Source organism: Tritonibacter aquimaris (genome assembly GCF_009617595.1).
GTDB lineage: Bacteria > Pseudomonadota > Alphaproteobacteria > Rhodobacterales > Rhodobacteraceae > Epibacterium > Epibacterium aquimaris.
Map to the genome: position 1 here is coordinate 1 of NZ_WIXK01000002.1, position 57288 is coordinate 57288.

General features: G+C 57.4%; 53 protein-coding genes and 1 tRNA gene (1 of these 54 only partly in view). 24 read left to right on the forward strand and 30 right to left on the reverse strand.

Going from position 1 to position 57288, the window contains the following annotated elements:
- Positions 1-160: 160 nt before the first annotated feature.
- The 3 genes from msrQ to GG681_RS03570 form a co-directional block, all read right to left on the reverse strand.
- Entirely contained in the window at positions 161-784 is a 624-nt protein-coding gene (msrQ, locus tag GG681_RS03560; RefSeq protein WP_153545199.1) for a protein-methionine-sulfoxide reductase heme-binding subunit MsrQ, read from the reverse strand.
- Between the two features lie 14 nt (positions 785-798).
- Positions 799-1704 carry a protein-methionine-sulfoxide reductase catalytic subunit MsrP gene (gene msrP / locus GG681_RS03565; protein ID WP_153545201.1) on the reverse strand — a complete coding sequence of 302 codons (906 nt, stop codon included), beginning with the start codon at positions 1702-1704 and terminating at the stop codon, positions 799-801.
- A gap of 72 nt (positions 1705-1776) precedes the next feature.
- Entirely contained in the window at positions 1777-3267 is a 1491-nt protein-coding gene (locus GG681_RS03570) for an FMN-binding glutamate synthase family protein (protein WP_328593252.1), read from the reverse strand.
- A 297-nt stretch (positions 3268-3564) separates the two neighbouring features.
- Here GG681_RS03570 and GG681_RS03575 point away from each other — a divergent pair, with 297 nt between their 5' ends.
- On the forward strand, positions 3565-4044 hold the full coding sequence (locus GG681_RS03575; RefSeq protein ID WP_153545203.1) for a fasciclin domain-containing protein: 480 nt from the start codon (positions 3565-3567) through the stop codon (positions 4042-4044).
- A 90-nt stretch (positions 4045-4134) separates the two neighbouring features.
- Here GG681_RS03575 and clpB read toward each other — a convergent pair whose 3' ends face one another.
- Positions 4135-6753: an ATP-dependent chaperone ClpB gene (gene clpB / locus GG681_RS03580; RefSeq protein ID WP_153545205.1), complete on the reverse strand. Its 2619-nt coding sequence runs from the start codon at positions 6751-6753 to the stop codon at positions 4135-4137.
- A gap of 233 nt (positions 6754-6986) precedes the next feature.
- Here clpB and pyrF point away from each other — a divergent pair, with 233 nt between their 5' ends.
- Complete coding sequence (pyrF, locus tag GG681_RS03585; protein ID WP_153545207.1) at positions 6987-7715, forward strand: orotidine-5'-phosphate decarboxylase; 729 nt, start codon at positions 6987-6989, stop codon at positions 7713-7715.
- A gap of 362 nt (positions 7716-8077) precedes the next feature.
- On the opposite strand, the gene GG681_RS03590 is transcribed toward pyrF, so the two are convergent.
- Entirely contained in the window at positions 8078-8497 is a 420-nt protein-coding gene (locus GG681_RS03590) for an NUDIX hydrolase (protein ID WP_153545209.1), read from the reverse strand.
- 81 nt (positions 8498-8578) lie between these two features.
- Here GG681_RS03590 and GG681_RS03595 point away from each other — a divergent pair, with 81 nt between their 5' ends.
- Positions 8579-9835 carry a DNA polymerase IV gene (locus tag GG681_RS03595; RefSeq protein ID WP_153545211.1) on the forward strand — a complete coding sequence of 419 codons (1257 nt, stop codon included), beginning with the start codon at positions 8579-8581 and terminating at the stop codon, positions 9833-9835.
- Between the two features lie 22 nt (positions 9836-9857).
- Here the strand turns inward: GG681_RS03595 and GG681_RS03600 are convergent, their stop codons facing one another.
- Positions 9858-10718 carry an N-formylglutamate amidohydrolase gene (locus GG681_RS03600; protein ID WP_153545213.1) on the reverse strand — a complete coding sequence of 287 codons (861 nt, stop codon included), beginning with the start codon at positions 10716-10718 and terminating at the stop codon, positions 9858-9860.
- 170 nt (positions 10719-10888) lie between these two features.
- Between GG681_RS03600 and GG681_RS03605 the strand changes: the two genes are divergently transcribed.
- The 3 genes from GG681_RS03605 to GG681_RS03615 all read left to right on the forward strand — a co-directional run bounded on the left by GG681_RS03605 (position 10889) and on the right by GG681_RS03615 (position 12388).
- Positions 10889-10963 (forward strand) — tRNA-Val (locus GG681_RS03605).
- Positions 10964-11049: 86 nt separating this feature from the next.
- Positions 11050-11175, forward strand: a complete 126-nt coding sequence (gene ykgO, locus GG681_RS03610) for a type B 50S ribosomal protein L36 (protein ID WP_008755722.1) — start codon at positions 11050-11052, stop codon at positions 11173-11175.
- 199 nt (positions 11176-11374) lie between these two features.
- Positions 11375-12388, forward strand: coding sequence for an extracellular solute-binding protein (locus GG681_RS03615; RefSeq protein WP_153545215.1), 1014 nt, complete (start codon positions 11375-11377; stop codon positions 12386-12388).
- A 60-nt stretch (positions 12389-12448) separates the two neighbouring features.
- Here the strand turns inward: GG681_RS03615 and GG681_RS03620 are convergent, their stop codons facing one another.
- From GG681_RS03620 to GG681_RS03645, 6 genes are all read right to left on the reverse strand, one after another.
- Entirely contained in the window at positions 12449-14125 is a 1677-nt protein-coding gene (locus GG681_RS03620) for an ABC transporter permease (RefSeq protein ID WP_153545217.1), read from the reverse strand.
- 316 nt (positions 14126-14441) lie between these two features.
- Positions 14442-15638, reverse strand: a complete 1197-nt coding sequence (locus tag GG681_RS03625; protein WP_153545219.1) for a phenylacetate--CoA ligase family protein — start codon at positions 15636-15638, stop codon at positions 14442-14444.
- Positions 15639-15652: 14 nt separating this feature from the next.
- Entirely contained in the window at positions 15653-16489 is an 837-nt protein-coding gene (locus GG681_RS03630; protein ID WP_153545221.1) for an ABC transporter ATP-binding protein, read from the reverse strand.
- 68 nt (positions 16490-16557) lie between these two features.
- Positions 16558-17841, reverse strand: coding sequence for an ABC transporter substrate-binding protein (locus tag GG681_RS03635; RefSeq protein WP_153545223.1), 1284 nt, complete (start codon positions 17839-17841; stop codon positions 16558-16560).
- Positions 17842-17930: 89 nt separating this feature from the next.
- On the reverse strand, positions 17931-19007 hold the full coding sequence (locus GG681_RS03640) for a branched-chain amino acid ABC transporter permease (RefSeq protein WP_153545225.1): 1077 nt from the start codon (positions 19005-19007) through the stop codon (positions 17931-17933).
- A 77-nt stretch (positions 19008-19084) separates the two neighbouring features.
- Positions 19085-19381 (reverse strand): hypothetical protein, encoded by a 297-nt coding sequence (locus GG681_RS03645; RefSeq protein ID WP_153545227.1) that lies wholly within the window; start codon positions 19379-19381, stop codon positions 19085-19087.
- A 115-nt stretch (positions 19382-19496) separates the two neighbouring features.
- Here GG681_RS03645 and GG681_RS03650 point away from each other — a divergent pair, with 115 nt between their 5' ends.
- Positions 19497-19835 carry an SHOCT domain-containing protein gene (locus GG681_RS03650; protein ID WP_153545229.1) on the forward strand — a complete coding sequence of 113 codons (339 nt, stop codon included), beginning with the start codon at positions 19497-19499 and terminating at the stop codon, positions 19833-19835.
- A 69-nt stretch (positions 19836-19904) separates the two neighbouring features.
- On the opposite strand, the gene GG681_RS03655 is transcribed toward GG681_RS03650, so the two are convergent.
- The 3 genes from GG681_RS03655 to GG681_RS03665 all read right to left on the reverse strand — a co-directional run bounded on the left by GG681_RS03655 (position 19905) and on the right by GG681_RS03665 (position 23783).
- The gene (locus tag GG681_RS03655; protein WP_153545231.1) at positions 19905-20891 is read right to left on the reverse strand and encodes a branched-chain amino acid ABC transporter permease; all 987 of its coding nucleotides are present in this window, start codon (positions 20889-20891) and stop codon (positions 19905-19907) included.
- Between the two features lie 30 nt (positions 20892-20921).
- Complete coding sequence (locus tag GG681_RS03660) at positions 20922-21761, reverse strand: ABC transporter ATP-binding protein (RefSeq protein ID WP_408057654.1); 840 nt, start codon at positions 21759-21761, stop codon at positions 20922-20924.
- A gap of 84 nt (positions 21762-21845) precedes the next feature.
- The gene (locus tag GG681_RS03665; protein WP_153546104.1) at positions 21846-23783 is read right to left on the reverse strand and encodes an AMP-binding protein; all 1938 of its coding nucleotides are present in this window, start codon (positions 23781-23783) and stop codon (positions 21846-21848) included.
- 347 nt (positions 23784-24130) lie between these two features.
- On the opposite strand from GG681_RS03665, the gene GG681_RS03670 reads away from it, so the two are divergent.
- The 6 genes from GG681_RS03670 (at position 24131) to GG681_RS03695 (ending at position 29646) form a co-directional block, all read left to right on the forward strand.
- Positions 24131-26047, forward strand: a complete 1917-nt coding sequence (locus GG681_RS03670; protein WP_153545235.1) for a hybrid sensor histidine kinase/response regulator — start codon at positions 24131-24133, stop codon at positions 26045-26047.
- Positions 26044-26760, forward strand: a complete 717-nt coding sequence (locus GG681_RS03675; protein WP_153545237.1) for a response regulator transcription factor — start codon at positions 26044-26046, stop codon at positions 26758-26760. Before GG681_RS03670 ends, GG681_RS03675 begins: the two co-directional genes overlap by 4 nt.
- 134 nt (positions 26761-26894) lie before the next feature.
- A complete protein-coding gene (locus tag GG681_RS03680) occupies positions 26895-27134 on the forward strand; it encodes a WGR domain-containing protein (protein WP_153545239.1) in 240 nt (79 codons plus the stop codon).
- A 167-nt stretch (positions 27135-27301) separates the two neighbouring features.
- Complete coding sequence (locus tag GG681_RS03685; protein WP_153545241.1) at positions 27302-27955, forward strand: histidine phosphatase family protein; 654 nt, start codon at positions 27302-27304, stop codon at positions 27953-27955.
- A gap of 10 nt (positions 27956-27965) precedes the next feature.
- A complete protein-coding gene (locus GG681_RS03690) occupies positions 27966-28583 on the forward strand; it encodes a glutathione S-transferase family protein (protein WP_153545243.1) in 618 nt (205 codons plus the stop codon).
- A gap of 10 nt (positions 28584-28593) precedes the next feature.
- Positions 28594-29646, forward strand: a complete 1053-nt coding sequence (locus tag GG681_RS03695; protein WP_153545245.1) for a saccharopine dehydrogenase — start codon at positions 28594-28596, stop codon at positions 29644-29646.
- Positions 29647-29700: 54 nt separating this feature from the next.
- On the opposite strand, the gene GG681_RS03700 is transcribed toward GG681_RS03695, so the two are convergent.
- Genes GG681_RS03700 through GG681_RS03730 form a run of 7 tightly spaced genes read right to left on the reverse strand, consistent with a single transcriptional unit; the run spans position 29701 to position 38333 of the window.
- Positions 29701-31020 carry an adenylate/guanylate cyclase domain-containing protein gene (locus GG681_RS03700; RefSeq protein ID WP_153545247.1) on the reverse strand — a complete coding sequence of 440 codons (1320 nt, stop codon included), beginning with the start codon at positions 31018-31020 and terminating at the stop codon, positions 29701-29703.
- Positions 31021-31023: 3 nt separating this feature from the next.
- Positions 31024-32433, reverse strand: coding sequence for a DNA recombination protein RmuC (gene rmuC / locus GG681_RS03705; protein ID WP_235899721.1), 1410 nt, complete (start codon positions 32431-32433; stop codon positions 31024-31026).
- A 13-nt stretch (positions 32434-32446) separates the two neighbouring features.
- Complete coding sequence (gene mutL / locus GG681_RS03710) at positions 32447-34381, reverse strand: DNA mismatch repair endonuclease MutL (RefSeq protein WP_153545249.1); 1935 nt, start codon at positions 34379-34381, stop codon at positions 32447-32449.
- A 47-nt stretch (positions 34382-34428) separates the two neighbouring features.
- Complete coding sequence (locus tag GG681_RS03715) at positions 34429-35367, reverse strand: metal ABC transporter permease (RefSeq protein WP_153545251.1); 939 nt, start codon at positions 35365-35367, stop codon at positions 34429-34431.
- Positions 35364-36569, reverse strand: coding sequence for a metal ABC transporter permease (locus GG681_RS03720; protein WP_153545253.1), 1206 nt, complete (start codon positions 36567-36569; stop codon positions 35364-35366). Before GG681_RS03720 ends, GG681_RS03715 begins: the two co-directional genes overlap by 4 nt.
- A gap of 4 nt (positions 36570-36573) precedes the next feature.
- The gene (locus GG681_RS03725; protein WP_153545255.1) at positions 36574-37377 is read right to left on the reverse strand and encodes a metal ABC transporter ATP-binding protein; all 804 of its coding nucleotides are present in this window, start codon (positions 37375-37377) and stop codon (positions 36574-36576) included.
- A 2-nt stretch (positions 37378-37379) separates the two neighbouring features.
- Positions 37380-38333, reverse strand: a complete 954-nt coding sequence (locus GG681_RS03730) for a metal ABC transporter solute-binding protein, Zn/Mn family (RefSeq protein WP_153545257.1) — start codon at positions 38331-38333, stop codon at positions 37380-37382.
- Positions 38334-38541: 208 nt separating this feature from the next.
- On the opposite strand from GG681_RS03730, the gene deoC reads away from it, so the two are divergent.
- Positions 38542-39504, forward strand: coding sequence for a deoxyribose-phosphate aldolase (gene deoC / locus GG681_RS03735; RefSeq protein ID WP_235899722.1), 963 nt, complete (start codon positions 38542-38544; stop codon positions 39502-39504).
- Between the two features lie 12 nt (positions 39505-39516).
- Entirely contained in the window at positions 39517-41847 is a 2331-nt protein-coding gene (locus tag GG681_RS03740) for an aldehyde dehydrogenase family protein (RefSeq protein WP_153545261.1), read from the forward strand.
- A gap of 107 nt (positions 41848-41954) precedes the next feature.
- Here GG681_RS03740 and GG681_RS03745 read toward each other — a convergent pair whose 3' ends face one another.
- The 7 genes from GG681_RS03745 to GG681_RS03775 form a co-directional block, all read right to left on the reverse strand.
- A complete protein-coding gene (locus GG681_RS03745) occupies positions 41955-43271 on the reverse strand; it encodes a M16 family metallopeptidase (protein WP_153545263.1) in 1317 nt (438 codons plus the stop codon).
- Entirely contained in the window at positions 43268-44614 is a 1347-nt protein-coding gene (locus tag GG681_RS03750) for a M16 family metallopeptidase (protein WP_153545265.1), read from the reverse strand. The genes GG681_RS03745 and GG681_RS03750 overlap by 4 nt, the downstream gene beginning before the upstream one ends.
- Positions 44615-44783: 169 nt before the next feature.
- Positions 44784-45293, reverse strand: a complete 510-nt coding sequence (locus GG681_RS03755; RefSeq protein ID WP_153545267.1) for a DUF3035 domain-containing protein — start codon at positions 45291-45293, stop codon at positions 44784-44786.
- 52 nt (positions 45294-45345) lie between these two features.
- Positions 45346-45819 (reverse strand): signal peptidase II, encoded by a 474-nt coding sequence (gene lspA / locus GG681_RS03760; RefSeq protein ID WP_153545269.1) that lies wholly within the window; start codon positions 45817-45819, stop codon positions 45346-45348.
- A gap of 18 nt (positions 45820-45837) precedes the next feature.
- Complete coding sequence (gene purH, locus GG681_RS03765; protein ID WP_153545271.1) at positions 45838-47427, reverse strand: bifunctional phosphoribosylaminoimidazolecarboxamide formyltransferase/IMP cyclohydrolase; 1590 nt, start codon at positions 47425-47427, stop codon at positions 45838-45840.
- 23 nt (positions 47428-47450) lie between these two features.
- A complete protein-coding gene (locus GG681_RS03770; protein WP_153545273.1) occupies positions 47451-49208 on the reverse strand; it encodes a heparinase II/III family protein in 1758 nt (585 codons plus the stop codon).
- 113 nt (positions 49209-49321) lie between these two features.
- Positions 49322-50581, reverse strand: coding sequence for an RsmB/NOP family class I SAM-dependent RNA methyltransferase (locus tag GG681_RS03775; RefSeq protein WP_328593253.1), 1260 nt, complete (start codon positions 50579-50581; stop codon positions 49322-49324).
- Between the two features lie 84 nt (positions 50582-50665).
- On the opposite strand from GG681_RS03775, the gene GG681_RS03780 reads away from it, so the two are divergent.
- The gene (locus tag GG681_RS03780) at positions 50666-50866 is read left to right on the forward strand and encodes a DUF1674 domain-containing protein (protein WP_153545275.1); all 201 of its coding nucleotides are present in this window, start codon (positions 50666-50668) and stop codon (positions 50864-50866) included.
- An 18-nt stretch (positions 50867-50884) separates the two neighbouring features.
- On the forward strand, positions 50885-51217 hold the full coding sequence (locus tag GG681_RS03785; protein ID WP_153545277.1) for an NIPSNAP family protein: 333 nt from the start codon (positions 50885-50887) through the stop codon (positions 51215-51217).
- A gap of 41 nt (positions 51218-51258) precedes the next feature.
- Here GG681_RS03785 and dapB read toward each other — a convergent pair whose 3' ends face one another.
- Entirely contained in the window at positions 51259-52068 is an 810-nt protein-coding gene (dapB, locus tag GG681_RS03790) for a 4-hydroxy-tetrahydrodipicolinate reductase (protein ID WP_153545279.1), read from the reverse strand.
- An 89-nt stretch (positions 52069-52157) separates the two neighbouring features.
- On the opposite strand from dapB, the gene rbfA reads away from it, so the two are divergent.
- The 7 genes from rbfA to GG681_RS03825 form a co-directional block, all read left to right on the forward strand.
- A complete protein-coding gene (gene rbfA / locus GG681_RS03795; protein ID WP_153545281.1) occupies positions 52158-52553 on the forward strand; it encodes a 30S ribosome-binding factor RbfA in 396 nt (131 codons plus the stop codon).
- Positions 52550-53296, forward strand: a complete 747-nt coding sequence (locus GG681_RS03800; protein ID WP_408057650.1) for a phosphodiester glycosidase family protein — start codon at positions 52550-52552, stop codon at positions 53294-53296. The genes rbfA and GG681_RS03800 overlap by 4 nt, the downstream gene beginning before the upstream one ends.
- A gap of 94 nt (positions 53297-53390) precedes the next feature.
- Complete coding sequence (gene truB / locus GG681_RS03805) at positions 53391-54299, forward strand: tRNA pseudouridine(55) synthase TruB (protein ID WP_153545283.1); 909 nt, start codon at positions 53391-53393, stop codon at positions 54297-54299.
- A gap of 42 nt (positions 54300-54341) precedes the next feature.
- Positions 54342-54854 carry a DUF1643 domain-containing protein gene (locus GG681_RS03810; protein ID WP_153545285.1) on the forward strand — a complete coding sequence of 171 codons (513 nt, stop codon included), beginning with the start codon at positions 54342-54344 and terminating at the stop codon, positions 54852-54854.
- 111 nt (positions 54855-54965) lie between these two features.
- The gene (locus GG681_RS03815; RefSeq protein WP_153545287.1) at positions 54966-55907 is read left to right on the forward strand and encodes a calcium-binding protein; all 942 of its coding nucleotides are present in this window, start codon (positions 54966-54968) and stop codon (positions 55905-55907) included.
- Positions 55908-56065: 158 nt separating this feature from the next.
- Positions 56066-56335 carry a 30S ribosomal protein S15 gene (gene rpsO, locus GG681_RS03820; RefSeq protein ID WP_153545289.1) on the forward strand — a complete coding sequence of 90 codons (270 nt, stop codon included), beginning with the start codon at positions 56066-56068 and terminating at the stop codon, positions 56333-56335.
- Positions 56336-56546: 211 nt separating this feature from the next.
- Positions 56547-57288 carry the 5' portion of a GTP-binding protein gene (locus tag GG681_RS03825; RefSeq protein WP_153545291.1) on the forward strand. The gene runs 467 nt beyond the window's last position, so the window shows 742 of its 1209 coding nt (coding positions 1-742); the start codon lies at positions 56547-56549; its stop codon lies off the right edge, out of view.

The window sequence follows — 57288 nt, forward strand, 5'->3', positions numbered from 1 at the left end:
ACTCAGCGTCGCCGCCGCACCGTCCGGTGTGTCTCAGTAGCGCCTCAGCGCCGCCGGTGAAGGGGGTTCTAGTGCTAGTAGCCGGAGGGCGCAAGCGCTTTTTGCACTATTTTCGCATTTTTTTCATCCATCCGTCACACTGCTTGTTTTTTGGGCGCTTTCACTCGGCCTGAGCAGTCCAAAACAACAGTATTCGCAGCTTTGCGCGCTTCACCCGACTCAAAAGCAATAAACAGGCCGCTAGAAGGTAAAGAACCGGTTCAAGTTGGATCCCTTTGGCAAGCCACACATAATGTATCCCGCCCAGAAGAACCGCCAGATAAGACCCACGATGTAACAGCCGCCAGCGCGCGCCAAGTCTGCGAATGGAATAGCTGTTTGAGGTCAACGCCAAAGGCAGCAGCGGTGCAAAGCCAGCCATGCCAATGGTAATATAGGGGCGCTTGATAATATCGGTGATGATCTCACGGGGGATCTGCACATCCAGCACCAGCCAGACCAGCAGATGACCACTGACATAGTAGAAACACAAAAGCCCCAGCGCGCGCCGGAACTTCATCAGGTTTAACCCCAGATGACGACGCAGCGGAGTGACGGCCAATGACGCCAGGAGAAACTGCAGCGCCAGCGCGCCATAGCGGTGTTCAATCGCCTTGACCGGATCCACGCCCAAAGCACCGGTGAGCCCCTGGTAAAACAGATAGGGTAAGGGCAGCGCCCCCAATAGATATACCACCCAGGTGGGCAGACGACGGATCAGCCGATTCAGCTGATCCACACTCATTTTGGAAAGCACGCTCAATGGTACTTCTTGAGATCCATCCCCTCATAGAGAGACGCAACCTCATCCTCATAGCCATTAAACATCAACGTCGGCTTGCGCTTGGCAAAGAGACCACCCCCAAGCGGACGTTCAGACGCCTGGCTCCAGCGCGGATGGCTCACATTGGGGTTCACGTTTGAATAAAACCCATACTCGCGGCCATTGGCCATGTTCCAGCTGGTTTCGGGCTGTTCATCCGTCAGGGTGATTTTGACAATCGATTTGATCGATTTGTACCCGTATTTCCACGGCACCACCAGACGCAGCGGCGCGCCGTTCTGATTGGGTAGCGGTTTGCCAAAGATACCCGTTGCCATCAGGGTCAGCGGGTGCATCGCCTCATCGAGGCGCAAGCCTTCGCGGTAGGGCCATTCCAGCACCGGATAGCGGGTGCCCGGCATTTCTTCGCGGCGCAGCAGGGTTTCAAAGGCAACATATTTTGCCCCATTCTGCACGCCAGCAAGGTTCAAAAGATCCGCCAGTTCAAACCCGTTCCAGGGTACAACCATCGACCAGGCCTCAACACAGCGGAAGCGGTAGATGCGTTCCTCGATGGTCATCTCGCTGAGGATGTCGCCCAGCGTATATGAGCCGGGGCGATCCACCAGCCCGGTGATTTCCACGCTCCACGGGTCAGTCGTCATCAGATGAGCATTGGCAGCGGGATCCCCCTTGCTGGTGCCAAACTCATAGAAGTTGCAGTAGTTGGTCACATCATCCCAGCTGTTGGTCTCAAGCGCCGCTTGCGCCTGTGCGGATTGCCCAGCCATAGCGGCAAGCCCGCTGCCAGCAAGCCCTGCAAGGATTTTGCGGCGATTCCAGAACACCGCTTCAGGTGTGACATCCGCAGCGGACAGGTCGTTCTTCCAACGGTGCGCCATGCCGATCTCCTTTAGAATTGGTTTGACTTCTTTTGTAGGTCAGCGCCCTGCCAGGGCTCAAAACATTTAACGTCACGACTGCGCGACGGCACTGTAACTTGGCATCAATTCATTCATGGGCCGTGAATGCCCCCCTTCCTGCATAATACGCACATGGCGGCGGCGGATCTGGCGGGGTTCGGCCACACCAACGGAATGGGCAATGACTTCGACCTCATGGATGATTTCGCGGGCGTAACGCGCCACGCGTTTGTATTTCTCTGTGACCACCAGCCCTTTTTGAAAACGAGGGTCATGGGTGGTGATCCCGGTGGGGCAGGTATTCTTGTTACATTTGAGCGCCTGAATGCAGCCCAGCGAAAACATAAAACCACGCGCGGAAGTGATGAAATCCGCCCCCGCAGCCAAGGCCCAGGCCACATCACCGGGATTGACCAGCTTGCCACTTGCAATCAGGCGCACACGATCACGCAGCCCATATTCATCGCGCAGATCACAAACCATGGGCAGGGCTTCACGTACGGACATCCCCACCAGATCCATCAGCGGCATGGGCGCAGCCCCTGTGCCACCTTCGCCACCATCAATGGTGATGAAATCGGGCGCATCCGCGCTGCGGCTAGCAATATTCATGAACATCTCTCGCATCACCGCTTCGCCACCCACTACGGTTTTGATGCCAACAGGTTTGCCGGTCACCTCGCGCACATGGGCAATCATATCCAACAGCTCGTCCCAGCTGCCGATTTCAGGATGTCGATTGGGCGATATACTGGCCTCCCCTTCGCGAATGCCTCGGATCGCGGCGATCTCTGCATTCACTTTGGCAGCGGGAAGGATGCCACCCTTGCCCGGCTTTGCCCCTTGTGAAAGTTTGATCTCAAACATGCGCACCTGCTCATGGGCGGCCACAGCACTCAGTTTATCGTCACTGATGCCCCCTTCGGACGCGCGCACGCCGTATTTTGCGGTGCCGATCTGAAACACGATATCGCAGCCCCCTTCGAGGTGAAACGGGCTTACGCCGCCCTCGCCGGTATTCAGCCAAACGCCCGCCTCGGCGGCACCCCGGCTCAACGCCTGAACCGCGGGCTTTGACAGCGCACCGTAGCTCATGCCGGAAATGTTAAAAATCGAAGGCGCATGATAGGGCACACGCGCAGTGGGCCCAATTTCCAGCGGCGCGCTTTTGGCAAAATCCGCATCAAGCTTGGGAAAAGGTGCGTTCACAAAGATCGGAGTGCCCGGCACCGTGATATTGCGGGTGGACCCAAAAGCAATGGTGTTGCCCGCCCCTTCGGACGCGCGGCCAACCCATTCCCGCTGGGCACGGTTAAACGGCAACTCTTCGCGGTCCATTGCAAAGAAATACTGCCGGAAGAATTCACCAAGCTCGGAAAAGATATGGCGGAAGCGGCCTATCACCGGGTAGTTGCGCCGAATGGCATCCTTGGTCTGGCGCCGATCAATGGCAAACAGCACCCCTGCGACCAGCAACACCACCCCCATCAGCAACACAAACACATATGTCAGCAGCTCAATCGCGTAAAATGCAAACCCCACCGGCACCCTCCCTCAGCTGGATAATTCTGGCTCTGACTGCCTTTTGCGGATCCCCGCAGCAAAGCAACCACTTCCCTATGTAATGTGATGCGTGCGCCAAATCTGCACTGCTGCAAAATCAAGTCTATTTTTCACATTAAAGTGACTGGAAATCCGCGATGGCGCGCGCTTGGGGCGATGCTCTTGCAGGTCAAACCTGAAACATCTGCTTTTTTCCTGAACCAATCCACGCAAACCGCCGTAACCCCGACATCGCCTTCAGACATGAGGGCTGTCCACCATACGAGGAGACTTTCGATGTTACGCCGTACCTTTATGACCCTGAGCGCCCTGACCGTGTTTGCCCTGCCTGCCTGCGCTGACGGGCATTCCAAGGATATTGTTGATACCGCAGTGGGCGCGGGTAGTTTCACCACTCTGGTCGCTGCCGTTCAGGCTGCGGGCTTTGTCGACACGCTCAAAGGGGATGGGCCCTTTACCGTATTTGCGCCAACCGATGATGCGTTTGCGGCCCTGCCCGAAGGCACAGTAGAGACCCTGCTGAAACCCGAGAACAAGGATCAGTTGGTTTCAATCCTGACCTACCACGTGGTGCCGGGGGCGGTGAAATCGACTGATCTCAGCGACGGGATGAAAGCAGCAACTGTTCAAGGCAGCGCAGTGACCATTGGCGCCTCTGATGGGGTAACGGTTGATGGCGCCAATGTGGTTCAGGCTGACATCCTGGCCTCCAACGGGGTGATCCATGTGATTGATGCGGTCATCCTGCCGAAGTGATCATCACACACAAAACGCGCCGGATCCCCGGCGCGTTTATTACATTATATATATGTCGTGGCTTGATATATATGTCGTGGCTTGGACTGATTAATGCACCACCGCGGCATCCGGGCGCGGGCGATCGGTACTGCCAACACGGTCACCAATAACAAGCCCTTCTGCCCCAGCAGTAACCGTGACCGTATCACCATCCAAAATATCGCCCGCCAACAGCATCTCAGCCAGTGGGTTTTGCAGCGCACGCTGGATGACACGTTTCAAAGGCCGTGCACCAAACACCGGATCATAACCTTCATCTGCAAGCCAGGTTTTGGCCGCTTCATCCAGCTCAAGCGCGATCTTGCGCCCGGCAAGGCGTTTGAACAGCCGTGACAGCTGGATCGAGACGATCCCATCCATGTCATCGCGCGCAAGCCGATCAAAGATGATGGTCTCATCCAACCGGTTGAGGAACTCTGGCCGGAAATGCGCTTTTACTGCGTCCATCACATCCCGTTTGGCATCAGATGCATCCGCGCCTTCGGGCAGCTGGCTCAACGCCTGTGCGCCAAGGTTTGACGTCAAAATGATCAGCGTCTGTTTGAAATCAACCGTGCGGCCCTGACCATCGGTCAGCTGGCCATCATCCAGAACCTGCAACAATACGTTGAACACATCTGGATGCGCTTTTTCGACCTCATCAAACAATACCACCTGATAGGGTCTGCGCCGCACGGCCTCAGTTAAAACACCGCCCTCATCATAGCCAACATAGCCGGGAGGCGCGCCGATCAGACGGGCCACCGCGTGTTTTTCCATATATTCGGACATATCCACCCGAACCATGGCGCTGTCATCGTCAAACAGGAAATTCGCCACAGCTTTGGTCAGTTCGGTCTTACCCACGCCGGTTGGCCCCAAAAACAGGAACGATCCCAGCGGGCGGTTTTCATCATTGAGCCCAGCACGTGCCCGGCGCACTGCGTTTGAAAGCGCCGTCACCGCAGCATTCTGGCCGATGACCCGCGCGTGCAGCTCATCTTCCATGCGCAGCAGTTTTTCCCGCTCCCCTTCGAGCATGCGTGAGGTCGGAATACCGGTCCAGCGTTCGACCACGGCGGCGATTTGCTCGGGGCGCACCGCTTCCTCGACCATCAGCCCCTGCTGTTCTTTTTCATCTGCATCGGCGAGCTGTTTTTCCAACTTAGGGATCACCCCATAAGACAGCTCACCCGCGCGGGCGAAATCACCGTTCCGGGTTGCGATCTCCAGATCAGAACGCGCTTTTTCCAGATGCTCTTTCACCTCGGTCGCAGACGCAAGCTTGTCCCGCTCGGCCTGCCATTGGGCGGTCATCTCGGCGGATTGCTCCTGCAGGTCTGAGAGCTCTTTTTGCAGCCGCTCCAACCGGTCCTTGGACGCGACGTCCTCTTCCAGCTTCAGTGCTTCTTCCTCGATCTGCAATTGCAGGATCTGACGATCCAGCGCATCCAGCTCTTCGGGTTTGCTGTCCACCTGCATCCGCAGACGGCTTGCAGCCTCATCCACCAGATCGATGGCCTTATCCGGCAGGAAGCGATCGGTGATGTAGCGGCTCGACAGTGTTGCCGCAGACACCAGCGCCGCATCGGCAATGCGCACCCCGTGATGAAGCTCATATTTTTCCTTGATGCCGCGCAGGATCGACACGGTGTCTTCCACCGTGGGCTCTGCAATCACAACCGGCTGGAACCGACGTGCAAGCGCTGCATCTTTTTCCACATATTTGCGGTATTCATCGAGCGTGGTGGCCCCAATGCAATGCAACTCTCCACGGGCAAGCGCAGGTTTAATCAGGTTCGCCGCGTCCATGGCGCCGTCAGACTTCCCGGCCCCAACCAGCGTGTGCATCTCATCGATGAACAGCACAATCTCACCGGCGGCTTCGCTTACTTCGGTCAGCACCGCTTTGAGACGTTCCTCAAACTCACCGCGGTATTTCGCGCCCGCGATCAACGCCCCCATATCAAGAGACAGCAATTGTTTGTCGCGCAGACTTTCCGGCACATCACCATTCACGATACGCAGCGCCATGCCTTCGGCAATGGCAGTTTTACCCACGCCAGGTTCACCAATCAGAACCGGGTTGTTCTTGGTGCGCCGCGACAGCACCTGCATCGCGCGGCGGATTTCTTCGTCGCGGCCAATGATAGGGTCAATCTTGCCCTCACGCGCCCGTTCAGTAAGATCCAGCGCGTATTTCTTGAGCGCATCATAGCCTTCCTCAGCGGTGGCACTGTCAGCGGTGCGACCTTTGCGGATGTCATTGATTGCTTCGTTCAGTTTCTGCGCCGAAACGTCACCCGCAACCAGCGAGTCCTTGGCTTTGGATTTCACCAAAGCAAGCGCCATCAGCAGGCGTTCCACCGGTACAAAACTGTCACCCGCTTTGTCGGCTATTTTGGCCGCTTCATCCAGCACCTTGGCGGTCTGGCCATCCAGATAGATCTGGCCTGCATCGCCTGACACTTTTGGCAGCTTCTCAACCGCAGCCTCAACAGATTCGACCACCCGCGACGGAGAGCCCCCCGCGCGCGAAATCAGGTTGCTTGCCAGCCCCTGATCGTCATCCATCAATGCCTTGAGAAGATGTTCCGGCACCATCCGTTGATGCCCCTCACGCAGCGCAATGGTCTGCGCCGCCTGCACGAATCCCCGTGCCCGCTCTGTGAACTTATTCAAGTCCATCACGTTCTCCTTTTTACAAGCGCCCGCATCAGGTGGAACGCCCGCTTGGCAGCACGTCCCGGTTCGGGCCTCAATATCAGATTTGGGCAGTTTCCCTGCCACTTCAAGACTATGCGCCAGAATCACTGATATTTCCCTGATGTGACGCAAATTCTGCAGAATTCAGGGCTTTTCAGCCGCGCCCTGCACCATTAGGAAAGCGCAAGATCCCCACCAGACCGGAGAGTATGACGATGAGCCAGCCCACAGCAGACGACCGCCTGATTGTAGCCATGGATGTTCCCAATGCCATTGCTGGTCTGAAACTGGCAGAGCAGATCGGTGATCTGGCGTCTTTTTATAAGATTGGCCTTGGCATGCTGACCAGCGGCGGGCTTGCGCTTGCAAATGAGCTGAAACAGGAACACGGCAAACGCATCTTCCTTGATATGAAGCTCTTTGACATTGGTGCCACCGTAGAAAACGCGGTGCGGGGTCTGGCGCAGTTTGATCTCGATTTTCTCACGGTGCACGGCGATCCCTATGTGGTCAAAGCCGCAAAAGAAGGTGCCGGTGGCAAGGATATGAAAATCCTCGCAGTGACAATTCTGACATCACTGGACCGTCAGGATCTTGACGGCGCGCTGATCAAAGGAGGCGCAATCAAAGATCTGGTGCAGGAACGTGCAGGCAACGCTTTTGCGGCAGGGGCCGATGGTGTGATTGCCAGCCCGCAAGAAGCCGCATTGATCCGCGCCCTGCCCGAAGCGAATGGCAAGCTGATCGTCACCCCCGGTGTGCGCCCTGCTGGTGCTGACCTCGGTGATCAAAAACGTGTCGCCACGCCCGCAAATGCAATTGCGGATGGCGCAGATCACATCGTGGTGGGACGCCCGATCTGGAAAGCAGCAAATCCCCGCGCTGCGACCCAGGCAATTCTATCGGAACTCAACAGCCCGCAAGCACAAGCACCAAACCGCTAAGGTATTGGGTGAGTCGGACGCAAAACCGTTGCGCGCGCAACTTAATTACCCAAACCCAGGGCGTGAAGAAATATTTTATTTCACACCCCCATATTATCCTTCAACGATGCTTGACGTAGATTTAATTCACGTCAAGCATCTGGGATTGCTTTCCTTTTCCAACAGAAACTGACGCAAGCAAAAAAATTGCGTGTGGCAGAATGGCAACGGCCTGTTGCGCAAAGATAGATTCGCGCCACAGCTTTCTTTGCGCAAACCAGAGCGGGATGGGAACCTATAGGTAAGACACTCCCCTGACGGACTTGATCTTCCTGTAGTCCGTCAACTTCCCCCGCTTTGGCGGGGGACTTTGTGTGAAGGGCCTAGTCCCACAGCTCAACGCTTCTGGCATCCAGATAATCTTGCAAACGTGTTTTGAAATTGGGCACCGCCATCGGATGGCTGCAATAGGTTTCTGCGCTCATCAGCTCCCAACGCTGCCCTTCATCCCCCAGCGCAACCTCAGTCAGTCGTGACGCCGGCAGATGGGCCGCAAAGAACCACGACACATGACCATCGTGCAGATATGAACGCTCCCAAACGATGTCGATCTCTTCCAGGCGAATACTCAACTCTTCTTCGGTTTCACGCAGCGCACAGGCCTTGGGGCTTTCATCTCCCTCTCGTCCGCCACCGGGCAGATCCCAATGGTTTGGAAACGGGATATCGGGTTTGTCATCGCGCAACATCACTGCCAATTTGTCGCCGATAAACAGGGCCAGCTTCGCACCGTAAAATGACATACTCACCCTCGTAATCACTAAAGACAATTCCTGCGCCAATAGATAGGATGGCCACTCCCACGCTTCAACCGATGACCCAAGATGCCCGCCTTTTGCCGCGACTGCCTGCACCCTGTTGCGCCCGATACGCGCCGCTGCCCCAAGTGCCGCAGCCCGCGTATTCTGGCCCATGCAGAGCTTCATTCTCTGACGATCGCCCATATGGATTGTGATGCATTTTACGCCAGCGTGGAAAAACGCGACAATCCAGAGATAGCCGACAAACCTGTTATCGTCGGCGGCGGGCACCGCGGTGTGGTGTCTACGGCCTGTTATCTGGCCCGTATTCGTGGCGTACGCTCGGCAATGCCGATGTTTCAGGCGCTTAAACTCTGTCCCGAAGCGGTGGTCGTCAAACCCCGGATGGAGGTCTATTCAGACGTCAGCCGCCAGGTGCGCGCCATGATGGATGAACTGACGCCAGTGGTTGAGCCGCTGTCACTCGATGAGGCGTTCATGGATCTGACCGGCACCGAAAAGCTCCACGGTGCGCCACCTGCTGTAATGCTTGCCCGGCTGACAAAACGTATGAAAGATGAGCTTGGGATTACCGGATCCATTGGGCTCAGCCATAATAAGTTCCTCGCCAAAGTGGCATCTGACCTGGATAAACCCCGCGGTTTTGCCGTGATTGGTCTTGCAGAAACACAGGATTTCCTGCGCGACAAGCCGGTGCGCTTGATCTGGGGCATTGGCCCCGCGGCGCAAGCCTCGCTCGACAAGGCCGGGATTCGAAGCTTTGACGATCTCCTGCGGTGGGAGAAACAGGATCTCAGCAATCGGTTTGGCAGTATGGGAGAACGTCTGTGGCACCTCGCGCGCGGTGAAGACAAACGCCGGGTGTCATCGCGCACGCCGATGAAGTCCATTTCCAATGAAACTACGTTTTTTGAAGACACCTCCCATCTTGAGCTGCTCGACGGGCATCTGTGGCGACTGGCTGAAAAGGTATCCTCACGCGCCAAGGCCCGTGATTTTGCGGGCCGGGTGGTGACGCTGAAATTGAAACGCGCCAATCATTCATCCCTGACGCGGCGCACCTCATTGCGGGACGCTACCCAGATTGCGGATCAGATCTACCGGACCGCACGCGACATGTTGAACAACACTCTTTCCGAGGGTCCGTTTCGATTGATTGGCTGCGGCCTGTCAGATTTGGTTCCTGCGTCCGAAGCTGATAAAACCGGCGACCTGCTGGACCCAAAGGCAGGCCAGCGCGCACAGGCTGAGCAAGCCTCAGATGCGATTCGCAAGAAATTTGGCAAAGATGCCATCGTAAAAGGGCGCGCCCTGCGCTGAGCGTTTCACATGAAACGCAGCATCATTCTGCCGCAAAGGGCAGCTGCTCTTCGCCCAAAGACACCAGATCCGCAACCACACCGGCCAAAGCATCGCGTAGATCCACAAAACCACGGTGCAGTTCTAGCTTTTGTTCATCCATATAAAGCGAGCGGTCGATTTCCACCTGAATTGCGTGCTGCCCATCCGACGGACGTCCATAGCGCTGGGTGATATAGGCACCCGCAAAGGGCGCATTGCGCGCAACACTCAACCCCGCGCGCGTAAAGGCCGCTTCCACCTCATCCATCACCTCAGATGACGCCGAGGCACCGAAACGATCCCCCAGCACAATCTCCGCTTTGCGTTGGTTGCGCATCACCGGTTCGCCAATTGCCTCATGCGGCATGGAATGACAGTCGACCAGCAGGGCCATGCCAAATTCCGACCGGGTGCTTTGCATCAGCAGTTCCAGCTGGTTGTGGTAAGGCGTCCAGTATTTTTCCAGCCGCTCATCCGCCTCGTGCCGGCTGATTTTTCCTGAATAAATCGCCCGCCCATTGGCCACCACGCGCGGAATCACCCCAAGACCTGAGGCAACGCGGGGATTTTGCCCCTTTTTGGGCACGCCTAGAATCAGAGCCGAATCTAATTCATCCGAGGCCCGGTTGAGATCAACATAGGCGCGCGGCGCCACCGCTGATAACAATGGCGCCCCCAATTTGGGCGCAACAGCAAACAATCGATCCACATAAGCATCGGATGAGCTGCGAATCTGCTGATCATTCAGCACCGAATTCGCAAGAAAATCGTCGAAATAGCAATCACCACTGTGCGGAGAGGCAAATACCACGCCAGAGCGCTGGCGCTGCGGTAATTGCAATCGAAAAGCGGTGTCGACCATGACGTTTCCCAAAACGACTCTGAAAATTTGTTACAAGATACACCTTAGACCGGAAATTCAGATGCCAAAAGCTCTTGCACCTGTTTGCGACTCTTATTATAGACCCCTTCACCGGCGCGGACTTCCGCGCTCCTTTAATTTAAGGGGCAGGAGAAAGTGCAGGTAATCATGGGCGATTAGCTCAGTGGTAGAGCACTTCGTTGACATCGAAGGGGTCACAAGTTCGAACCTTGTATCGCCCACCATGATTTCATTGTTTTGATCTGGCGGACAGATCAGAACACCCGTAACCCAGGCGCTGGTTCGCGCGCCGCAGAACAGGAGACAGGCCATGAAGGTCAAGAACTCGCTCCGCTCGCTCAAGAACCGGCATCGTGATTGCCGCATTGTGCGTCGCAAGGGCCGCGTATATGTGATCAACAAAACCCAGCGCAAATTCAAAGCGCGCCAGGGTTAAGATCATCCGCAAGAATTTACGAAAAGCCGTATCGTTTGATGCGGCTTTTTTGTGTTTCAGAGAATTGTGCGACAATTGGCCGAGCAATATCCCGACCAATACACTCAGATTTTAGTTGCATCAGTCCCAAAATCAACTAATTCATTCTCCAACTGGGCCCTGCCCTGCATGGTATTTCTTTGATACGGGACATTCCAAAATGACTGCAAACCCCCTCGTGATCGGTGCTCTCACCGCGGTTGTCGCCACTTCTGCCGCCGCAGAAGGTGAGCTCAACATCTACTCCGCGCGCCACTATGACACCGACGAAAGCCTTTATGGCGAATTCGAAGAAGCCACCGGAATCACCGTCAACCGTATCGAAGGCAATTCAGACGAGCTGCTGGCGCGTATGAAGGCAGAAGGTGCAAACTCTCCGGCGGATGTGTTCATCACGGTTGATACCTCACGCCTGTCGCGTGCCAAAAACGCAGGCGTGCTGCAATCTATCGACAGTGCTGTGCTCGAAGAGCGTATCCCCACCAACCTACAAGACGCCGACAACCAGTGGTTTGGGTTTTCCCAGCGTTCGCGCATCATCTTCTATAGCAAAGAGAACACCAAAAACGTTCCACAGACCTATCTCGATCTCGCCAAGCCCGAGTTCAAAGGCAAGGTCTGCATCCGCTCGTCGCGCAACACCTACAACCAGACACTGCTTGCAGCCATCGTCACCCACCACGGTGAAGACGCAGCCAAAGACTGGGCTGCAGGTATCGTTGACAACATGGCCCGCCCACCAAAGGGCGGCGACATTGACCAGCTGCGCGGTCTGGTGTCCGGTGAATGTGAAGTGGCGGTATCCAACAGCTATTACTTTGCCCGCGCCATCCGCAAAAACGTCAAAGGCGTCTCTGACAATCTCGATCAGATCGGCTGGATCTTCCCCTCGCAAGACACCGTTGGTGCCCACATGAACCTGTCTGGCGCTGGTGTTGCGGTGAACGCGCCCAACAAAGAGAACGCGATCAAGTTCCTTGAGTATCTCGCCTCTGACAGTGCGCAGAAATACTTTTCATGGGGCAATGACGAATTTCCGGTTGTTGCCGGTGTTGAGCGCGCGCCCAGCGTAAAAGAGCTTGGTGAGTTCAAAGCAGACGATGTGCTGCTGTCGGATGTTGCGCAAAACATCCCGGTTGCGCAGAAGATCTTCAATGAGGTGGACTGGAAATAGCCGCTCCCCCTAGGGACCCATTTTAAGGCGTGGCGGGCAACCTCCGCGCCTTTTTCATGTTTAGCGTCGCCCCACCTGACGACAGATCAGGATCACCGGGATAAGCCCAAGCGCAACAATCACCAATGACGGCACAGCCGCCCCCTCCAGCCGCTCATCCGCGGCCAACCGGTGTGCCTGCACGGCCAGCGTGTCAAAATTAAACGGACGCATGATCAGGGTCGCGGGCAGCTCTTTCATCACATCAACAAACACGATGAGCAGCGCAGTCAGCACACTAGGGGTAAGCAGCGGCAAGTGTACCCGGCGCAGCATCCCCATCGGCGTCTGGCCCAATGAGCGCGCCGCAGCGTCCATATTGGAATGTACCGTCGCCATCCCGCCTTCATAGGCGCCCAAAGCCGCTGACAGAAACCGCACCATATAGGCGGCAACCAGCAACCATATTGATCCCGTCACCAACAACCCGGTGCGAATATCAAAGGTTTCACGCATCCAGGCATCCAGCGCATTATCAAACGCTGCAAAGGGCACCAACAGCCCCACCGCAATCACCCCACCCGGCACCGCATAGCCAAGCCGCGCAATATAAGACGCCGCCGCCGACAGCCGTCCGGGTTGCAGGCGCTGAAAAAGCCCCAGAAAGATCGCGGCGCTTACCGTGATCACCGCAGCCACCCCTGCAAGCGTCAGCGAGTTTTTGATAAAGCCAATATAGCGGCGGCTCAAAAGGTTCTGCTCGGAATCAAAGCTCATATCAAACAGCACGATGACCGGCAGCACGAACCCCAGAAACAGCGGTAGCCCGCAGGCCACCCAGGCCAGCACCCGCGCGCGGCCTTTTAGCTCCACAGGTGTCATCTTTCCGGCCTGCTTGCCCGCATGATGATAGCGGGCGCGGCCCCGGCTGATCCGCTCACTCACAGAGAGGAACAGCGAAAACACCAACAGACACAACGCCAACTGCGCCGCCCCACCCCGATCGGCAAGCGCAAACCAGCTGGTGTAAATTCCGGTGGCAAAGGTCTGCACCCCGAAATAGGACACGGTGCCAAAATCGGCGACCGTTTCCATCACCGCAAGCAACACACCCGTGGCAATCGCCGGGCGCGCCATCGGCAGGCTGACCCGCCAAAACGCCTGCAAGGGTGTATTCCCAAGCGCCCGCGCCGCCTGAAACGCACCTGACGATTGCTGCAAAAACGCGGCCCGCGCCAGAAGATAGACATAGGGATAAAGAACCAACACCAGCATTAGCGCCGCACCGGGCAGTGAACGCACCTCAGGGAACCAATAATCGCGCGGCCCCCAGCCGGTAACGTCCCGCAGGGTGGATTGCACGATGCCGGGATGATCCAGAATATAGGTATAAGCATAGGCCAGCACGTATGCAGGGAACGCCAAAGGCAGAACCAGCAGCATTTCAAACAGGCGCACACCGGGAAACCGCGTCATGGTTACCAGCCAGGCGGCCCCCACCCCGGTAAGCAGGGTTCCCACAGCCACCAAAGCCACCAGATAGGCCGTAGTGCCAGCGTAGCGGGGCAGAACCGTCTCTGCCAGATGGCTCACCGTGTCGATGCCACCTGTCAACGCGGCCACAATAACCGCCAGCATTGGCAAAAGGCACGCGGCCGCGATGACCATGCTCATGCGTCTGAAAATACGATTGCTCGCCTTAAGTCCGCCACGGCGACCATGGGGAGCATATGTTTTTTCAGGTTCAACGGCAGTCATGTGGGGCTCTATTTGGAAATGGTGCCCGTTTCTCCACCATTTCACTCAAGAATACCAGTATCAAACGAACATGAGAAAGCGGCCCCAAGTCTGAACCGCTGCCTCTGCCATCCTCACATTTGCCTCTGAGGGCTCTTCAATTGGCGTTGCTCGCAGCGACATCAGCTGAAAGCTCGTACGCAGCCACCCTTTTGTGGTCAACTGACTGATCCCTGTTCGGACACGTTGGCGGGTGTTTTGACCGGTCACCCCGATTTAGATCAAACAACAAAAAAGGGGCGCAAAACTGCGCCCCTGGACCAATATTTTTGGCCTCTCAATCGTAGACGCGCTGATCTTCGATCACCAGACCGTCACGCGGCAGCACACCGGGAGCCACAACCTCGATCTGGCCTTTCAGCTTCAACACTTCCGCAACCGAGCGCGCGAATTGCATCTGATCACCGCCATCCGCTTCGATCTGCACTGTCATCTGGTCCATTTCACCATCGCGTTGGGCAATGACACGGGCGCGTTTGATCTCAGAATGTTTGTCGACCAGTGCTGCTACCTGCTCGGGACGCACAAACATGCCTTTGATCTTGGTGGTCTGATCCGCGCGGCCCATCCAGCCCTTGATGCGCAGATTGGTGCGACCGCAGGGAGAAAGCCCCGGCATCACCGCGCTCAGATCGCCAGTGGCAAAACGAATAAGCGGGTAATCCGCATTGAGCGTGGTCACAACAACCTCACCCACTTCGCCGGGTTGAACAGGTGTGCCGGTTCCGGGAGTGACGATTTCGAGCACCACATGCTCATCCACAATCATGCCTTCCATCGCCGCCGTTTCATAAGCGATATTGCCCAGATCAGCGGTTGCGTAGCTTTGCAGACAGGCAATGCCGCGATCCGCATATTCCTGGCGCAGCGATGGAAACAGCGCACCACCACCCACAACAGCCTTGGAGAAGTTGAGCGCAACGCCCATGCTGTCTGCCTTGTCGAGGATGATTTTCAGATAATCCGGCGTGCCTGCATAGGCGGTGGCACAGACGTCCCGCGCCGCCGTGACCTGTAATTCGGTCTGGCCGGTGCCCGCAGGAAGAATCCGCGCGCCAACAGCCCGTGCACCGCTTTCAAAGATCATACCTGCAGGCGTCAAATGATAGCCAAAGCAGTTCTGGATCACATCGCCCTTGCCCACACCAGCCGCATGCAAAAACCGCCCCATGCGCCACCAGTCGTGGCTCACGCCACCGGGTTCGTAAATTGGCCCAGGTGATTGGAAAACATGCAAGATGTCACCTACCGGCACATTGCCAAAAGGTGGCTGCTCATTCTGCGCGCGCACCATGTCAGATTTGCGCAGAACCGGCAGCTTTGCCAGATCTGACAGATCCTTGAGCGGCGCAACATCCTGCAGATAGGATCCGGGCGCCGCACAGACACGTGCGATCTGCTCATTTACACCTGCCAGCAAGGCCGCATCGCGGGCATCCTGAGAGCGTGTTTCCAAAGTATCGAAGTATTGCATAAACACGCTCCTCCTTAGCTCAACCACCGCTTCCGACGCCGGTACGAACGCACATCACGGAAACTCTTGCGTCCTTCGTCGGACATGCCGAGGTAAAATTCTTTTACATCCGGGTTTTCCCGCAGCTCATTGGCAGGGCCATCCATCACGACACGGCCGGATTCCAGAATGTAGCCGTAATGCGCATAACGCAGCGCAACACTGGTGTTCTGCTCCGCCAGCAAGAAGGTAACGCCTTCTTTTTCGTTCACTTCTTTCACGATCTCAAAGATCTGCTCTACCAGCTGCGGTGCAAGCCCCATAGACGGCTCATCCAGCAAAATCGTCTCGGGGCGGCTCATCAGAGCGCGGCCCATGGCAACCATTTGCTGCTCCCCGCCCGAGGTATAGCCCGCCTGGCTTTTGCGGCGTTCTTTCAGGCGTGGGAAATAGGAATAGACCATTTCAAGGTCTTTCTTGATCTCCGCTGCGCCATCTCCGCGTGTATAGGCGCCTGACAGCAGGTTTTCCTCAACTGTCAGGTGCTCGAAACAGTGACGTCCTTCCATCACCTGAACCACGCCGCGCTTTACCAATCCGGCTGGATCCAGCTGGTGCACATTGTCACCACGATACGCAACGGAGCCTTTGGTCACTTCGCCGCGCTCAGACTGCAGCAAATTCGAAATCGCCTTAAGCGTGGTGGTCTTGCCCGCGCCATTGCCACCCAAAAGCGCAATGATCGATCCTTTGGGCACCGTCAGGCTTACCCCTTTGAGGACCAGGATCACGTGGTTGTAAATCACCTCGATATTGTTGACTTCCAACAATTTCTCGGTGCTGAGTTCTGGTGTCGTTTCGCTGTCCAGCATGTCCCAACCTCCTCTATTCTATCTCTTTGTCACCCCCGGGCGGACACGCCGCCCAGGGATGTGCTGCATCACTTGCAGCGTTCTTCGATGCCGTTTTCAGCGGCAAATGCATTGGAGTCTTCATTGACCAGCGCGCCGATGACTTCACCATCGGTGGGCTTAAAGCCTGAGATCAGAGACCAGCTCTTGGTGTCTGCGTCCCACTGGGTCACACCCACCAGACCAAGACCGCCGTGGTTTTCACAAGACACGTTAAAGCTTGGTCCAAAGTTCGGCATGCCAAGGGCTGACATTTTAGCTTCGTCGATCACCAGTGCTTCCATACCATCGCGCATCATAGCTGCGTCGATGTCTGCGGTGCCATGCAGCTCCTGTGCGGTTTTGGCGGCCTCAACAGCCAGCATCGCCGCGTAAAGACCACGGTTATACAGAACCTTACCAAGGTTATCGCCTGCGCCCGCCGCAAGACCACGATCCACCACATATTCCTGCAGATCGTCAAACACCGGGAAGTCATCGCCCACATTGTGGAATGTCACCGACTTATAGCCATCGGCCTTGGCACCCGCAGCAGCAACGTCATGTTCTGCACCGGACCACCAAACACCAATGAAGTCTTCCATCGGATAGCGGATGTTGGCCGCTTCCTGGATCGCCACCTGGTTCATCACGCCCCAGCCCCACATCACAACGTGATCCGGACGGTCACGACGGATTTGCAGCCATTGGGATTTCTGCTCCTGACCCGGGTGATCAACCGGCAAGGTTTTCAGAGTGAAACCATGCTTTTTCGACAGCTCTTCCAGGGTGCGGATCGGCTCTTTGCCATAAGCAGAGTTGTGATAAAGCAGCGAGATTTTCTTACCTTTAAGATCGCCACCGTTCTGCTCAAGCAGGTGGTTGATCACACCGGATGCACCGTTCCAGTAGTTCGCCGGGTAGTTAAACACATGGCTGAACACTTTGCCGTTTGCAGCCGAAGTACGACCATAACCCATCGTGTGAAGTGGGATGCCATCCGCGGTCATTTTTGGGATCAGCTGATAGGTGATGCCTGTGGACAGCGGTTGATAAATCAGCGCGCCCTGGCCTTTGGTGGCCTCATAGCATTCCACACCTTTTTCGGTGTTATAGCCGGTCTCACATTCAATCACGTTGGCTTTGACGCCGCCGATACCACCGTCGCGCTCATTTACCAGGGTGAAGTAGTCATTGTAGCCGTCAGAAAATGGCACACCACCGGCTGCATAAGGCCCTGTGCGATAGCTCAAATCAGGAAACACCAGATCTGCAGCGGCCGGGCTGGCCAGTACCATCGCCGCCACTGCGGCTCCGATCAAATTGCGTGTCATATTGAAATCCTCCCTATTCAACTCTCTTCGTTGTTGGTTCGGCGGGCCACTTGCGTGTCCTCCTCCCGCCGATTTGCGCCGTTCCCGCCTTAGTGCGGGAAGGGCCACAATCTCAGTTTCTCTTTGATCACGCGCCACATCTGCGCCAACCCGTGGGGCTCTACGATCAGGAAAAACACAATCAATGCGCCGACAATCACCAGCTGGAAATGCGCCACAATATCCGTGGGCCAGCCCAGAATATCCACGCCCAGAACCTTCAGCACCACCGGCAGCAGCACCAGGAAGGCTGCGCCCGCAAAGGAGCCAAAGATCGAACCAAGCCCGCCCAGGATCACCATGAACAGCACCAGGAATGATTTCTGGATGCCAAAGGCCTCGCCGACTTCAACCGCACCAAGATACAGCGCAAAGAACAGAGCGCCGGAAATCCCGATGAAAAAGCCCGAGACGGCGAAAGCTGTCAGTTTGGCTTTCAGCGGGTTCACCCCGATGATTTCAGCAGCAATATCCATGTCGCGGATCGCCATCCAGCTGCGGCCAATGGTGCCGCGGGTCAGGTTGCGGGCAATCAGTGCGCAGAGTGTCAGGAACACCAGGCAGAACAGATAGGTCGCCCAGGCCGGTGCATTGGGGCCGGTGATGACAATGCCCAACAGATCCCGCTCAGGCGCGTTGATCTGACCAGAAGCCGAGTAGTTGTAAAACCACGGCACCCGGTTAAACAGCCACACCAGAAAGAACTGCGCCGCAAGCGTGGCCACCGCCAGATAGAAGCCTTTGATGCGCAGCGATGGCAGGCCAAAGGCAACACAGACCGAGGCCGTGATACCCCCAGCCAGCAACACATGCACAACCATCGAAAGTTCCGGGAAGCTGGTCATCAACTTGTAACAGGCATAAGCGCCCACCGCCATGAAGCCCCCGGTGCCCAAAGATACCTGACCACAGTAGCCCACAAGAATATTCAGGCCGATGGCAGCAATCGAATAGATCAGGAAGGGCAGCAGAATTGCATTGGCCCAGTAATCATTGATGATGAATGGAATAATCCCATAAGCCACGGCCAGTACCGCATAGTAGCGATAGCGATCAAACCGGATCGGGAAGGTCTGACTGTCCGCCACATAGGACGTCTTGAAATCCCCCGCCTCACGATAAAACATGATGTCCTCCCTTATGGACCTGTGTCTTTGCGCCAGTGTCTGCGATGCGCTGCCCTAAGTACGGCATGCACCTGCGGTCACGCTTTTTCATGGCGCTGTTCCTCTTTGCCGCTGTGGGTTTCACCCCATTTGGCCTGTGCCCGGTCCCGCTCCTCACGGGTGCTCCGGTTCGAAGCCGCGGCCAATCCTGTGTGCTCGGCAATGCGCATCAGCTTGAGATAGCCGACCATCCCGCCCAAAAGCCCAAGCGCTCCCAATGCGACAGCGATCGAAAGTTCACGCTCGCTGTACCCTTCCGAGCTCAACGCCAAGTAGCCAAATGCCCAGAAACCGGACCACGCCACTACGTTGAGAAGACCAAGAATACGGATCATATCTGCCTCCCCTGCGGTTAAGGTGCTGTTTACCAATTTGTCAAAAATCCCAGCCTTGCCACATTCTGCCCCAATCTCCGTGCCAGGTTTTCCGTGGGTAAAGTGAGTGGAAACAATGACGGCAATCCTGGAGGAAGTCCGCCGGCTAGAAAGCGCGCGGAAGCGTGGGGATATTTCCCCTGATGAATTCGAAACAGCCAAATCAGCCTTGTTAGGCACTGTTGAAGAGGTGCGCGTCACCCCAACAGCGCGCCGGGCCGCTGCAACCAAAGTTTCAGATGATACCGAGCCGACCTCAAATTTGTTGTCGCTCTTGGTCATCGGCTTTTGCGGCGCAGGCATTTTGACCTTTGTCCTCGGACAGCTGATTGGTGACATGACCATTGCATTGACCTTGGTAATCACTGTCTTTGCAGCGGTTCTGGTCAAGGCGGCCAAACGGTTGGAGCAATAGGCCCCAGCCTGGTCACCAAGGTCCGACCACGCGCGGCCAGTCATGCTGGCCGCACTGGTCAGGTGTGGATTACACCCGTTCAATGATCTTCTCCCCAAACAGGCCTTGCGGACGGAACACCAGGAACAGCAGCGCCAGTACATAGGCAAACCAGTTCTCGGTCGCGCCCCCAACCATCGGGCCGATCAGGAATTCAAACAGTTTCTCACCCACACCGATGATCAAACCACCCACGATCGCACCGGGGATTGAGGTGAAACCACCCAGCATCAGCACCGGCAGCGCTTTCAGCGCAATCAGCGACAGTGAGAACTGCACCCCGGATTTGGTGCCCCAGACAATGCCTGCAACCAGTGCAACAAACCCTGCAAGCGACCACACCAGAACCCAGATAAAGTTCAGCGAGATCCCAACCGACAGCGCTGCCTGGTGATCATCGGCCACCGCACGCATCGCCCGGCCTTCGCGGGTATACTGGCTAAAGATCACCAGCCCTGCCACCAAGAGCCCCGCAATCACCGTCGCCACCAGATCGAGATTGTCGATAAAGAAGCCGTAGCCAAAGATGTTGTAGGTGCTTTCATCGATCAAGGTGTTGATGCCCTGCGGCAGGCCAACATCCAGCGTCTTAAGCTCGGACCCCCACATCAGATCCGCCACACCTTCGAGGAAATAGGCAAGCCCGATGGTGGCCATAAACAGGATGATCGGCTCTTGCCCCACCAGGTGGCGCATCACCAGAACCTGCACAAGCCAGGCCAGGACAACCATCACCACAACCGACAGCGCGATGGCCAGAATACCCGGCAGCGTCCAACCAAAATGGGTGACATGTCCGCCGGTCATGGCGTTGATCAGATGGGCAAAGGGCACCTGCCCCTGCATGATCCCCACCAAGGTCATTGCCGCAAACAGCGCCATCACGCCCTGCGCATAGTTAAAGATACCCGAGGCTTTGTAAATCAGTACAAACCCCAGCGCTACCAGCGCATAAAGCACCCCGGCCATCAGCCCGTTCAGGGTGACTTCCATTGCAAAAACAAGTTGTTCAGGCATCACGCACCCCCTTGGTCTGTCATAAAGATTTTAGTCATGTGCCACCCCCAGATAGGCGTCGATCACCTCTTGGTTGTTGCGCACTTCATCCGGGGTGCCGTCCCCGATTTTCTTGCCGTAATCCATCACCACCACACGGTCGCTCAGATCCATGACCACGCCCATGTCGTGCTCGATCAAGGCGATGGTGGTGCCAAATTCATCATTCACGTCGAGGATAAAGCGGCTCATGTCCTCTTTTTCTTCAACGTTCATCCCGGCCATCGGCTCATCCAACAGCAACAGCTTCGGCTCCGCCGCCAGGGCACGTGCAAGCTCTACCCGCTTTTTCAAACCATAAGGCAGGCGAGCCACCGGGGTTTTGCGGATGTGCTGAATTTCCAGAAAGTCGATGATATGTTCGACTTTCTCGCGGTTTTCGGTCTCTTCCGCCTCGGCGCGCCCGCGCCACAGGGCCTGCTGAAAGAGATTGGCCTTCATATAGTTCAGCCGCCCGGTCATCACATTGTCCAGAACGCTCATGCCTTCAAACAGCGCGATGTTCTGGAAGGTCCGTGCGATGCCCTGACGTGCCACCTCATAGGGGCGCAGCGGCGCACGTTTTTTGCCGTGAAACCAGACCTCACCCTCCTGCGGCACGTAAAAGCCGGAAATCACATTGAGCATCGAAGATTTGCCCGCCCCATTGGGGCCAATGATCGCGCGAATTTCGCCTTCACGAATATCAAAGGAGATATTCTTGATCGCTTCCACCCCGCCAAAGCGCAGTGTGATATTGCGCAGATCCATCACCACATCACCAATGGTGCGGCCATCCGCGGTCACATAACCGCCCGTCTCAGTTGTCTGATCCAACATGTCAGCCTCCATTGATCTGGCTTTGCTCATTTGCCCAAAGGGACGGTGGGCGGGGCGATGTCCGGCCTTGCCGGACAAGCGTCGTACCATCGTGCCTCATTCTGCCGCCTCCAGCCGCTGAACCGTCTTAACCTTGGCGTCCAGAACGCTCAGCGTGGCGCGAATGGCCCCTTTGCGCCCATCTTCATAGGTCACTTCAGTCTCGGTAGAGACCTGCTGCTGGCCGCCATAAAGCGCACCCAGAATGTCGGCGTATTTGTCTTCCACAAAGCCACGGCGCACCTTACGGGTGCGGGTCATCTCGCCGTCATCGGCATCAAGCTCTTTGTGCAGCACCACAAAGCGATGGATCTGGCAACCCGACAACATGTCATCTGCCGCCACCGATTCATTCACCTCCGCCACATGGTTGCCGATGGTTTCCAGCACCTGCGGATGGCCCGCAAGCTCCTGATAAGACGCATAGGCGATATTGTTGCGCTCTGCCCAATTGCCCACGGCGGTGAGGTCGATATTGATAAAAGCGGTGCAATAATCACGCTCATTGCCAAACACGACCACTTCCAAAATATCCGGGAAGAACTTCAGCTTGTTCTCCACATATTTGGGAGCAAACATCGCACCGCTGGCCATTTTGCCAACATCCTTGGCACGGTCGATAATGCGCAGATGGCCGCTTTTTTCTTCAATAAAGCCCGCATCCCCCGTGGCGACCCAGCCCTCAGCATCTTTGGTGCCTGCGGTGGAATCCGGGTTGTTGAAATATTCCACAAACACCCCCGGTGAGCGGTAGAAGATCTCACCGCGATCATCGATTTTCAGCTCAACCGCGGGGGATGGCACGCCAACGGTATCGGCGCGCACTTCGCCATCCGGCTGCTGGGTGATGAAAACAGTGGCTTCGGTCTGACCATAAAGCTGTTTCAGGTTGATGCCGAGCGAGCGATAGAAATCAAAGATCTCCGGCCCGATCGCTTCACCCGCAGTATAGCCCACGCGAATGCGGCCATAGCCCAGCGTATCTTTCAGCGGGCCATAGACCAGCACATTGCCCAGCGCATATTTGGCGCGATCCAGGAATGACACCGGACGCCCATCCAGAATATCACCACCAACCTTCTTGGCGTGCTTCAGGAAGTGGTGGAACATCTTGCGCTTCAGCGCCCCCGCATCTTCCATGCGGATCATCACATTGGTCAGCTGGCCTTCAAACACCCGTGGCGGTGCAAAGAAATAGGTCGGCCCGATTTCGCGCAGATCGGTCATCATCGTATCCGCGCTTTCCGGGCAGTTGGTACAAAACCCACACCAATAGGCTTGCCCAACAGAGAAGATGAAATCCCCCACCCAGGCCATCGGCAGATAAGACAGGATGCTGTCACTTTGCTGCAGATGATCAAACTGGGAAGAATTCTTGGCGGTCTCAACCACATTGCGGTTTGACAGCACCACGCCCTTGGGCTTGCCTGTTGTGCCCGATGTATAAAGCATCACACAGGTGGTGTCGTAATCGGCCTTGTCAGTGCGGCGATTAAGCTCTGGCATCAACTCCGCATGATAGGCACGCCCACGGGTGACGATCTCTTCATAGCCATGCAGATGTTCATGCTCATATTTGCGCATGCCGCGTGGATCGAGATAGATCATCTGCTCAAGGCTGGGCAGCTGATCTTGCACCTCCAGCACCTTGTCGACCTGCTCCTGATCTCCGACGATTGCAAAGCGCGCGCCGCAATTGCCCAGGATATAGGCCATCTCTTCGGCGACGCTGTCCTGATAGACTGGTACCGGCACCGCGCCCACGCGCTGCGCCGCAACCATCGCCCAATAGAGATAGGGGCGATTACGCCCGACGATGGCGATAAAATCGCCTTCTTTCACACCCAGATCGAGCAGACCCAGCGCCAAACCATCAACCTCTTCGGCGGTCTCAGCCCATGTCCAGCTCTGCCAGATGCCAAATTCTTTTTCCCGATAGGCGGGCGCATCGGCATATTTTTCCGCATTGCGCCGCAACAAGGCAGGCAGAGACATATCCCCACCCGCGCGCTCTCGCACTTCAGCCACTTTGTCTTCCTCCCTTTGCGCCTTCTCGCCGGCCCCTCGTCATCAGGGTCTCAGGTTCCTTACCCGCTGGACCCCCCTCCAAAGCTGATCCATTCGCGACGGCACATCAGTAGATTGGCCTGTAATCTTGTCAGCAAGTTTTCCCAATCCTTACGAATTGTTTCAAAGGCGATGAATCTTGCAAGCCTCAGTGAAAACAGGAGAAAAAGCGGTGGGGTTTCGAAAAACCTGTATAATCTCCCCACAACGTTACGGCACTTCCTGCATCAAATACTTGCCAAATGTTTGGGTGATGTTAGCCATAAGAGCCAGAAATGGACCGGATCGACCCCACATATTCCGAGATGACCGCGGCCGGGTTGAACCTGATTGCCCAGGCTATCTCCATCTATGACGCTGAGCTGCGGCTCGCGGTCTGCAACCAGCGATTCCAAGATCTGTTTTCCCTGCCCGACGCGCTGGTCACCCCTGGTGCCTGTTTTGAAAACACCGTGCGCTTCATCGCTCAAAGTGGCGATTATGGCGACATCGACGATATCGAAACCTTTGTGGCCCAACGCATTGCACAGGCGATGACGTTTGAACCACACTACTTTGAACGCACCCGCAAAAATGGTGACGTGATCTCAGTTGAAGGTTCCCCGCTGCCCCAGGGGGGCTGGGTGACAGTCTATACCGACATCACCCGTGCCAAACGCGCGGAACAGATGCTGCGCAGCCGGTCCGAAGAACTCACCGAGCAGCTCATCACCCACACCGAAGAGCTTTCTGCCACCAACCGTGAGCTTGAAGCTTCAAACATCGCGCTTGAGGCCACCAAACGCGCGCTGTCGCTGAACGAACGCCGCATTCGCATGACCACCGAGATGATGCCCGCCCATATTGCGCATCTGGATCGGGACGGGCGCTACACATTCACCAACCGCCGCCTCAGCGCGGTGTTTCCGGGTCGACCCACCGATATTTTGGGCATGCATATCTCCACCGCCTTGGGAGAGACGGCCTTTGCCAAAATCGAACCCCATCTGATCGCCGCCTATCAAGGTGCGCGCCCGGTGTTTGAATTTACTGAAGATCATGACAGCCGCCGTATTCGCGTGGCGCTTACCCCGGATGGCACCGGCGGGGTTTATGTTTTGTCGATGGATATAACCGAAGAAACCCAGGCCCGCGTTGCCCTACAACAGACCCGCCGCCGCGATATGGCGGCGCAGATGACCAATGGTCTGGCGCATGATTTCTCCAATCTTCTTACGGTAATTTTGGGCATTCAAAGCAAGCTCACCAAAATGGATCTGGGCGCGGAAGCGCAGCAGCTTGTTGGGGCTACCAAATCCGCGGCTGAACGCGGTGGCCGTTTGCTGCACCGCATCTCGCAGATGACCGGCGTACGCCCGTTGCGCACCCAGGCCACCAATCTTGGCGCGCTGCTCGAAGAGATGAAGATCCTCGCCTCGCCCGCATTGCCCCGTGGCATTGGGCTTTCGGTTGTCAATCACACCAAGGCGCAATTGTTGCTGCTGGATGCGGGCAAACTACAAGACGCGATTTTGAACCTCATTTTGAACGCGCGTGACGCCTGCGCCAGTGGCGGCAGCGGCGGCCAGATCACTGTCAGTGCCCATGAAATCGGCCAGACCTGGATCGAAATCACCGTGACCGACACCGGCACAGGCTTCAGCGCTGAGGCCTTGGAACAGGGGCTCAACCCGTTTTTCACCACCAAGGGCAGCGCCGGTTCCGGCCTTGGGCTTGCGATGGTCTATGACATGGTGAAACTCACCGGGGGCAATGTAGCTCTCAGCAATACTATCTCAGGTGCCTGCGTTACCCTGCGCCTGCCCTATCGCCGCGCGCCGCGGGCCAGCGGCGGCATGGCGCTTCTGGTCGAAGATAATGACAGCCTGCGCGTCACCTACCGCGAAATGCTCACCGATCTGGGCTATTCGGTGATTGAAGCCGTCTCAAGCCAGGAAGCACTGGCGCTGCTGCGCGATCTGCCTGATATTGTGCTGGTGCTCTCGGACATCAAACTCAAAGGTGGCGACACCGGTCTGGCCCTGCTCGATCAGCGCACGCCTGAGCTGTGCCATATCCCGGCGGTGCTGATGACCTCGGCACTGACTTCAGACCCGATTTTCCGCAGCGCGCTGAAAAAAGCCCCAGTGCTGCAAAAGCCCTTTACCACTGATCAATTGGCCGCCCTTATCGGCCCAGAGGCAGACTCATGACCCCCGATCCCTCATCCGCGCTTGTGACCATTCTGGATGATGAACCGGAAATCCGTCAGCTGTTGACCGAAACGCTGGAAGATGCCGGGTTTCAGGTTCAATCCTTCAGCCGCGCCCGCGCCTTTGAGGCAGCGCTGAACCGGATCACTCCAGACGTCTGCCTGATCGATCTGTCGCTGCCTGATACCGATGGGCTGGCGCTGGTACATCGTTTGGCGCAGGCACATGGCGCATCGGTCATTATCATTTCAGGCCGCGCACAGGTGCAGGACCGTGTCACCGGGCTCGAACTTGGTGCTGATGATTATATCACCAAACCCTTTGACCCGATCGAGGTGGTCGCCCGTGTCCGCGCCCGGCTGCGCTCGGGTCCGCGCGCGGCGCAATCGGGCCAGGCCAATGTGGCGCGGTTCACCGGCTGGCAGGCCCATTTTGACCGCTTTCTCCTGCGTGCCGACAGCGGCGAAGATGTGACCTTTTCGCAGGCCGAAGGCGAGGTTTTGCGCCTGTTTCTGGAAAATCCCAAACGACTGATTTCGCGCACCCAGATGCAAGAAAGCCTTGGAGGCGTTGCGGGTGACAGCTTTGATCGTGCGATGGATGTGCGCATATCCCGCCTACGCACCAAGCTGCGCGATGATCCCAAAAATCCCAAGCTGATCAAAACCATCTATGGCGCGGGCTATATCTTTTTGGATGATGTGATCTGGTAATTATTGCAACAGCCTGTGTATAAACGCCCAATAGGCGATGGTGTTAACAATCATTAACAACATATGGTTGTGTAAACAGCACCCAACACTACATATGGATTGAATTGCGTCTTTTTCCGCGCTAACATTATCTCATGACAACCTGTCTGCTCTATAATCACCGCGCAGAGCAACGCACGCGCTACTATCGCATCGAACTGGCGATGAACCTGTTTCATGAGGTCTCGGTGTTGCGCGAATGGGGGGTGTCCGGGGGCAGCGGCCAGAGCGTGATTAACATCTATGGCAACCTGCGTGAGGCCTCTGAGGCCGCCGATGTCCACCGTAACCGCATGTTACAGCGTGGCTATTTGCGCGACGCCCCGACCCACTGACACTGGCCACGCGCCCAAAGGCCCGCGAAATATTAATGCGCCGCGCGGTCATATTTTGTTAGCTTGTTTCGCACGCGAAACATAGTGAAATCAGCATGTTATTCTCCCCCTATCTTTCTGCGCGTGCAGGGTTTTATCTGCAGATCTAAGTGTCACAGGAGACCCCCATGAGCCAGATTACCCTGGTACGCCACGGCCAGGCCAACACCGGCGCGCGCGATGAAGAAAGCTATGACCGGCTCAGCGATCTTGGTCATCAACAGGCCCGCTGGCTCGGCGAGCACCTGCGCGCCACCGATCAGTTTTACACTCGGTTTTATAGTGGCACGCTGACCCGCCACCAGGAAACAGCGGGCTCAATGTCGATGGATCTGCCGCTACAGCAAGACGCACGTCTAAATGAGATGGAGTATTTTTCCCTCGCCACCGCTATGGAAGAGCAATTCGGTGAACCCATCCCATCCGAGCGTGAGGGATTTGCCGACCATATTCCCAAAGTCTTTTCCGCCTGGGCCAACGGACGTCTGCAAGATCCCTATGAAACCTGGGAAAATTTTCAGTCCCGCACCCAAGCCGCGCTCAAAGACATTGCTCAGGGGGATGGCCCTGCATTGGTTGTCACCTCTGGCGGTGTAATTGGCATGATCATGCAGCACTGTCTGGACCTAGACCCAAAGGCCACAGCGCGCATTGTGCTGGCGATCATGAATTCGTCGCTTCACCGGCTTTACATAATGAACGGGGTGATCAGCCCGGATCTCTTTAACGCGGTCCCGCATCTGGACTGCAAGGAACGGCGTTTCGCACAAACACACCTCTAAAGGATCTCTCATGCAGCTCTATTACGCGCCCAAAACAATTTCTGTCGCCGTCGCCATCGCCCTCCATGAGGCTGGCCTCGATTTTGATGCGATCAAAGTGGATTTTGCCAGCGCTGAACAAACCAAAGCCGCCTATGCCAAGGTCAATCCCAAGGGTCGGGTGCCTGCTTTGGTGATCGGCGGGGAAAAGATCCTGACAGAAACCGGCGCGCTGCTTGAACATGTGGCGGATCTGGCACCCGATGCGGGGCTGCGCCCTAAGGGTCCCATTCAGGCCGCCCGCATGCGCGAGGTGATGTTTTATCTTGCCTCCACCATGCATGTGAACCACGCCCACAAACTGCGCGGCCACCGTTGGGCCGATCTTGCAAGCTCCCATCAGGACATGACCGCCAAGGTGCCTGAAACCATGGCCGCCTCATGCGCCTATGTCTGCGATGACGTTTTGGCCGGGCCTTATGTTTTGGGCGATCAGTTCTCGCTTGCGGATATCTATCTCTATGTGGTCTGTACCTGGCTCGACGGGGATGGGGTCGATCTTAACCAATTCCCGAAGATCCAGACCTTAATGACAACGATGGAACACCGTGCATCCGTTAAATCCGTGATGGATGCAGACATGCTGTAAGGAAACGCCAATGACACACCTCTGGGTTCGCGCCGAACAACGCCAAAACGAAGACCGCGTGGGGATCACCCCCGCTGGCGCAAAGGCGCTCCTCGATGCGGGTGTCAAAGTCACCGTAGAAGACAGCAAAACCCGCGCCATCGGAATTGATGGCTACCGTGATGCGGGCTGCGACATTGCGCCGGAAAACAGCTGGCCCGATGCACCGCGTGATGCAATCATCTTTGGCCTTAAGGAACTGCCCGAAGATGACACCCCACTGCCGCATCGCCACATTATGTTTGGCCATGCCTTCAAAGGTCAGCATTCCGGAAAAGCCCTGCTTGATCGGTTCAAGGCGGGCGGCGGCACGCTTTATGATCTGGAATATCTCGTTGATGCAGACGGCCACCGGGTTGCCGCCTTTGGCTATTGGGCGGGATATGCCGGTGCTGCGGTCACGCTCAAAGCCTGGGCCGCGCAGCAACGCGGTGCAATCTGCGGCCCCGTCGCGGCATCCCCAAACAAAGATGCGCTGATCGCGGATCTCTCCCAAGAGCTGTCCCAGCTCAAATCTTCGCGCCCCAATGCCATTGTGATTGGCGCCAAAGGGCGGGTTGGCCGTGGCGCTGCGGATCTGTGCGAAACACTGGGCGTGCGTGTCACCCAGTGGGACATGGAAGAGACCGCCCATGGGGGGCCGTTTCCGGAAATCTTGCAGCATGATCTGTTCTTCAACTGTATCTTTGCCCGCCCCGGAACGCCGATCTTTGTGCCGCGTGATGCAGTGGCTGAGAACCGCAAGCTCAGCGCCATTGGCGATGTGGCCTGTGACCCCGACAGCGATTACAACCCGGTGCCGGTCTATGATCGCGCCACCAGCTGGGATGTGCCAGTGCTGCGCGTCGCCGAAGATCCAGTGCTGGATGTGATGGCAATTGATAACCTGCCGTCCATGCTGCCACTTGAAAGCTCGGAAGACTACGCCGAACAGCTGCTGCCCTCGCTGCTGACGCTTGCAAATCTCGACAGCGGCGTCTGGGGGCGGGCTTATGAAACCTTCCGCCAGCACATGCCGCAATAGCGGGCTAAAACAACGGTCCAACAAAACGGGCCAGACTGAACAGCCTCAAAACGCTCACAGCGCGCGGCGTGCAAAGAGGGCAATGTCCCCCGCCCGCCCGCGCAAGAGCTGACCGTCCAGCGCAATCCAATCGTTGCGCGCGGGCGTTCCCTCTGTACTGCTCTTGGCGGCGCTCAGCACTGCGTCTGACACCAGAAATGCATAACCCACCTCCTTGCATTTTTCCTGCAAGCGAGACGCCACATTCACGGTGTCGCCCATCACGGTGTATTCAAGCCGGTCCCGCGTTCCAACCACACCCACAAACACCTGCCCATAGTGCAGTCCAACCCCAACCGCGACCGGCTCTTCGCCCTGGGTCACGCGGGCCTCTGTCCATTGTTTCACCGATGCATGGATCGCCAAACCACAGTTGATCCCACGTGCAGCGGCGTCTTCCCCGGTGAAAAACACCATCGCCCCATCACCAATGTATTTGTCGACAATGCCATTCTCAGACCGCACAGCCGCTTCAACCCGGCGGCGGAAATCGGTGATGAAATCTCCCACATCCTGCGGATCGCGCCCCTCGGACCAACGGGTAAAGGCGCGGATATCAACAAACAGAACCGCAGCCGATTGGTTGCGCCCTTTACGCAGCGCACCGGGATCCTGCACCGCCAGCTCTCCCGCCACCTGTTGCGGCAAATAGCGGGTCAGATTGGCCTTTTGCTGCGCCTCCTCAATCGAGCGACGCAACAGATCTCTCATGCGCAGCGCTGCAACCACCAGCACAGCTCCTGCCAGCGCAATCATCGCCAGCCGCACCATATTGGGCTGCAGATCCAGCGCCATATCCAGCCGCTCCAGCGCCTGCAGATCGTCTCTGCGCCCCGGCACAAAGTGCATAACACCAAGGCCAAGCACCACCAGGGCCACAGAATAAATCTGAACCGCAGGATTGAACCGCAGCACCGCAAACGCCAATACAATCGGCACCAGCCAGACCGACGGCTGCCCAAACACCAGATTGCCCGCAAAGCCCGCGTTTATCAGGCTGAGCCAGCTGTTGACGATCATAAATCCACAATCGGCAGTGGCGACCACCCAGATCATCCAGGTCTGAAACCACCCCCGTCTCAGCAGCCATAGGCTCAACAGCCCCAGCACCAGATAGGCCGCCAATGTGGTTGAGGCGAGCATAATCTGGCGCATAACATGGCTGCGCCCCTCTTGCGGCAGATCCCCGACCGCCAGAAACAGCGCAACAAACAGGCCCAGAGCAACGCCAATGCGCAACAGCGCCACCAGATGTTCCGCGTCCAATTGCGCCCGGCGGATCACATCACTGTCGATCAGCAAACCAGCCGGGATAAATTTACGCGCTCTGAACATGATCTAACTGTCGCTTTCGAGCAGCGCCATCTGGCGCGGCTCTACTTCAACCGCGCCGGGGTCTTCCAGCTCATCTTGTGAGGCCACAACCCCCATGGCTTCAAAGCGGCGCGCAGACGGCAGCACCCGCGATTCCAATGAGCCCACAGCCTTGTTGTAGTGATTGACGGACGCCGACAGCGATTTACCGACCGACGCCAGATTGCGCGAAAACACATTGAGCCGGTCATACAGCTCCTTTGCAGTTTTCTGCACTTCAATGGCATTTTTGGCCATCTTCTCCTGCTGCCAGCCATAGGCAATGGATTTCACCAGCGCCATCAATGTGGTTGGCGTAGCAATCAGCACTTTGTGCTCAAAGGCGTATTCGATCAGCCCCGCATCCACATCCGCCGCCGCAGAAACAAAGGTTTCGCCGGGGATGAACATCACCACAAAATCCGGGGTCTCGGCAAAGGCGCTCTGATAGGTCTTGCCGGAAAGTTGTTTCACATGGGTGCGCACATGCTGGGCATGGCGTTTCAGATGGGTTTCCTGATCTTGCGGGGTCTCGGCTTCGATCGCATCGAGATAGGCTTCCAGCGGAGTTTTGGCATCAACGATGATAGAGCGCCCACCGGGCAGACGCACCACCGCATCCGGGCGGCGCTGGCCTGCATCGGTTGCGACGGATTTCTCCAGCTCATAGTCCACATGTTCGCTCATGCCGGCCATTTCAAAAACCTGCCGCATCTGCATCTCGCCCCAGCGACCACGGGTTTTGGGCGCGCGCAGCGCCTGCACCAGCCGCCGGGTTTCCCCGCCAAGCGCGGCCTGACCATCGGCGAGCGTTTTCACCTGTTCCTTGATCGCGCCATAAGCCTCATTGCGGGCCTGCTCGATTTCTTTGATGCGGTCGCCGAACTGACCCAGTTTTTCGTCCAAGGGTTTCACCAGGCTTTCAATCGCCTGATGACGTTTCGCAAGATCCTGTTCGGCGGTTTTACTGTGGCTCTGGAAACGCTCGCTCACCAGGTTGAGAAAGCTTTCGGAATTTTGCTTCAGAACACCCGATGCAAGCGACGCAAACTTATGCTCCATCTGCTGGTTCATCTGGCGCAGCTCTTCCAGTCGGGCTTCGTGTTGCGCCGCCATGGTCTTGATTTCAGCCTCAGCTTTATGGCGGGCTACAAGTTCATTTTCATGGATGCGGCGCAGGGTTTTGGTTTCGCCTTCCAGATCCGGCAGGCGGGCCACTTCGGCCTCAAGCGCCGAGGCATGGCTGCGCAGATCGCTGACCCGTCCCTCTGAATGTGTCAGCGCAGTGCGACTGCGGCTGAGCGAGATGAGCAGCACAAAGACCAGCACCCCTAGCGCGGCAATTGCATAGTGCAACGGCGTCAGCGGGCCGATGGTCTGGATCAGTTCTTCCAAAGCGCGCGCTCCTTTAGCTGCGGCCAAACAGACGTTCGATATCTGCCAGTTTCAATTCAACATAAGTAGGGCGGCCGTGGTTGCATTGGCCGGAATGCGGCGTTGCTTCCATCTCGCGCAAGAGCGCGTTCATCTCTTCGCCGCGCATACGACGACCAGAACGGATAGAGCCATGACAGGCCACCCGGCTGAGGATCGCTTCAAGCCGGGCCTGCACCAGCTGGCTTTCGCCCTGATCGGCGAGTTCATCAAGAATGTCGCGCAGCATGGCTTCGGCGTTGACCTCACCTAAGATGGCAGGCGTTTCGCGCACGGCAACCGCGCCGCCGCCAAAAGGTTCAATACCAAGGCCAAATTTGCGCAGATCCTCCGCCACATCAAGCAAGCGTGCGCAATCCCCATCAGAGAGCTGCACGATTTCAGGAATAAGCAGCCCCTGCGCGGTGACACCATTTTCCGCCATCTGGGTTTTGAGCTTTTCATAGACCAGACGTTCATGGGCCGCGTGTTGATCCACAATGACCATGCCGTCCTTGGTCTGGGCGATGATGTAGTTTTCATGCACCTGCCCGCGTGCCGCCCCAAGCGGGAGGTGTTCGGGCGCGGCCTCTGGTTCAGCTTCTGGCCCAACCTCTGGGGTTTCCACCACGCGGCCGCTGAAATCCTGCGCCATCTCGGCAAAGCCTGTTTCAATGGGCGGCTCTGCGAAACTGCGGGCGGGGTGTTCCGGTGCGGGGCTGAAATCCGGACGTTGCGCCGCATAAGACGCGGAGCGCGCGCCGTAAGAGGGCCGCTCCATCTGATAGACACGCGGTGCGCCGGTTGCGGTGGGCTCTTCTGGTCGCATCGCGCCAAGGGTTGCCCCCGCCACGGTGGAGGACGCGCGGTGGCCCGCCTCGGCCAATGCGTGACGCAGCGAAGACACAATCATCCCGCGTGCAAGACCGGGATCACGGAAACGGACCTCAGATTTGGCCGGGTGCACGTTCACGTCCACCAGCGTGGGATCGCAGTCGATAAACAGCGCTGCTGCCGGGTGACGATCACGGCTGAGAAAATCCATATAGGCAGCGCGCAGCGCCCCTGTCAGCATCTTGTCCTTTACAGGGCGCGTGTTCACAAACAGGAACTGGCTGACGGCAGCACCGCGTGAGTACGTGGGCAGCGCGGCATACCCATAAAGGCGCAGATCCTCGCGGTTGGCATCAATGCGCAGGGCGTTTTCGGCAAAGTCGCGGCCTATCACATGCGCCAGCCGCCCGTGTAGCGCGTCAAACAAATCGCCAGACATGGGATCGGCGCGAAACGTCACCCGCCCATCACCGCCGCCTGAAACATCACGCAGGGTAAATCCAATTGCAGGTTCCGCCATCGCCAGCCGTTTGATGGTGTCAGAAATCGCCTGACTTTCGGCCCGGTCTGAACGCATGAATTTCAACCGCGCAGGCGTAGCAAAAAACAGATCGCGCAGTTCAACAATGGTGCCTTGACGCAAGGCGGCTGGTTTCACCGGCTCCATCGTGCCGCCGGATACCCGGATCTGTGCCGCCTCATGGGATTTGGCACGGCTGGTGATGGTCAGACGTCCAACCGCGCCAAGGCTTGGCAGCGCTTCGCCGCGAAACCCAAAGGTGTGGATGTTCAAAAGGTCTGAGCCATCGATTTTCGAGGTCGCATGACGCGACAACGCCAGCGGCAGATCCTCGGGCGTCATGCCAACGCCATCATCGGTGACCCGGATCAGGGTTTTGCCACCATCGGCGATTTCAATGGTGATGCGGGTGGCCCCGGCATCAATGGCGTTTTCCACCAGCTCCTTTACCGCGGAGGCCGGGCGTTCAACCACTTCACCCGCCGCAATACGGTTGATGGCACTGTCATCGAGCTGGCGAATGACCGGACGGCTGTCTTGGGTTAGGGGGCTGATGTGGGGGTCAGGGATGCTCATACCGCTAAATTTAGCATGGAGAGCCCTGATTCCGCCAGCGGCAAAGCCTAAACGCCAGAGGGGGCCCCTGCACGTGTGCGGCAGGGGCCAAAGCAGGCCGCCAACGCAAGGATAATGCCCGAGACCGTGGCGATCATACCGGCCGCTGAGACCGCATCATAGAGCCCAAGCCAGAGCGGCCCATAACCTGCCAGCACATATCCCAGCACCGCAGACAGGGTCGCAAACAGAATGCTCCAAGCAATCTGGCGTTCAAGCTGGTTGGTCATCATTCTTGCTGCGGCGGGTGGACAGATGAACATGGCAATCACAATGATCGATCCAACCGCATCAAAAGCTGCAACCGCTGCAACGGCTGCCACCACCACCAGCGCAAGGCCCAGATAAGTGGTGCGGATACCCACTGCCTGCGCAAACCCTTCGTCAAAGGTAGAGATTTTCAGCGCGCGCCAGAACAGGGCAACAAACAGGCTGGTCAGCACCAGAACCAGCGCCATGCGCATGAGTTCCGGTGGCAACCCAGCAAGCGCCAATGGGTCGAGCAATGACTCCCATCCGGTTGCATCCAGCCAGATCAGGCTTTCGAGATTACCATAAAGCGCATGTTCCACATCCAGATGCACGCTGGAGGTATCGGTCTGTTCCAGGATCAGCACACCCCCCGCAAACATGGTGGTAAAGACCACGCCCATGGCGGCTCCGGGCTCAATCCGGCCCAGGCGTCGAATGGCTTCGATGAGCAGAACCGAGACGAGCGCTGCACCCGCTGCGCCTATCATCATCGGCCAGGTGGAAATGACCCCGCTGATGATAAAGGCAACCACAATCCCCGGCAGCACCACATGGCTGATAGCATCGCCAATCAATGCCTGACGTCGCAGCAGCAGGAAGTTCCCCGGCAGCGCACAGGCAATGGCGGCAAAGGTGCCGATCAGGATCGGGGTCAGCGACAGGGGCACAAATTCAGCACCAGAGAAAAAGCTCATGCGGTGACCTCCTGCGGGGTGCCAAGTTTTGCATCAATCGCGCGAATTTCATCCGGGGTCAGCACGGTTTCGATATTGCGCAGCCCATCATAGAGATCCGCCGAGGATTCATGGGCATGATCACGGCGCAGGATCTCCCAGCGTTTTTCATCCAACAGCGCCTTGGCCGCGCGGCCACGGCCCAGACTGGTGGCCACACCATCTGCGCGCACCAGCCCTTCGCGCCCCAAAAGACGTAGTGTTAGAGCCTCATAGATCGGCTGCCCCTGTGCCAGTGCCAGCAATCCCTGGCGCAGATGCACCCGGCGCTGAAAATGGCGCTGGCGGATCACCGCGGCCAGAACGCCGCGGTTTGGCGCAAAAAAGAGCGAAAAGACAAAGAGCGCCGCGCTCATCAACACGATCAACGGGCCGGTGGGCAGATTGGGGGCTGACGCAGATACAGCCGCACCCACGTAAGAGGCCAGCGCGCCAAAGCCCCCCGCAAGCAGCACCACATGTTCTGAACGCTCAGACCAGAAGCGCGCGGTCACAGCGGGTATGATCAATAGCGCCACAATCAGAATGAGCCCGACGATTTTAAGCCCAATAACGGTTACGGCCATCACCAGCCCCATCATCAGCATATCGATCTGCGGCACGTTAATACCCTGCGTGCTCGCATATTCAGGATCAAAGGATACCAGTATCAGCGCACGCCGCGTGATCGCGATGATCACCAGCGCCGCCGCTCCGCCCCCTGCGATCAGCAGTGCATCGCTCAACAGCATGCCAGCGGTAGACCCCAGCAGGAAGCCTTCAAGCCCGGCCTGCCGGCCAATGCCCGCTGTCTGGATCACGGTCAAAAGCACCACGCCAAAGCCAAAGAAGGTAGAAAGGATCGCGCCAATGGCTGCGTCTTCGGCAAGACGTGTGCGCAGGGTCAGCCAGTTCAGGCACCACAGCCCGGCCCAGGCCGACAGCGCAGACCCAATAAGCAACCCCGGCAGGTTTCGCCCGTCACCGCCCAAGAGCGCCATAACAAGAAACGCAATGCAGACACCGGGCAATGTGGCATGGCTGACCGCATCGGCCACCAGCGCGCGTTTGCGCAAAAACAGAAATGTTCCGGTGATACCAGCCGCCGCCCCCAACAGGGCCGCACCAATAGAGACCAGCGTGGCGTTATAGCCAAGCTGCAGCAAAAGCGCGTCAAATATCATGATATTAGCCCGAAATCTGGTTGAGCTGTTCCACCTGCGTCGCTGCCAGACGTCCGCCATACGCGGCCTGCAGGGTGGTTGTGTTGAAGGTGGTCTCTACCGAGCCTTCCGCCACTTTGCGGGTGTTGATCATAAAGACATTGTCGAAATATTCCGCCACGGTCGCAAGATCATGGTGCACAACGACCACTGTTTTTCCTTCTGCGCGCAAAGATTTCAGCACCGATATGATCGCCTTTTCGGTTGCGGCATCAACGCCTGCAAAAGGTTCATCCAGCAGATACAGGTCCGCAGCCTGTGCAAGCGCGCGGGCCAAGAATACACGTTGCTGCTGGCCGCCCGAAAGCTGGCCAATCTGGCGCTCGGCAAAATCGGACATGCCAACCCGCTCCAGACACTCCAGCGCCTGTTTGCGATGCTGCCCCCGGATCCGACCCAGAAGCCCCACCTGACGATAAAGCCCCATCAACACCACATCGATGACACGGGTGGGGAAATCCCAATCCACACTGGCGCGCTGCGGTACATAGGCCACGCGGGCGCGTTGTTCGCTCAGCGGTTTGCCATACACATGCACCCGGCCAGATACTGATGGGATCACCCCAAGCGCGGCCTTGAGCATGGTGGATTTACCGGCCCCATTGGGGCCGATAATCGCAGTCATTTCGGCTGCATTTACGGTCATATCGACCGAGAAGACAGCGGGTTTCTGACCATATGTAACAGTGAGACCCCGGATGGAGAGAGGGCAGTTGGCTAGACTTTTCTCTGAGAAGGTCGTGCTGTTATCACTGATCAGATCTAGCATTTTTAGTATCCTGCAGAAAGTTTGCCAGCCATGCCACGCGCAGGCGCATCAGCGCCCAGTGCGGAGGAGATAATGGTGAAGTTATGGTCAAGCATGCCGACATAGGTGCCTTCGTAGGTGCCGTCATTGCCCATGGCGTCAGAGAACAGCTCGCCGCCGATTTTGACTTCGTGGCCTTGTGCCGCCGCCCCTTCGATCAGCGCCCGCATCGAACGATCCGACACCGAGCTTTCGACAAAGACCGCACCGATTTTACGTTCAACGAGCAGGTCTACCAATTCTGAAATCCGGTTGAGCCCGGCCTCAGATTGGGTGGAAATGCCTTGCACGCCCAGAACCTCAAATCCGAAGTCACGGCCAAAGTATCCAAACGCATCATGCGCCGACAGCAGCACGCGGGCCTCAGATGGTACGTTGCTCAGAACGTCCCTGCCATAGGCGTGGAGCTTATCAAGCTCAGCCAGATGCGCCGCGGCATTGGCGGCGAACGCTTCGGCGGCTTCGGGGCGGGCCTCGGTGAGGGTTTTTTGCACACCAATCACAACGTCTTTCCACAGAGCCGGGCTCATCCAGACGTGGGGGTCGTATTTGTCAGCGTAATCATCATGGCCGCGCAGCACGTCTTTTGGCAGCGTCTCGGCCACCGCAACAACAGCGCGCTTGCCTGCAAGATCGTGGAAGAATTCTTCCATCTGGGCCTCAAGAAAGAGACCATGCCAAAGCACCAGATCAGCGCGGGTCATTGCCACAATATCAGAGCGGGTCTGACGATAAGCGTGTGGATCAACACCAGGGCCCATCAATGCTTTGACGTCGACTTCATCGCCGCCAACCTGACGAGCCGCATCGGCAATCATGCCGGTGGTGGCAACAATTTTCAAAGGTGCGGCCATGGCAGCAGCTGGCAAAAAGAACGCAGCAGCGGCAACAGCCATCAACACTCGACGCGTAAACATGTGAATCACATTCCTTATGTATTTGTTGATAATGATATTGAGAACGATTTGCAACTATGTCAACGCAAATGAGAACCATTCGCAATAAAACTTGTGTATTTTTCCATTTGGTCAAAAAATTGCCGATCTGAGCGCGGTTCGCGATGGGCTTTGGTTGAAACAGCAAGAACTGCGTGTCAGGGTCCAGCGCAGATCTATGAGGACAACCATGACCGCATCCCACCAAGAGCTTGTGCGCAATGCAGGCACGGCGCTGGATCTGGATTGGGCGCTTGCTGCTCAGGCCAATACATCCGCAATTGAACGGCGCTGCGCCCAGCTGCCCGGCCGTCGCAGCGTCAAAAAAGACCATCAGGCCGCGTGGCTGTTGAAAGCGATCAGCCTGATCGACCTGACCACGCTATCCGGTGATGACACCGCCGCACGGGTGCGCAGGCTTTGTGCCAAGGCGCGTCAGCCGGTGCGGGCAGAACTATTGAATGCGCTTGGCTTTGACGGGCTGCACACTGGCGCAGTCTGTGTTTATCACGATATGGTGGAAACCGCCGTCAAGGCGCTTGATGGCACCGGCATTCCGGTGGCGGCTGTGTCTACGGGCTTTCCCGCGGGCCTTTCACCCCTACCGCTACGCCTTGCGGAAATTGACGCAAGCGTGGACGCCGGCGCACAGGAGATCGACATTGTGATTTCGCGCCGCCATGTGCTGGGCGGCGACTGGCAGGCGCTATACGATGAGATGAAAGCCTTTCGCGCCCATAGTGGCGATGCCCATGTGAAGGCCATTTTGGCCACGGGTGAGCTGGGATCTTTGCGCAATGTGGCGCGCGCCTCACGCATCTGCATGATGGCAGGCGCTGATTTCATCAAAACGTCGACCGGCAAAGAAAGCGTCAACGCCACCCTGCCCGTATCCCTGGTGATGATCCGCGCTATTCGCGACTACCACGCGCGCACCGGTTTCTATGTGGGCTATAAACCTGCGGGAGGGATCTCCAAGGCGAAAGACGCGCTGGTCTATCTGAGCCTGATCAAAGAAGAGCTAGGCGATCGCTGGCTGCAACCAGATCTGTTCCGTTTTGGCGCATCATCGCTGTTGGGCGATATTGAACGCCAGCTTGAGCACCACATCACCGGCGCCTATTCCGCATCAAACCGCCACGCGATGGGCTGAGGACGATTTGAAATGACTGTAAAAGAGATCTTTGACACCATGGACTATGGCCCCGCCCTTGAAAGCGACAGCGCCGCGCAGGCCTGGTTGGATAAACACAATCGCGCCTTTGGCCATTTCATTGCTGGAGCCTTTACTGACGCCGCCGAAACGTTTGCTTCATGCAATCCGGCCACGGGTGCAGAGCTTGCGCAGATCAGCCAGGCCAGCCAAGCAGATGTGGAGGCCGCCGTTGCTGCGGCGCGCAAGGCGCAGCCCAAATGGGAAGCGCTTGGCGGGCCGGGGCGGGCGCGCGTTCTTTATGCGCTGGCGCGGCTGTTGCAAAAACATGCCCGCCTGTTTTCGGTGCTGGAAACGCTCGACAATGGCAAACCCATTCGCGAAGCGCGCGATATCGACATCCCGCTGGCGCAGCGCCATTTCTATTACCATGCGGGCATGGCGCAGCTGATGAACAGCGAATTGCCCGGTGCCAAAGCGCTGGGGGTTTGTGGCCAAATCATCCCGTGGAACTTCCCGCTGTTGATGCTTGCATGGAAGGTGGCCCCTGCTTTGGCCATGGGCAACACCGTGGTGTTGAAACCTGCGGAATACACATCGCTCACGGCGCTGTTGTTTGCGGAAATCTGCTCTGAAGCGGGCGTGCCCGCAGGTGTGGTGAATATCGTGACCGGTGATGGTGCGGTGGGTGAAATGATCGTGGGCGCAGAGGTCGACAAGATCGCCTTTACCGGCTCCACTTCGGTTGGGCGCAAAATCCGGGCGGCCACGGCGGGCAGTGGCAAATCGCTGACGCTCGAACTGGGGGGGAAATCCCCTTACATCGTGTTTGACGATGCGGATCTCGACTCAGCCGTTGAAGGTCTGGTGGATGCGATCTGGTTCAATCAGGGTCAGGTCTGTTGCGCAGGATCGCGGCTTTTGGTGCAGGAAAGCATCTCGGAAACGTTTCACCAAAAACTGAAGGCGCGAATGGATCGTCTGCGCCTCGGCAACCCGCTGGATAAATGTATAGATGTGGGCGCGGTGGTGGATCCGGTACAGCTGAGCGCCATCCAGAAAATGATAGAGGCCAACACTGTCGGCCAAATGTATCAGGCCCAGATCGATCTGCCCAAGGAAGGCTGTTTCTTTGCCCCCACCCTGATCGAGGATCTGCACCCCGCTGACACGTTGATGCAGGAAGAGATCTTTGGCCCGGTGCTGGTGTCGACCACATTCCGCACCCCATCTGAAGCGGTGCAGCTTGCCAACAACACCCGCTACGGTCTGGCAGCAACGGTCTGGAGCGAGAATGTAAACCTCGCGCTGGATATTGCGCCCAAACTTGCCGCCGGGGTGGTGTGGATCAATGGCACCAACCTGTTTGATGCGGCGGCTGGCTTTGGCGGCGTGCGTGAAAGCGGCTTTGGTCGTGAAGGCGGCTGGGAGGGGCTGGAGGCCTATTGCAAACGCCCCGAGGCACCTGTGAAACACAAACCCGTGCGGGCATTTGAAGGCAGCGGCGCGCCGGTCGGTGCGTTGGACCGTACGGCCAAAATGTACATCGGTGGCAAACAGGCCCGCCCCGACAGCGGCTACTCCCGTGCGATCTATGGCCCCAAAGGGGATCTGCTGGGTCATGTGGGCGAAGGCAGCCGCAAGGATGTGCGCAACGCGGTTGAGGCCGCGGCAAATGCCGCGAACTGGGCCAAGACCACGGGCCATCTGCGGGCGCAGATACTTTATTACATCGGTGAAAACCTCTCGGCGCGTGCCGATGAATTTGCCGCGCGCCTTGATGGGATGCGCGGCGGCAAAACGGGTGCGGTGGAGGTAGAACACGCGATTCAGCGCCTGTTCTCTGCAGCGGCCTGGGCCGATAAATACGACGGTCAGGTACACGGCGTGCCGATCCGGGGTGTGGCACTGGCGATGAAGGAACCTGTGGGTGTGATCGGGGCGCTCTGCCCGGATGATGCGCCACTTCTGGGATTGGTGTCACTGATGGCACCGGCCATTGCTATGGGCAACCGCGTGGTTCTTACCGCGTCAGAGCCGTTTCCACTGGCTGCGACCGATTTCTATCAGATCCTGGAAACCTCGGACGTGCCTGCGGGTGTGGTGAACATCCTAACAGGCGCCCATACCGATCTGGCCGCCCCCCTGGCCAGCCATCTGAATGTCGATGCGGTCTGGTCGCATTCCTCAGGCGAGCTGGCGGCGGTGGTCGAACGCGAAAGTGCGGGCAACCTGAAACGCACATGGGTGAATTCTGCGCTGAACTGGGATGAAGATCACAGCAAGCGCATTCTGCAGGAAGCAACAGAGATCAAAAACATCTGGGTGCCCTACGGCGAATAACATCCGCCCCGTAAACCAGCGGGCCCTGTTCAAAGAACAGGGACATATACAGCAAAAGAGCGCCACTTTGGGCGCTCTTTTTCCGTTTGGGTGCGCCTGATCCGCGCTTACTGAGTAGGCTGCAGCCCTTCCGGACGACCAACAATGACAAACTGCAGCTGTGCGGGATCATAGAGTTCGGCTGCAACGCGGTTGACGTCTTCCAGGCTCACTGCATTGATCTTGTCATTGCGGGTATCGACATAGTCAATCGGCAGCCCATCAATCTGCATACCCACCAGGATCGAAGCAATCCGCGCATTGCCATCAAAGCGCAGTGGATATGCGCCAGTCAGATAGGTTTTGGCGTCCTGCAGCTCTTCAGCGGTGACGCCTGTGCTTGCGATCTTGCGCCACTCTTCTGTAACAACCTCAACCGCTTCGGCCATTTTACCATTCGCAGAGGCAAAGGAGCCCAGATAGGTCGCAGCAAGATCTCGCGGCAAGAGATAAGAGTTGATGCCATACGTAAGGCCGCGCTCTTCCCGCACCTCATTCATCAGACGGCTTTCAAAAGATCCGCCTCCCAGAACATGGTTGAGCACATAAGCCGCAAAGAAATCCTCATCTTCGCGTTCCATACCGGGCTGGCCAAACAGCGCGACAGACTGCGGCGTGTCAAAATCAACGATATGAACACCGCCGGTGAAACTTGGATCGATCTCGGCAGGCAGTGGTGCACCCGTTTCCGGCAGATCAGCCAACAGATCTTCCATGATCTGGCTGAGCGCCTCAGGCGTGATGTCACCCACCGCGGATACATAAACGCGGTCGCGGGCAAAGACGCGTTCATGGGCGTCAAAGATGTCCTGGCGGCTCAGCGCGGCCACCGTTTCCTGCGTGCCGTTTTCGGGCGTACCATAGGGGTGATCACCAAAGGTCATGGTGGCAAAGGTCTTGCCTGCGATGTCATTGGGATCTTTTTCTTCTGAACGCAGCCCGGCCAACACCTGCGCCCGAACCCGATCCAGCGCGTCTTGATCAAAACGCGGCTCCTGCAGGGTCTGGCGCAGCAGTTCAACCGCTTCGTCGCGGTTCTCGCTCAGGAAGCGGGCCGAGATCGACACAGAATCGCGGCCTGCGCTATGGGAGAAACTGGCTGCCAGGCTTTCAAGCGCGCGCGCGTAATCCTGTGCTGACAGCTCCCCAGCGCCTTCTTCCAAAAGACCCGTCATCAGGTTGATGGCGCCGCGTTTGCCTTCGGCGTCAAGCGATGTACCACCGCGAAAGCGCAGCTCAAGCGCGGCAAAGGGGATCGAATGATCTTCGACCAGCCAGGCTTTGACGCCGCTTTCGCTTTCTACTTCCTGGATTTCGATCGCAGCCGCTGGAAACGCAAGGGTCAGAGCCGCCAAAGCAGTTGCAATCAGAGCAAAAGGTTTCATTGGGTTACCTCCTCATCGCGCATCAGATAGCCGGTGACCGAGGTTTCCGGGCGCAGCACTTCGCGGGCCACTGCGATGATCTCATCTGCGGTAACAGACTGCAAGATCTGGGGCCAGGCGCGCACGTCTTCAACCGTAAGGCCAGTGGCCAGCGCGCTGCCATAGCGGTTGGCGATCCGGTCCACGTCATCGCGCGCGTAAATTTCATCGGCGCGCAGCTGCAGCTTGATGCGATCAAGCTGTTCGGGATCAATACCATCTTCGACAAAGGCGGCGAGCGTTGCATCCAGCGCGGCTTCTGCGTCTTCAAGGCTCACATCCTGTGCGGGAACGACAAGGAACGTGAAAGTGGTGTCATCAAGCGCCGTGCCCCGGTAGTAGGCGGCCGTATAAACCGCAAGCTGCTGATCAAACTGCAAGGCATTGGTCAGATAGGAGGTGCTGCCACCGCCCAAAAGCTGCGAGAGCAGATAAAGCGCTGCGGCTTTTTCCTGCGCGCCCGCATCACGTTCAGGCGCAAGATAGGTGCGCATCACATAGGGCTGCGCCACACGCGGGTCTTTAAACGTCAGACGGCGAGCTGTGGTTTGTGGCGGCTCCTGGCTGCGCAGACGCTCAGTGGGCAGTTCGGGATTGGCCGGGATCACACCGTAGTATTTCTGTGCCAGCGCATGCACCTCATCCGGGTTCACATCACCGGAGACCACCAGAATGGCATTGTTGGGCGCGTAGTATTGCTCATAGAAAGCGAGCGCATCCTGCCGATCCAGCTCTTCCATCTCATGGCGCCAGCCGATGATTGGCAACCCGTAGTGATGATTAAGATACTGTGCCGCGCTCATCTGTTCGCGAAACAGCGCGGCGGGGTCATTGTCAGTGCGCTGGTTGCGCTCTTCGAGAATCACCTGACGCTCAGTCAGCACGTCTTCTTCGGTGAGCTGCAGATTGACCATCCGGTCACTTTCCATCTGCATCATCAGCTCAAGGCGATCTGCCGCGACACGCTGGAAATAGGCGGTGTAGTCATAGCTGGTGAACGCATTGTCGCGCCCGCCATTGGCCGCCACGGTGGCTGAAAGCTCACCGGGTTCAAGCGTTTTGGTGCCTTTGAACATCAGGTGCTCGAGGAAATGGGCGATGCCAGAAACGCCTGGCTGCTCATCGGCTGAGCCAGTACGATACCAAACCATCTGCTGCACCACGGGCGCGCGGTGATCTTCGACCACAACAACGTCCATGCCGTTTTCCAATGTAAAGGTGCTGACCTGTGCCTCTTCGGCTTGGCTGGCTGGAGCTGCAAGGCCCAAAGCCACAAACGCTGCACATGTGATCCGCCGGATCATATATCGTCCTCCGTCAAAAGACCTGCGGCGAGGGGCGCCGCTGTCAGATCTGCTGGGGGTTGCCTATTACGTCAAGGACACATCCACAAGCACGACCATCGCCCAGAAATGTACGTGGCTTACGGCGCAGAACAAGGCCGATGGCGGGGATTTGAGCAGATTTTAACTATTAGGGTTGTGGTGGTGCTGTTGGAGTACCGGTTTCCGCATTGCGATAAGCGTTGTTCACTTTATAGGGATCCAGCGCCTGACGACGGTAAGCATCGGCGTAACGATCCACTGGGAACAGCTTGATATTTGCGGTGATTTTCTCACGACGACGGAATTCTGCGTCTTTTTCGGCCAGATCCTGACGGATATTTCCATCTACGCCATAACGCCCTGTTGCCGCCAGAAGTGCGGTATCAGCCGTGGCCGCTGGCGCGGATTCAGCCGCCGGGTTCCCACCAAGTGCTGCAATCGCCTCAGCTTTTGGGTTCACATCGGTGCGGTTGGCGCCACCGGGTGTGGGTTCGGGCAGGGCCGCAAAACTGTCGGGGTTTTCCAATGGTTTCACCGGCTGAATCAGGAATTCATCGGGGCCGGATCCTGGATTATCCAAGGCACGCAGACCGCCTTTGCCGCAGGCTGAAACCGCAACAACAAGCGCAAGACCTATCACTGTTTTAGAGATCCGCATCTGCCCAAACTCCTGTCCGTTTCTCGGGTCTTATCTGATTTTCTGCGCGAGGTCACGCAGGCTTTTTCAGCTGGCTGTCAAACAGGATCAAACCTGCCGCCCCACCAAAGATAAAGACATCCGCTACGTTAAATACAAACGGATTATTGATGCCGCAGCAGGACATATTGAGAAAATCGAGCACATAGCCATAGAGCAGCCGGTCGTAGACATTGCCCAGCGCGCCACCAATCACCAGACCTGCGGCAAAACGCATACCGCGGTGCGCAGGTTGGCGCCCGGTCCAGATCGAAAGCGCGATACAGATGGCGATTGAGATTCCAATCAGAATCCAACGCCCGATATCTGCACCAGCATCAAACAAGCCAAAATTGATGCCGGTGTTTTCGCCGTAGCGAAAGTTCAGGATCGGCGGCAGCACATCGATGGCGTAACGCTCAGCCAGCTCCATCCGGTAGATCACCAGATATTTGCTGATCTGGTCGAGACCAAAAGCCAGTGAAGTGGCAGCTACCATCAAACGCATGTCGCCGATCCCTGTGGTTTAGTGACGGAAGTGGCGCATGCCGGTGAAGACCATCGCCAGGCCATTTTCATTGGCCGCGTCGATCACTTCCTGATCGCGCATGGAACCACCTGGCTGGATCACACAGGTCGCGCCAGCGGCTGCCGCTTCGAGCAGGCCATCGGCAAACGGGAAGAACGCATCCGAAGCCACGGCAGAGCCTTTGGCGAGGCTGTCATCCAGGCCCAGTTCCTTGGCCATACGCTCGGCCTTGGCGGCGGCAACGTTTGCGGAATCCAGGCGCGACATCTGGCCCGCGCCAACACCAACGGTGGCATTGTCTTTGACATAGACGATGGCGTTGGATTTCACGTGTTTGGCCACTTTCCAGGCAAACAGCAGGTCTTGCAGCTGTTCATCTGTTGGCTTCTTCTCGGTGACCACTTTCAGATCGTCCAGGCCCACATAGCCCACGTCTTTGTCCTGAACCAGAACACCGCCGGCAACCTGTTTATAGGCGGTGATCGCTGCGCGCGGTGCAGGCAGCCCATCGGTCAGCAACAGGCGCAGGTTTTTCTTGGCGGCAAAGATTTCTTTGGCCTCATCAGAGGCACCGGGGGCGATGACCACTTCGGTAAAGATCTCAACGATCTTTTCGGCGGTGGCTGCATCGAGCGGCTGGTTCAGCGCTACAATGCCACCGAACGCCGACGTGCGGTCACAGTCGAACGCTTTTTGATAGGCTTCGGTCAGGGTCGCGCCGGTTGCAACGCCACAAGGGTTGGCGTGTTTGATGATCGCAACGGCCGCGGTTTCAGCCGGGTTGAATTCCGCAACCAGCTCAAACGCCGCGTCGGTGTCGTTGATATTGTTGTAGCTCAGCTCTTTGCCTTGCAGCTGCTCGGCGGTGGCAACACCGGGACGGGCGGAACCATCGGTGTAAAACGCAGCCTTCTGGTGGCTGTTTTCGCCATAGCGCAGGGTTTGTTTGATCTCACCCGCAAATACGCGGCGGCGCGGGGTTTCTTCGCCAATGGCACCGGCCATCCAGGTGGACACGGCTGCATCATAGGCACCGGTGCGGGCATAGGCGATCTGTGCCAGTTTCTGACGGAACGCATAAGAGGTCTGACCGTCGTTTGCGTCCAGTTCAGCCAGCAGCGCGTCGTAATCTTCAACGTCCACAACGGTGGTGACAAACCCATGGTTTTTGGCGGCTGCACGGATCATTGCGGGGCCACCGATGTCGATGTTTTCGATCATCTCGGCATAATCCGCACCACGCTCCAGCGCTGCTTCAAATGGGTAAAGGTTCACAACCAGCAGATCGATTTCACCAATGCCATGTTCAGACATTGCTGCAACGTGGCTGTCGTTGTCGCGCAGGGCCAGCAGACCGCCGTGCACCTTGGGGTGCAGGGTTTTAACACGGCCATCCATCATTTCCGGGAAACCGGTCACATCGGACACGTCTTTCACGGTGAGGCCCGCATCACGCAGCGTCTTGGCAGAGCCGCCGGTGGACAGGAGTTCAACCCCACGCGCAGCAAGCGCTTTGCCGAGGTCAATCAGGCCGGTTTTGTCAGAAACAGAAAGCAACGCGCGGCGCACGGGATGCAGATTGGTCATGGTGTGGCAGTCCTTCGTCAGGCTCAATCAAAACTGTCGGGCTCGTCCCGGTTGATGTCGCGAACGGCAATAGCGGTGTCTTGGGCCTTGCTCAGCACCCAGCGGATGCGCGTCGCGTACTCTATCGCGTAGCCAGATAGAATAATTTGATTGGAAGCGCGAGGCTTCAGACGGCCTTTTTCCAGATAATAACTGGGTTCGAGGCGTAGATTGGCGGATCCATCCTGACGAAACACCCAGATTTCCCCGCTTTTGAGCGCAAGCGACACCGCTGCCCCCCCCATATCCACCCGCGCATCCACATCCGGATGCAGGTGGAATCGGATGTCAAATCCCAGCCCGGTGGTGCCTGCCTGCTGTTTCGCGCGGCCAAACCGACGTTTGGCAGGATCATCAAGCGCAAGCAGCAGATCTTCACCATTCAGCACGCGACCATCGTTTGTCAGATCAAGCGTGCGCGCATGGGTCAGTCCGTAGTTGCCATTATAGGCATCGTGGGCGACGTCGACTTTGGTACTGTCTTCCTTGAGCTCCACATCAAAGGGCACGCGGGTTGGGCCACCCACCATGGCTTCGCGTTTACTGACCTTATGTGGCGTTTCAAGCCGCGCAAGCGAATGCCCCGCAAGGCACAGCGTGGAATGTGACGGGGTGGCCCGGCCAGCGCGGCGCCACTCAAGACCGAAGGTTTCGCCAGAGCCGCAATTCACAATGAGCGGCCTGCGCCCGGATGTAAGTTCAAACGCCAATGTCGAAGCATGAGCATTAAACGATGCATCCCCTTCGGGCGGCACAGAGGCATCCATTACAATAGACGTCCGCCCGGCATAGAGGCGGGAAAAGCCCATGCGCAGCTCTGTCGAGCTGACGCGATCTGCCAGACGCGGGCTGACATGGCTTGCCGCCAGCGCATGATCCAGCCGCCCTTCAAGACCGCGCCCACCACCATGAAACCGCGCAAGACCTCCATCGGTGTGGCGCAGCGCGCGCAAAGTCGGGGCGATGCGTTCAATGGCGGCGATATGTTCAGGAGCTACACGGCGACCCATGTCCTGTAGTGCAGCAGCAGACCAATTGAGCAGGGTGAAAACTTCCAGCAACTCTTCGGGATTACGGGTGGACAGGCCACCTTGCGCATCGATCTGGGTCTTACACTCCTGCGACAGCGCTTTGATCGCGGGCTCTGCCAGTTCTTCGCGCCCTTCCAATGCAAGACCTGCGTAGATCAACCCTGTGAGCGCTTCAAACCGGGGAAGGCCCGGCATTGCCCCCTGCCAGCGGTGGGCGAGAAACCAGGTCTGACGCGAGAGCGACAGGTAAAACGCATCATGGGCGGCCTTGTCCTGCCCCGCCATGAGAAACAGCGCGTGGTTGATCCAGCGAATGATACGCCGCCCTGTAAGATCCGGGCTCCAGCCGATACCGCCGCCTTTGCCGTGGGTCTCAATCCAGCCCCAGACCCAGGATTGCGCCTTGTGCCGCGCAGTCAGATCCCCCACTGCCGCCAGATCATCCAGCCAGGAAAACCCGTGACGTTCCGCATCAAAGGCCTGATCGGGGGCCTCTACTTCCCACAATCCCGTAGTCTGAGATTCAAGAAGATAACCCGCAAACAGCAGATTGCCTGCCACCAGCTGACGCCCGCGGGCAAAACTGCCAATGGTGCGGGGCTCAGGATTGGAGACAAACCCAGTGGCCGCAGGCTGTTTGCGGGCACGAAACGCGTACCACCGGTTCATCAGTCGGGTGGCATTGCTGGGGATGCGACTGTAGTGTGACATGCTCAAATCGTCTCAATAGTCCGCCTAGGCGCGTGTAATCGCAGCCCTTTTCCAGCGAGCTTAACCTGCAAGACGTCGCAAGTCACCGCACTTTGATATGCGTCGCACCCAGCTCAGGCGGATTTACGCAAAAGTGCCATATAAAACCCGTCCATGCCGCCACGTTCTGCCCAGTAATCCGGGCGCAGTCGCAGACCGCCCTCTTCGGTGATCCAATCCGAATCAACACCAAGATCGGCGAGCGTGCTTTGATCCACCTGCATGTCAGCAAACATCTCAAGCGCGTCTTCAACCTGGCATTCTCCTTCGTCGGGCAATAGCGAACAGGTGCAAAACACCAGACGCCCGCCGGGTTTCACCAGGCTCCAGGCATGGGCAAGCATCTGCGCCTGCAGATTGATCAAAGCGCCAAAATCGCTGCCATCTTTTGCATGCGGCAGATCCGGGTGGCGGCGAATGGTGCCGGTGGCAGAGCAAGGTGCATCCAAAAGCACCGCATCATATTGGCCTTGATGCTCCAAGGCGTCGCCCACAATCACATCCGCCTTGAGGCCGGTGCGTTCCAAGTTTTCCCGCAGACGAGTCAGGCGGGTTTCTGACACATCCAACGCAGAGACTGTGGCGCCAGCCGCAGCGAGCTGCATGGTTTTCCCACCCGGTGCAGCACAAAGATCAAGTACAGTCTCACCAGGCTGGGCCGACAGCAAACGCGCAGGCAAAGCTGCGGCTGCATCCTGCACCCACCAATCCCCCGCATCATAACCCGGCAACGCCGAGACCTGCCCGGCCTCTGCGCGACGCAGGGAACCGGTTGGCAACAGCTCTGCATCCAGGTCTGATTCGCCTCCCGGCTTCAGCGTTATATCCAATGGCGCGGGCGCGGCATGAACAGCCTCAATACCTGCAACCGCATCGCGCCCCCAGGCCTCCACTAGCGGGCCACGCAACCACTTGGGCAGGCGCGGCTGGCGCAGTTTTTGCCATTCATCTGGGCCATTCGCAGCCACTTTGCGCAACACTGCGTTCACCAGCCCTTTTAGAGCGCCGTGGTGTTTGTGGCGGGACACAATATTGACCATGGAATTGACCACCCCATGAGCAGCCCCACCTGCACAAAGCTCATATACGCCCAATCTCAGAGCGTTTCTCACATGCAGCGGCGTATTCTTTTTCAGATACTTCGCAAGGATCTTGTCGACGCGTTCAAGGTTGCGTAGGGTCTCGTTTGCAAGGCGCTGGGTGCGCGCCCGATCTTCCGGCGTCAACCGTTCCAGCACACCCGCAGCATAGCATTCTGCCAGGAGCCGCTGCTGTCCCAGAACTTGATCCAACAAATAAACCGCGCTGCGGCGCGCCTGAATTGCGTCTGTCACCCTGGGCTCCTTTGAGCTGAGGAAGTATCTTGTCCCTTGTGAAGAGGCGCATATATCATGGCGTGAGCATAAAGGAACCCGTCAATGGCTGACGCAACTGTAAATATCAAAGACGAATGGAAAGATCTGCCCCCCGCCGCCCAGCGCGCGCTGGCCGAGGCAGAGGAACGCAGACTGGCCGCTGAGGCGAACGCGCCGCTGCCCACAGAACTGGGCGGACGCGATGGCCCTGAGCCTGTGCGCTATGGCGATTGGGAGAAAAAAGGCCTCGCAATCGATTTTTGATCTACCGGATGGTCGCTCATGATTATCGAGATTCGCCGCTATACTTTGCATCCCGGAAAACGCGAAGAGTTCATTCGGTTCTTTGAAACCGTGAACCGAGGCGCTTTGCGTGACGCGGGCATGCTGATCTTTGGACCCATGCGTGATCTCGAGGATCCTGACAAAGTGCATTGGATGCGGGCGTTCTCGAGCCTTGAGGAGCGCGAACGGATCAAGGATGCGTTTTATGAGGGTCCAGTCTGGTGTGCAGAAGTTGAACCCTTTATCATGCCACTGATCGCACATTACGATGCAAGCGTGGTCGAAACCACCAAAGGGTTTGAAGGATTTCAGGAAACCCCGGACCTTTAAGGTTCGGGGAGTTTCCCATATTCTGGAAACAGACGGGCCGCTTAAAGCCCCAATACATCCACCATATCATATTCGCCGGGGGCTTTGTCCTGGCCCCAAAGCGCTGCTTTTACCGCGCCACGAGCAAAGATAGCCCGATCTGTTGCCATGTGTCGCAGAACGATTCGCTCTCCTGCCGCTGCAAACAGAACGTCATGTTCACCCACGATGTCACCACCGCGGATCACGGAAAAACCGATATCGCCTTTTTTGCGCGCACCTGTGATCCCGTCGCGCGCCCGGTCTTCAACATCAGAAAGCTTCACACCGCGCCCTTCGGCAGCAGCTTCGCCAAGCATGAGGGCGGTGCCTGATGGCGCGTCGACTTTGTGATGATGATGGGCCTCGATCACCTCAATGTCGAAATCCTCATCCAGCGCTGCAGCCACTTTTTTGGTGAGCTGCATCAACAGGTTCACACCCAGGCTCATATTGCCCGCGCGCACGATCACCGCATGACGCGCAGAGGGTTCAAGCTGGGCGATTTCATCTTCGGACATGCCGGTGGTGCCAATCACATGCACACAGCGCGCCTGGGCGGCGATTTTCGAGAACTCTATCGTCGCTGCGGGCGCAGTGAAATCGATCACCGCCTGTGCCTTTGAAAACGCCTCAAGCGCATCGTCGGTCACGGTCACACCAAGAGCTGCGCCGCCCATGGCTTCGCCCACGTCGCGGCCGACCCAATCATGGCCTGCGCGTTCAACCGCACCGACCAGGCGCGCCTTATCGCTCTCCTGAATCGTTTTGATCAGCATTTGCCCCATACGCCCCGAGGCGCCGGTGATCACAATTCCGGGCAGGTCAGTCATCGCTCTGGTCCTTTTATAAACGTGCTGTTTTCCTCCTAGCGCGGCAGCGGGCGCTTGGCAAAGGGGGCAATTCGGCATAGATCGGAAATATGGCTAAGAACAAATTTCATGATGGTCCCGGTCCTTCGCAACGCCAGCTCCGTGTGGGAGAGCTGATCCGCCGCACCCTATCTGAGGTGCTGGCGCGTGGCGATGTGCATGACCCCGACCTCAACCGCATGTCGATCACCGTGGGTGAGGTACGCACCTCGCCCGATCTGAAAATCGCGACCGCCTATGTGCTGCCTCTGGGTGGACAGGGCCAGGATCAGGTTGTGCAGCTTCTGGCGCGCAACAAAACTGAGCTGCGCCGGGCCATTGGTAAGAAACTGGGGCTGAAGTTCACCCCTGATCTGCGATTTCAGCTTGATCAGACCTTTGATCAGATGGATGAAACCCGCCGGATGCTGGGTCAGGACGCGGTGCGCCGCGATATTGACGAGTGAAACGCTTCGCCTGCCTATTGCTATGGTTGGCTTGGGTGGGCGCGCCTGCGGCGGCGGCAGAGTGCCGCGACATATCTTACAATGACAATCGCTATACCGTCTGCGAAGTGGATGCCACGCGCGAGCAGCTAAAGCTGTTTCTCGCGGACCAGAATGGTGCGATTCACGGCCATTTTTCCCGTCTTGAAGCCGCGCTTGAAGCTGCTGGACAAAAGCTCACCTTTGCCACCAACGCGGGCATGTATCACGCCGATCGCGCGCCTGTTGGGCTGTATGTGGAAGAGGGGCGCGAATATATGCACCTTGTTCCCAATGCAGGGCCCGGCAATTTTGGCCTGCTGCCCAATGGGGTGTTCTGCATCCGCGATGGCCGCGCTGATGTGATTGAAACGCTTGCTTTTCGCGACAATGACACCCAGTGCAGAAATGCGAGCCAGTCGGGGCCAATGCTGGTGATTGAGGGCAAACTACACCCGCGTTTCTTGCCCGATTCAACATCCCGTTATGTGCGCAACGGCGTGGGGACGTCGGCAGATGGGAGCCGGGCAGTCTTTGTCATTTCGCGCAATGCAGTGACCTTTCATCAGTTTGGCAGCCTTTTTCGCGATCATCTGAAACTTCCCAATGCGCTCTATTTTGATGGTAATATTTCACGCCTGCATGCGCCCCAGATTGGTCGCAGCGATGCGGGTTTCATGATGGGGCCGATTGTCGGCGTCGTTGAAGATATCCCCGCAAAATAAAGCCTGCGGGATCTGTGGTGACTTGCCAGAGCAATTGACAGAGCGCGCAGCTTCGGCTACCTCGCGCGCCTCATCTAAAGCACGAGGGTAGTCAATGGCACGCAAACGCAAAGGGCGCGATATTTCCGGCTGGCTGGTTATCGACAAACCAGCGGGGATGACCTCAACCACGGTTGTGAACAAGGTCCGCTGGGCCATGGAAGCAAAAAAAGCGGGCCATGCCGGTACTTTGGACCCCGAAGCAACCGGCGTTCTGGCGATTGCACTGGGTGAGGCTACCAAGACCGTTCCGTTTATTACCGACGCGATGAAGGCCTATACCTTTACCGTGCGGCTTGGTCAGGCGACCAACACCGATGACGCCGAGGGCGAAGTCATCGCCGAAAGCGATGCGCGCCCCACGGACGAGCAGATCAAAGAAGCGCTCTTGCCGTTTCTGGGGGAAATTCAGCAAGTTCCACCGAAATTTTCTGCTGTCAAAATCGATGGCCAGCGCGCCTATAAGCTGGCGCGCGACGGCGAAGATGTTGAACTGGCGGCCCGGTCTTTGTGGGTGGAAGAGCTGTTTTTGATCGACCGCCCTGATGACGATCACGTGGTGCTGGAAATGACCTGCGGCAAGGGTGGCTACGTGCGCTCCATTGCGCGTGATCTGGGTGAAGCGCTGGGATGCCATGCCCATGTCAAACAGCTCCGCCGGATCTGGTCTGGACCGTTTGAGGTGGACGACGCATTGAAATGGCCAGAGGTTGAACGGATGGAGCGCACGCCCGAGCTTGATGAACATCTGCGCCCGCTGGAACAGGGGCTGGACGGTCTGCCCGAGCTGAAATGCACAGCTGAAGGTGCTGTACGGCTGAAAAACGGCAATCCGGGCATGGTACTGCCTGCAGATGACGTGGAATACGGCGATGAGGCCTGGGCATCAATTGAAGGCAAAGCCGTGGCTGTGGGCATCTACAAATCTGGCACATTGCACCCAAGCCGCGTGTTCAATCAGTAAGCACGCTTGCACGGATGAACCCGACATGGCATGGCGCGCGACATGATCACGCGCCATCACACCAAGGGCGATGCGCCCTCATCCGCAGTTTATTCTGACTGTGAAACCTATCGCTATAGCCTGACACGGGTCTGGGATCCGCAAGGGCAGCGGGTGATGTTCATCATGCTGAACCCATCAAAGGCGACCGAGGTTCAAAACGACCCCACCATTGAACGCTGTGAACGCCGGGCGCGCGCGCTTGGGTTTGGTGGGTTTCGCGCCACCAATATCTTTGCCTATCGTGCAACGGATCCGCGGGATATGCGCGCCTATGATCAGCCGGAAGGCCCCGATAATATGGATATCCTGCGCGACGGGATGGAATGGGCAGACATGGTGATCTGCGCCTGGGGCACCCATGGGGAACACCGAAAACAAGGCCCGCGAGTCGCTGAAGTTTTGCGCCAGACCGGCAAGCCGCTTTATCATCTGGGCCTGAGCAAAGCAGGCCATCCCAAACATCCGCTCTATATCTCATACGCTCAAAAACCGCTGCTCTGGCAAGGTGGTTAGCCGCTTTGGTAAGGGCACATTAACCGATGTTCTCGTTTTGTTTTGAACAATCGCGCCCCGCGTGAGACATTACCCACGAACTGCGATCAATCGCGAGGATGGGTAAGCCGGATGTTTCTGATTGCAAGCGTTGTAACCTTGGCTGCTGCGGGCGGCTTTTTGCTGATGGATGACACCAGCGACGAAGAGGTGATGGATACACCACCAGAAGACCTGGATGAGGACGAGGTTACGATCACTCCGCTTTCGGACATCATTGGCAGTGATGCCGCAGATACGCTGGTTGGCGGAGATGAGGATGAGCATATCCTGGGCCTTGGCGGCAATGATCAGATCGGTGGCGGAGCGGGCGCAGATACGCTCGGCGGGGGGAGCGATGATGATGAGCTTTATGGCGGTGCCGGCGGGGATCTGTTGCATGGCGGCGCGGGTAACGACCGGCTGCAAGGCGAGGACGGCGATGATTCTCTGTTCGGCGGACATGGGGATGATTTCATCTTTGGCCATTTTGGGGATGACACCCTTGCAGGGGGTGCCGGTGACGACAGCCTACAGGGCGGCCAGGGCGATGATCAGGCAGATGGTGGCACAGGCGACGATGCGGTGCATGGCTATGATGGAAACGACACGCTAAGCGGCGACGCCGGAGAAGACACGCTGTTTGGCGGTGATGGCGCAGATCTGATCATCGGTAATGATGATGCGTTGCAAGATTATCTGAACGGGGGCGACGGAGCAGATGTCATCTTGGCCGGGGATGCGGATGTGGTAACCGGCGGCGCAGGGGTCGATCAGATCTACACAAATAGCACGGTCACTCCGATCCAGATCATGGATTTTGAAACCGGAATTGATGAGCTGCTGGTGCCCTGGGAAAACACGCCAGACAGCCCTGCCAACATCGAAATCATCCCAGCCGGCGCAGACGAAGATACAAGCTACGTGCGCGTTGACGGGGTTGTAGTCGCCGTGCTCCCCTCTGACATTGCAATATCCGTTGACGATATTCAGCTGGTCTCACCAGAGGACCCGATTCTGCGCCCCCTGTCTTAACGGGTGCCCCGCGCTTTATCTTTGCCATTTTGGCCAAAAGCGACTATACGCGCGCATCTGCTTTGGAATCGCAAGACCCACTGCGGATTTCTCCACGGGCCTGTGCTGGACGACATCCCGGCCTGCGCCATTCACTTTAACTCATAAAGGAGACCCCGATGTCGATCACTGCTGAAGACAAAGCTCGCGTCATGAAAGAATTCGCAACTAAGGACGGCGACACCGGTTCGCCTGAAGTCCAGGTTGCTATCCTGACCTCGCGCATCAACACGCTGACCGAGCACTTCAAGACCCACAAGAAAGACAACCACGGCCGCCGTGGTCTGCTGAAAATGGTTGCTCAGCGTCGTAAGCTGCTGGACTACCTGAAAGGCAAAGAAGAGGCGCGTTACACCGACCTCATCAAACGTCTGGGCATCCGTCGCTAATTTCTTGCGAATATCGGATTTTAAACCCGCTCCTTTTCGGAGCGGGTTTTTTTTATGGCCATTGCCCAGACCTGTTGGAAGCAGGCAGCTCTGTCACCGCGGCGACAGGATAGCGCGCGGATTTGCTGATAGCGGGCACCGGGGTACTTGAACCTTTTTTTCAACTGTGCATGTTACGTTATAACATCTCTCCCCATGTTCGAGGCATCCCATGACAGACACCCGACTCCCCGTGACGGTTCTTTCCGGCTTTTTAGGCGCTGGGAAAACCACCCTGCTCAACCGGGTCTTGAACAACCGTGAAGGACTGCGCGTAGCGGTGATTGTGAATGATATGTCAGAGGTGAACATCGATGCGGATCTGATCCGCAACGGTGGTGCAGATCTGAGCCGAACCGATGAGACCCTGGTGGAGATCTCAAACGGCTGCATCTGCTGCACCCTGCGCGATGATCTGCTGGACGAAGTGCGCCGCCTCGCCGAAGCGCAGAGATTTGACTACCTGCTGATCGAATCCACAGGCATTGCTGAGCCACTGCCTGTGGCGGCGACATTTGAATTCCGTGATGAACTGGGCGAAAGCCTCAGCGACATCACCCGGCTTGATACCATGGTGACCGTTGTGGATGCGGTGAACCTGCCGCGCGATTTCGACAGCCAAGATAGCCTAAACGACCGCGGCGAAAGCCTTGGCCCGGACGATGAACGCGCATTGGTGCATCTGCTGACCGACCAGCTGGAATTTGCGGATGTGGTGGTGCTGAACAAAGTCGCGGATGCAGGCCCTGAACAAACCGAAAAAGCGCGCCAGATCGTGCGCAGCCTCAATGCCGACGCCCAGATCATCGAGACCTCGTTTGGGGATGTGACGATCCAAGACATTCTGAACACCGGCCGGTTTGATTTTGACAAAGCCCATGAACACCCGATGTGGGCCAAAGAGCTTTATGGAT

Excerpts from the sequence above, each read along its gene's own strand:
- mutL (WP_153545249.1), bottom strand. The coding sequence starts at position 34,381 with ATGAGCATCCCTGACCCCCACATCAGCCCCCTAACCCAAGACAGCCGT.
- dapB (WP_153545279.1), bottom strand. The coding sequence starts at position 52,068 with ATGACTGACCTGCCCGGAATTGTGATCACCGGCGCCTCGGGGCGTATG.
- GG681_RS03640 (WP_153545225.1), bottom strand. The coding sequence starts at position 19,007 with ATGTTTTATCGTGAGGCGGGGGATTTCAAGACGTCCTATGTGGCGGAC.
- GG681_RS03650 (WP_153545229.1), top strand. The coding sequence starts at position 19,497 with ATGACGGCAATCCTGGAGGAAGTCCGCCGGCTAGAAAGCGCGCGGAAG.
- GG681_RS03630 (WP_153545221.1), bottom strand. The coding sequence starts at position 16,489 with ATGCTGGACAGCGAAACGACACCAGAACTCAGCACCGAGAAATTGTTG.
- GG681_RS03645 (WP_153545227.1), bottom strand. The coding sequence starts at position 19,381 with ATGATCCGTATTCTTGGTCTTCTCAACGTAGTGGCGTGGTCCGGTTTC.
- GG681_RS03750 (WP_153545265.1), bottom strand. The coding sequence starts at position 44,614 with ATGATCCGGCGGATCACATGTGCAGCGTTTGTGGCTTTGGGCCTTGCA.
- GG681_RS03690 (WP_153545243.1), top strand. The coding sequence starts at position 27,966 with ATGCAGCTCTATTACGCGCCCAAAACAATTTCTGTCGCCGTCGCCATC.
- msrQ (WP_153545199.1), bottom strand. The coding sequence starts at position 784 with ATGAGTGTGGATCAGCTGAATCGGCTGATCCGTCGTCTGCCCACCTGG.
- rbfA (WP_153545281.1), top strand. The coding sequence starts at position 52,158 with ATGGCTAAGAACAAATTTCATGATGGTCCCGGTCCTTCGCAACGCCAG.
- GG681_RS03695 (WP_153545245.1), top strand. The coding sequence starts at position 28,594 with ATGACACACCTCTGGGTTCGCGCCGAACAACGCCAAAACGAAGACCGC.
- purH (WP_153545271.1), bottom strand. The coding sequence starts at position 47,427 with ATGACCAATCTGCATCCCGTGCGCCGCGCGTTGCTTTCTGTTTCTGAC.
- GG681_RS03730 (WP_153545257.1), bottom strand. The coding sequence starts at position 38,333 with ATGTTTACGCGTCGAGTGTTGATGGCTGTTGCCGCTGCTGCGTTCTTT.
- ykgO (WP_008755722.1), top strand. The coding sequence starts at position 11,050 with ATGAAGGTCAAGAACTCGCTCCGCTCGCTCAAGAACCGGCATCGTGAT.
- rpsO (WP_153545289.1), top strand. The coding sequence starts at position 56,066 with ATGTCGATCACTGCTGAAGACAAAGCTCGCGTCATGAAAGAATTCGCA.
- GG681_RS03815 (WP_153545287.1), top strand. The coding sequence starts at position 54,966 with ATGTTTCTGATTGCAAGCGTTGTAACCTTGGCTGCTGCGGGCGGCTTT.
- GG681_RS03720 (WP_153545253.1), bottom strand. The coding sequence starts at position 36,569 with ATGATATTTGACGCGCTTTTGCTGCAGCTTGGCTATAACGCCACGCTG.
- GG681_RS03725 (WP_153545255.1), bottom strand. The coding sequence starts at position 37,377 with ATGCTAGATCTGATCAGTGATAACAGCACGACCTTCTCAGAGAAAAGT.
- clpB (WP_153545205.1), bottom strand. The coding sequence starts at position 6,753 with ATGGACTTGAATAAGTTCACAGAGCGGGCACGGGGATTCGTGCAGGCG.
- GG681_RS03635 (WP_153545223.1), bottom strand. The coding sequence starts at position 17,841 with ATGACACGCAATTTGATCGGAGCCGCAGTGGCGGCGATGGTACTGGCC.
- GG681_RS03685 (WP_153545241.1), top strand. The coding sequence starts at position 27,302 with ATGAGCCAGATTACCCTGGTACGCCACGGCCAGGCCAACACCGGCGCG.
- GG681_RS03785 (WP_153545277.1), top strand. The coding sequence starts at position 50,885 with ATGATTATCGAGATTCGCCGCTATACTTTGCATCCCGGAAAACGCGAA.
- GG681_RS03700 (WP_153545247.1), bottom strand. The coding sequence starts at position 31,020 with ATGTTCAGAGCGCGTAAATTTATCCCGGCTGGTTTGCTGATCGACAGT.
- GG681_RS03575 (WP_153545203.1), top strand. The coding sequence starts at position 3,565 with ATGTTACGCCGTACCTTTATGACCCTGAGCGCCCTGACCGTGTTTGCC.
- GG681_RS03655 (WP_153545231.1), bottom strand. The coding sequence starts at position 20,891 with ATGCCTGAACAACTTGTTTTTGCAATGGAAGTCACCCTGAACGGGCTG.
- GG681_RS03660 (WP_408057654.1), bottom strand. The coding sequence starts at position 21,761 with ATGGAGGCTGACATGTTGGATCAGACAACTGAGACGGGCGGTTATGTG.
- GG681_RS03670 (WP_153545235.1), top strand. The coding sequence starts at position 24,131 with ATGGACCGGATCGACCCCACATATTCCGAGATGACCGCGGCCGGGTTG.
- GG681_RS03675 (WP_153545237.1), top strand. The coding sequence starts at position 26,044 with ATGACCCCCGATCCCTCATCCGCGCTTGTGACCATTCTGGATGATGAA.
- GG681_RS03810 (WP_153545285.1), top strand. The coding sequence starts at position 54,342 with ATGATCACGCGCCATCACACCAAGGGCGATGCGCCCTCATCCGCAGTT.
- GG681_RS03755 (WP_153545267.1), bottom strand. The coding sequence starts at position 45,293 with ATGCGGATCTCTAAAACAGTGATAGGTCTTGCGCTTGTTGTTGCGGTT.
- pyrF (WP_153545207.1), top strand. The coding sequence starts at position 6,987 with ATGAGCCAGCCCACAGCAGACGACCGCCTGATTGTAGCCATGGATGTT.
- GG681_RS03745 (WP_153545263.1), bottom strand. The coding sequence starts at position 43,271 with ATGAAACCTTTTGCTCTGATTGCAACTGCTTTGGCGGCTCTGACCCTT.
- GG681_RS03740 (WP_153545261.1), top strand. The coding sequence starts at position 39,517 with ATGACTGTAAAAGAGATCTTTGACACCATGGACTATGGCCCCGCCCTT.
- GG681_RS03590 (WP_153545209.1), bottom strand. The coding sequence starts at position 8,497 with ATGTCATTTTACGGTGCGAAGCTGGCCCTGTTTATCGGCGACAAATTG.
- GG681_RS03595 (WP_153545211.1), top strand. The coding sequence starts at position 8,579 with ATGCCCGCCTTTTGCCGCGACTGCCTGCACCCTGTTGCGCCCGATACG.
- GG681_RS03615 (WP_153545215.1), top strand. The coding sequence starts at position 11,375 with ATGACTGCAAACCCCCTCGTGATCGGTGCTCTCACCGCGGTTGTCGCC.
- GG681_RS03665 (WP_153546104.1), bottom strand. The coding sequence starts at position 23,783 with ATGTCTCTGCCTGCCTTGTTGCGGCGCAATGCGGAAAAATATGCCGAT.
- GG681_RS03625 (WP_153545219.1), bottom strand. The coding sequence starts at position 15,638 with ATGCAATACTTCGATACTTTGGAAACACGCTCTCAGGATGCCCGCGAT.
- GG681_RS03715 (WP_153545251.1), bottom strand. The coding sequence starts at position 35,367 with ATGAGCTTTTTCTCTGGTGCTGAATTTGTGCCCCTGTCGCTGACCCCG.
- msrP (WP_153545201.1), bottom strand. The coding sequence starts at position 1,704 with ATGGCGCACCGTTGGAAGAACGACCTGTCCGCTGCGGATGTCACACCT.
- GG681_RS03620 (WP_153545217.1), bottom strand. The coding sequence starts at position 14,125 with ATGACTGCCGTTGAACCTGAAAAAACATATGCTCCCCATGGTCGCCGT.
- GG681_RS03680 (WP_153545239.1), top strand. The coding sequence starts at position 26,895 with ATGACAACCTGTCTGCTCTATAATCACCGCGCAGAGCAACGCACGCGC.
- GG681_RS03770 (WP_153545273.1), bottom strand. The coding sequence starts at position 49,208 with ATGTCACACTACAGTCGCATCCCCAGCAATGCCACCCGACTGATGAAC.
- deoC (WP_235899722.1), top strand. The coding sequence starts at position 38,542 with ATGACCGCATCCCACCAAGAGCTTGTGCGCAATGCAGGCACGGCGCTG.
- GG681_RS03600 (WP_153545213.1), bottom strand. The coding sequence starts at position 10,718 with ATGGTCGACACCGCTTTTCGATTGCAATTACCGCAGCGCCAGCGCTCT.
- truB (WP_153545283.1), top strand. The coding sequence starts at position 53,391 with ATGGCACGCAAACGCAAAGGGCGCGATATTTCCGGCTGGCTGGTTATC.
- GG681_RS03780 (WP_153545275.1), top strand. The coding sequence starts at position 50,666 with ATGGCTGACGCAACTGTAAATATCAAAGACGAATGGAAAGATCTGCCC.
- lspA (WP_153545269.1), bottom strand. The coding sequence starts at position 45,819 with ATGCGTTTGATGGTAGCTGCCACTTCACTGGCTTTTGGTCTCGACCAG.